The following is a 57,171-nucleotide window of genomic DNA, read 5'->3' as shown; positions in this document are numbered from 1 at the left end:
TCCGTCAACCTGCTGTCCGCGAGGATGGCCACGCGGACGATCGGCATGACGGTTCCGGACGTCACCGGACCCTCGAAAAGTGTTGTAGCCGTTGCTCGGACATCGTGCTCTCTTTCGTATTACGAGTGTTGGACGGAAAAATCTCGGGCTAACCGGTGTTCGGCGAACCATCCGGCGTCCGGCAGCAGGGCGGTCAGTTGTTCGATCGCGACGGCGATCGAAAACGGTGTTCCGGGCGCGAAGGTCGAAACCCACTCGCCGTCGAAGGCGAGGGACGGACTGACCAGCACCCGCCCCTCGCGTGCGTCGACAATGCTCAACCCCACCTCGCTGGTGGAGTGCCGGCCGTCGCTGTGGCAGCCGGCGACGATCTCGACGTAGTTACGTGGCCCGTTGAACACCGATTCCACCACCTTCCGTGCCGATTGCGGAATACCCAGGTAGTCAAGGACTTCGGCGAGCGGGGCGCCCGAACGCAGTCGTTCGTCGGCTCGGGCACCGACCCGCGTCGGCATGCTGAACTCGTCGAACCGTGCGGGCGGCCGGTCCGCGAGGCCGACGGTGAGCACGGGGACCAGCGCTCGCGGATCGTCGATATCCATGGCGGTGAACGTGATGAGCTGCGCGCTGCGCAGCGCGACCACCGTGATCGACGGCTTGCCGGCCACACCGGTGCGCTGCGCGACGACGCCGCGCAGCAACTCGGCGCCGCCGCCCGCACCGGTGTCCTTGGCCGGGCCGACGTAACGCAGGTCCAGCCACCGCTGTGGAAAACACACCACTTTGATCCACTGGGCGACCGCCGGGTTGACGACTCCGCCCGCTGAGACCAGGCCGAGCTCGGCCAGCTCAGCCCTCTGGCGGTCGAGGAACGCGTTGCGCTCCGCGGCATCACGATAGGGTGAGGTGATCGCCAATACCCAGGGAAAGCTCCCCGCCCCAATCGTCTCCGCGATGAACCACGCGTGATCGACCGTCAGCTCGACGGCGTTGGGCGCTGAGTCCATCAGGTTCGTTCAGTCACGACCTAACCGCCCCACTTGGCGGCTTCGGCCTGGTCGCGGGCCAACATCGACATGGTGTTCGCCTCGTGGGTGCTGGCCATCGACTGGTAGGCGCGCACCAGGCTCTCCATCGCCTGGTTCCACTGGGCCTGCCACACCTGGTAGGTCATACCGGTGTCACCCTGCCAGGCGTTGGACAACGTGGCCTGCTCGCTGGCGATATCCGAGCCGAGCCCCTGCATCGTGCCGGCGTAGCCCGACATGTCGGCGGCGTGGTTCAACATCGCCGGGTAGTTGTACATGATCTGCGACATGACAAGTCCTTTCGCGGTTGCTAGCGGTGAGATCAGAAGGCGGTGTAGCCGGACGCGGCGGCGGCATCCGCGGCCACGTAGGTCCCGGCGGCGTCCCCGAGGTTGGCCTGGGCGATGTCCAGCAGGGTGTTGACCCGCGCGGCGACCTCGACGAACCGCGCGTGCGCGGCCTGGAAGGCGGCCGAGGACTCGCCCTGGTGGAACGCCTGCGCCGACATCGCTTCCTGCTCGGCCTGGCTGATCGTGCTGCGCATCAACGCCGCTTTGGCGCTGAAGGCCGACTGTGCCGCCACCAACTGCGGAATGTGAGCGTCCAACATACTCATGTTGATTCCTTTCTGTTGCTTCCGTTGGGGTTTCGGTAATTCACCTTCATCTGGCTGACTGCCTTAACCCCCTTCCCCGGGCTCGGTTGGGCTTGTTCCGTTGCCGGCTTTGTGCTCCCAGGTGCCGGGCACCATCGGCGTCCGCGGGCCACCACCGAAGTCGTCCTCGGCCAGCTTGGTCAATCCGGCCGCCTGGAAAGCTTTCTGGCGCCGCGTGGTTCCGGCGAACCCCAGTGGTCCAGCCCCCTGGGCGGACGCGACGGCCGCGGCCACTTCCTCCTCGTCGCCGAAATCCGGGGGAACACCGAAATCGGAGTCCATGTCCGCGTACTCGTCGGCGTGGTCGTGCAGTGCGGCCCGACGCCTGCGCCGCGCCCGCGACTCGGCGCGGCCGGCCGCCGCGGCACCAACCGCCGGGATGGTCGCGGCTGGAGCCTTGGCCCCACCGCGGCCGCCCAACGTGGGTCCGACACCGCCGTCCGGTTCGCCGCCCACGGCCACCAGGTAGGCGAAGTTGCTCGCCGCGGCTGCCGGCGCCGGCGCGGCGGGCGCACCGGAGCCCGCGGCAACAGTGGTTGCCGGGGCCCCGGCCGGCGTCGCCACCGTCGGAGCCAGCGCGACCGCCGGCAGCATGGTCGGCCTGTTCGATGCCAGCACGGGGGCCACGACGGCGGGGGCGGCATCCGGCGTTGCCTCGACGGGCATGTTGAGCAGGGAACTGAGTCCGATGCCCAGCAGTATCGGCAACAGGAACGGCACAGTCAGGATCGCGCCCCAGGTCGGCCAGCCGACGGCGTTGAAAAACACTTGGTAGGCAACGAAGAACAGCAGCGGCCCGTTGGCCGCCAGCAGCGCAGGCAGATTCTGCAACATCTGCTGGATGTTCTGGAAGAAGTCCTGCAGGAATCTGGACAGCTGCTGGATGAAATTCTGCAACCAATCCCCAGGGCTGTTCTGCGTGGCGTTGGCCGCGAGACTGTTGGTTTGGCCGCCGGGATTCACGATGGGAGGCGCCGCCGTGGTGCGCGGCGTCGCGGCCAGGGCCGAGCCCGACACCGCCTGGTAGGTGCCCATCGTGGTGGCCGCCTGGACCCACATTCGTGCGTAGTCGGCCTCGTTGACAGCAATCGGAATGGTGTTGATACCAAAGAAATTCGTGCCCACCAGCACACCGTGCACGGTGTGGTTCGTGGCCAGTTCCGCCAACGTCGGCATGGCGGCCAACGCGGCGGTGTATGCCGTCGCCGCGACCTCCTGCTGCGCGGCGGCACCCGCGCTGTCCACACTCGCCTGCTCCAGCCACGCCAGGTACGGCAGGTGGGCCGCCACATACTGCTCGGCGCTCGGCCCCTCCCAGGCCCCGGCCTGGGCCTCCCCCAACAGTCCACTGAGTTCGGCTGCCGCCGAGGCGTATTGGGTGCCCAGCGAGGTCCAGGCGCCGGCGGCCGCCAACAGCGGGCCCGGACCTGGACCGGCGCTGAGCAGCGCCGAATGCACCTCGGGTGGCGACGCCATCCAGATAGCGGACCCGATTGGGGCCAGGGGGCCAGTCATTGTCAGGCGCTCGCGATTCCGAACGTCGCAGCGGCCGCGGTGTCGCCCGCGAGATAGCTTGCGCCGGCCTCGCCGACGCCGACGCCGGCGCGGCCCAGCTCTTCGACGCCCTGGGCCGCCATAACGGAATGCTCCTGGCCCTGAGCGCTGAATCCGACCGCCGTTTGCAGCGATACCGGATCGACCGCCGGCGGCACCACCGCCGTGATCGCCGGAGCCGCCGCCGCGTGCGCGGCCGCCAGCCGCGCCGTCAGCGCCTCCACCGCGGCGCTGGTCGCGGCCAGACCTTCGGGAACCACTCGCAGGGTCATGGTTACTCCTTCCCTAGTCCTTCTCGGACTTCGTAAACATCAGTGGGCGAATCCTTCGTTTGCGCCCTCTATCACGGACTCCCCGACCAGCGGGTTGACCAGCTGCACGTAGGTCGGAGCGTCGCTGTCGCCCAACAGGATCGCTCGCCCGGCGGGCAACCGGCCGAATCGCTGACCGCGGATCTTGCCGCTGTCCTGCGGGTTGCCCGCGAGCATCAACGTGGTCGCCTGCAGGTCGTTGAACCGGCGTAACAGCGGGTTGGTCATCAAGGCGTGTCCCGAGCCGGTGGCCCGCGCGGTGACGATCACCCGCAGCCCCAGATCGGCCGCCTGCGAGAGCAATCCGATCAGCGGCGTCCACGGCCGCTGCCCGACGTAGGGCCCACTCATCGCGGGCGAATCCGGTATCTGGTCGACGTCGTCGATGATCAGATAGTGGGTGTGGCCGGCGTAGCGCCAATGGGCCAGCTCTGCAGGCGGCAGGCCGGCCGGCGGTCGCCGGGATTCGATGAGATTGGCCAGGCCCACCATCGCCGGGGTGATCCGGTCGATGTTGGCGGTGTACTCGTTGTCGGCGAACAGGGGCTCGTCGACGAGGTGGAGCCGCCGATCCAGCACCGTGAAGGCCACCTGGTCAGGCGTGGAATGCTCGCGCACGGTGCGGATGAGGTGACGCAGCAGCGTGGTCTTTCCAGACTTGCTGTCGCCGAACACCATCAGCAGGGGGTTTTCGGCGAAGTTGACCACCACCGGCGCGAGATCTTCCTCGCGCTGGCCGATGACGACCTGCTCCGGCCCGCGGTACAACGACCCGACCGTTTCCGGCACGAGGTTGGTCGGCAGCAACCGCACCGGCGGTGCGGTAATACCCGGGTAGCGCGCATTGAGCGCGGCTACTGGGTTTATTTCCGCGTCCAGCTCGGGGGCAGCGAACAGGAAATGCTCTGCGGCCATGGTCAATCCGCGCCCAGGCTGATCGTGCGGAACGGCCTCGGCGGGCCGGCGCAGGGCGCCGACCACCCGCACGTTGCTGTCCCGCGGGTCGTGCAGCTTGAGCTCGAGCCGCAATCCGAGGCCGTCGCGCATGGCCAGCGGCACCTCCAGCCAGCTGGGGGTGGTGACGACGACGTGGATGCCATAGGCGAGGCCGATGTTGACCATTTCGCTGACCCTGGCCAGCAACGGGTTTCGGGTGTTGAACTGGTCCGTGTTGTCCCGGCCGAAGGCGTAGAGGTTGTCGATGACCAGGAACACCTCGCCGAACCCGTCCTCGTGGGCGCCACCCTGCTTGTCCCGGAACGCCTCTCGCCGCTGCCGCGACAGCAGCAGCTGTTCGAGTTCGCCGAAGGTGCGCCGGATACGTTCGGGCTCCAGCGCGGAGGCCACGCTGCCGACGTGCGCCAGGTCTTCGAGTGCCCGCAGCTTGCCGCCGCCGTAATCCAGGCAGTAGAAGGTGACCTCGCGCGGCGAGTGCAGGCTGGCCGCCGACAGGATGAACGTCTGCAGCGCGGTCGACTTGCCCGATTTCGGTCCGCCGTGGATGACCATGTTGCCGGCCGACGAGGCGGCGTCGAACACCAATGGGTCGCGGCGCATCTCGAACGGCTTGTCGATCTCGCCGAGCGGCCACTGCCACTGCCGGGGCGGCACGCCGGCGCGGGCCAGCATGGCGGTCAACGGGATCGGCTCGTCCAGCGGCGGCAGCCACAGCTGCGGCGCCCGCGGGCCGTAGCCGGCCAGCTGATCACCGATGGTGGCGATCAGCTTGCGCGGCGGCCCGGTCAATTCGTCTTCCTCCGGGGCGGTGATCACGGTGTCCTGATCGGGTTCGACTCGCCCGGCCGTGAACAGCTTCGGTTCCGGGATGGAGGGCACCACAAAGGATTTGGCCTTGACAGGCGGGTCGTAGATGCCGTCGACATAGGTGCTGCGGAACTTGATGGGCGTCGCGCCCGGGGCGGGCACCAAGAAGCCCACGCCCTTGTGCTCCTTGCCGGATTCGATGTGGTAGGCATCCTCCACGCCGATGATCTGGCGAGACACGCTGGGACTGGCCACCTTCAGACCGATGCGATAGGAGGTGTTCTTGTCGATGTCCTTGATCTTGCCGACATCCAGCGTCTGCGACGCGAACAGGATGTGGATGCGGAACGAGCGGCCTTTACGCGCGACGTAATCGAAGAGCTCCGCATATTCCGGGTGGTCGGCCAGCATCAGGGTGAACTCGTCGGCGACCACGAAAAGCGTCGGGATGGGCGGCAGGTCGTTTCCGGCGGCGATGGCGGCCTCGTACTCGACCACCGAGTTGAAGGCGCTGCCCTGCACCTGACGGCCGGCTTCGCGCAGCAACGTCTCCCGGCGGGCCACCTCGCCACGCAGCGTGTCGGCGAACCGGTCGGCCAGCGACTTCTTCTCTGCCATGTTGGAGATGACGGCGACGACTTGCGGGAAATTACGGAAGCTGTCGGCGCCGGCCTCACCCTTGAAGTCGGCATAGATGACGATCAACCGATCCGCCGAATGGGTCGTCAACAGCGACAACAGGATCGACATCAGGGTCTGGGACTTACCCGAACCCGTCATACCGATCATCAGCCCGTGCGGGCCCATCCCGCCCTCGGCTTCGTCCTTGAGGTCGAACATCAACGGCTCACCGGTCGCGGTCACCCCGATCGGAACGCGCAACTCGTCCTCGCGGCGGCGCGGCGCCCACAGGGTGGGCACGTCCAGTTGAGAGGCATCCGAGATGCCCAGCATCGTGGTGAACGTGGCGCCGCGGGTGGCCGCCGAGCGCAGCCCGGTGTGAGTCGGGTTGGAGTCCCAGCGCGACAGCTGACGCGCCAGGTGCGCCGCCTCGTCGGCGCCCAATCCGTCGGCGTTGTCGATGTAGGGCTGCCACCCGCCGGTCTGCCAGCGCTCGATGACGCCGGCTCGGCTGTCGCCGCCGCTGACGCGCAGGATCGGCTGCTCCGGATCCGAATACTGCTCACGGTTGGGAGGTGTCGCGCTGCGGTGCACGACGGTGACACCGGCCCGGCCCGGCGCCAGCGTCGACGCGTTCAGGTCATTGTCGGGGTCGTCGACGACGATCAGCAGGTGACGGAGCGCGGCGGCGGGCTCACCGGTGAACGCAGGACGGTCGACGAGCGCCGAACCCAGGGTCGTGACCAAGTCGTCGGCGTCGGTGAAGATGAAGCGGGCAGGGCCGACCCCGTCGAGCTGACCGGGAACGTCGATGTGCGGCAACCACTTCAGCCACGACCAGTCCGGGTTCTCCGGATTCGGGGTGACCAGCGCGACCCCGAGCACGGTCGGGTCATGCCAGGTCACCGCCTGAGCGATCCAGGCGCGCAGCGCAGCGCGCGCCTCGGCTTCCGGGCCAAGCAAAGTGATTCGGGAGACCTTGGCCAGGTCGATTCCGGTCGGCACGTCGCGCACGGTGCGATGGGTCTCCAACAGGCTGCGTAATGCGCTGTGCGACACCGGCTCCAGGTCGATCTCGTCGGCGGTGTCGTTGACGCGCAAGGCGGTGGCCAGTGGCACGTGATGGCGGCCGGCACGCACCACCAGGAAGTCGGGATCGTGCGGGTCGCGCTCCCATTGGCGGCGGGATCCCGGCACGGCGGCCAGCGCGGCCGGCTCCGGATGGGACCACTGCGCGGCGGCGCGCTGCGCGGCGGCCTGGGTGCGGATGTTGTCCCGGACCACCGAGAGGTAGCGCAGGTAGTCGGCGCGTTCGGCGTCGACCTCCTCGGTGCGCGTCTTGTTGTCGTTGCCGCGATACATTGCGGTCGCGGCGAGCAACAGCACGAACGGGAAGAACAACGTCTGCGGCGAGATCAGCCGCATCCCGGTGGCGAACAGGGCGACGACCATGCCGACGATCAGGATCACCAGCACATAGGGCATTGCCCGCCGCAGGAACGACGGCGGAATCACCCGGGGCAGTTCGGGCGGCGCCTCGATGGCGATGGTGCCCTTGCGGGTCACCGGCGGCGCCAGCCGGCGGCGCGCTTCGAAAATCAGTCGGCTCATCGGGGGGCTCCCTCGGCAGATGCCACACGGCCGGGCTTCTGGTCGGGCGTCAGCCCGTCATGTGCCAGCAGCGCGTCGGCGCGCGATAACGTCGGACCATTGGCGAACAGCGACAGCACCGACCATGGGACGGGAACCGGCGACCCGCTAAGGCCCAGCGCCTCAACGGTTTTGCCGTGCCCGGCGGCCGAGTGCTCGGCCTCGTTGTCGATGCCGTAGCGGACGCCGGTGTCAGAAACCCAGAACAGCGAGCCGGTGCCCGGTGAGTCCGGGCCGCCGCCGACGGTCTGGGTGAAGTAGCCGGTGCCCGGCGCGAGGGCGACACGGGTGGCGGTTGTCGCCGCGCCGCCGCCCACCAGGTCGACGGTGCGGATCGATTCCGCGACGGGCAGCGCGGAGCCCGACATCAGGTTCAGCGAGCTGGTGGCGGCCCCGGCCGGCTTCCCCCAATAGGCGCATGTGACAGGGGCTTTGGCCGCGTCGACGACGCCGATCTGTTGATCCGGGTACCGCGCGGTGTCCAGCATCCGCGACACCGGCAGCTTGGCCACCGCGTCGGCACCCAGCCGCGGCGGCTGGTCGAGTCCATAGGAATTGGTGTTGCGCAGGATGGCGGCGAGCACCGGTGAGATCTGCTGCAAACCGTCGGGCAAGACGGCGTAATACCGCGGCGCGCCCGAGGAACTCTGGTCCAGGGCGTAGGAGACCACCACCGCGCCGATCGGCGCGGGCACGCTGAACGGCGTCGGGGCACCCGCGTTCGGGATGACGGGCGCCGTCAGCGGCGGTCCCTCGGGTATCGCGTTGAACAGGCCGAGCGCGATGGGCCGGGGCGCGGGCACCTCGGAATTGTTCTGTCCCAGGCCAAGTGCGTTCGTGATGGCGTGGTCGGTCAGGTTGATCTGCGAACGCCTGCCGTCCCACAACAACCAGGTGCTGCCGTCCCTGTCGACGAGGATCGCCTGCCGCGACGGGAGCGCCGCGGCGCGCGCGCCGCTGCTGTCCGGCCGCCCGGCGATCACCGTGACGCCGGTGCTGTGGGCGGCATGCCCACCCTGGGACGGCTGGCTGACCGAGTCGCACACCGTCCAGTTCGCGTCGTGCGAGGGGTTTTGCACCATGCGTTCCGGGGCGCCCGGGATGCCGATCAGGTTGCCACGCGGAAAGCGGTCCAGCTCAGTGCTTTTCACCATGGTGGGATCGGCCGCATGGCCGGTGATCAGCCTGGCGGACGTCAAGTTGAGCACCGGATGCAGGTCGTCGCCGACTCGGACATACAAAGCGGCGGTCGACCGGTCGGCAAGTATGGCGTTGGTGCCGACCGTTCCGCTCGGCCGGATCAGGGAGAAGACGAAGCAGCCGGCCAAGCCGGTGATCAGAAGGACCGCACCCATGGCCACTGCGCGCGACTGCGTCCGCAGCGGGTCGACCAGCATCCTGGTGTCGTGCAGGGCGATACCGGAGGCGATCCGGCGCATCACGAACCGCCAGCCGGTGACCTGGTGGCGGGTGACGAAACCGCGGCGGTACTCGACCTGGTCGGGGTTGTCGTTGACCGGCGTGCGAGAAGTGAACGAACGGCGTTCGTCGGACTCGTTGCTCATGCCGGCACCGACAGGCCAAGGCCGCGCAGCAGCGGCTCCACCGACCGTTCGACGTCGTCGTCGGTGATCGTCATCAGCTCCTCGTCACTGAATTCGCCTGTGCCCGCGTGTTCCGAGTGGTCGAGCCGGAACTCTCGTTCTTCCTCGGAGCGTTCGACGATGTTTCGGACGAACCGACCGTTACCGGCGATGTCCAGGTTGCGCCGCGAGATTCCGTTGGCATCCGGAGTCGACTCGGATGCCAGCTTGGTGAACAACGCCTCCATGTGTTGCAGCGCAGACTGTTCGAAGATGCTGTCGCGCTGCTCGGCCATGGTGTTGGCGATCTCGACCAGCTCCGACGGTGCGTAGGAGGGAAAGTCGATGTTGCGGGTGAAACGAGAACGCAAGCCCTCATTGGTATCCAGGAACTTGTCCAAGTCGGCGCGGTATCCGGCGATGATGACCACCAGACGGTCGCGGTCGTTCTCCATCCGCGCCAGCAGGGTGTCGATTGCCACCAGGCCGAAGTCGTTCTTGGCGCCCGTGGCGACCAGCGCGTAGGCCTCGTCCAGGAACAGCACGCCGTCCAGCGCGCTGTCGATGATCGCGTTGGTCTTTGCCTCGGTCTCACCGATGTGCTGACCGATGAGGTCGGCGCGGTGCACCTCTCGGATGTTCTCCCGCTTCAAAAGTCCCAGACCGCAATAGATCTTGGCGACCACGCGGGCGATGGTGGTCTTGCCGGTTCCGGGTGGGCCCGCGAAGACCAGGTGGTGGGCGCGCTGTGCGACCGCGAGGCCACGCTGCTTGCGGACCAATTCCATCGCGACCGAACTCTTCAGCCGCGACACCTGGTTCTTGACCTCGTCGAGCCCGATGAATTCGGCAAGCTGGCGCTCGGCCTCGTGTAGCAGCACGGCTTTGCGTTCGTGCGCAGCGGGATCGACGAAATCCTCTGCGCTGGGCTCGGTTTCGGGGTCCCATGGATCGGTGCGGGCTTCGATGCGGGCCGCCGTGGTGGTGACGATCCCGAAACTGGTGTCGGTCAGGGCCTGTTCGACCTGTTCGTTCTCGGGATGCCCGGCGTACAGATCCTGCAGCACCTCGCTGGCCGAGTCTTCGTCCACGTGCGCACGCAGCACCAGCGCCTTGGCCAGCGCGCCGTCGACGGCAGCCACCGCGACGGGACCGTCGGGCTCCTCCAGGTACGACAGCGACGGGGCGAACATGCCCAGCCGAGCCAGCGCGGTGCCCAGGGCGATCTTGGCGGCGTGCGAGAACGCCTCGTCCAGATCCGCGTCGTTGACGATCGGGGTCAGCAGCTTGACAACGTCCGACCAACGCTCGGCGCGATAGTTGATGACGACGGACACCCAGCGGGCTTCGCGCCAGCTGGGGCGGCCTGCAGTCAGGCCGCCGACGATTTCGTCGGCGTCAGCAAATCGTCCGGCCGTTGCCAGCGAGGCCGCGTAGGCGAGGTGGAAGTCGTCGGGCGTCGTGGCGCGGAACTGCAAATAGAGTCCGGTGTCGTAGCGGAAGCCCAGCGAGCCCGGCGCCAGATCGACCTGGCGTTGCAGCGTGCCCGCGGTCGCGACGTTGCGCGATACCGCCTCGAGCACCCGCAGGGACACGTCGCCGGCCGCCGCGAGGCCCGTCCACGCGTCGCACTGGTCGTGAGCGACCCGGGTCAGCGCGCTGAAACCGGAGCGCGCGGCGGCCAGATCGGCGGGACGCTGGCGCTGATAGACGACGATGCCCAGCGCGCGACAGCACGTTGCGAAGCGGCTGACGACGTCCTCGTCAACCCGTGAACTAGCAGGCTGAGCTGTGAGCATGCCGGTGTCACCGCGCTCCACGGCCGCGTCTTTTCATTTGTGTAGCCTCCCCTAACCTAACCGCCTGAAGTTAGCATTGCATAAGCTAACTGTCGAGGCGTTTGGGCCTATCCGGCTCATCGCTGCACAGTCCTTCTTTTACCGCTGTTGAGGACTTGTTCATAGGCCTTTCTCCGCATTTTCGGCATACTCACAGCCGCACGTGGGGCGGCCTCACAGCAAGGCCCTACCTTAATGAAAATCATTTTCATTATCAACTCGACCCGCACAGCCTGAACCTGTCCGCCATGCCCAGCCGGATCAGGGATGACACCGTCCGCACCGGCGCGGTCATAGCAAGGCTCCTAGTAGATCGGGTGAGCTCGACGACCGCCCCGACCGGTAGCCGCGGAACGATCACGCAGCCAATAGTCGGCCGGCGGCCCGAAAAAGTTCCCCGGTTAATCGCTGTTCCAGCTGCCTGGCAACATCGGCGCCGAGGGTCCGCTTCCGAACTCGTCACCGGCCAGCGTGGTCAGGCCCGCGGCCTCGGTGCTAGCCACCGGCGCCGTTCCGGCAAAGCCCAGTGAGCCCGCGCCGCGATCGGATGCGATCGACGAGCCCGGATCGGATACCGGCCCGTCATCCGGTTCCAGGTCCGCGTACTCGTAGCCGCGGTAGTGATCTTTCATCGTCGCCCGACGTTGCCGCCGCGCCCGCTGCCTTTCCGACACCGACGCCGCTGCCGGTGCGGCGGCCGCGGCGGAACTCGGCTCGGACCCCTTGCGCTGCGCGCCGCTGCCCATGCCGGCGTCGGTGCCGATGCCGGGCCCACCCACCAAATAAGGGAAGGCGACCGCCTCGCCGCCGGTCACGGGCGGCGGCGCCGGCGTTGCGGGCGCAGGGACCGAGGCCGGTGTGGGCGCCGGAGCGGGAGTGGAGGCGGGGGACGGCGCCGGCGCGGTGACCGGCGCAGCGCTCACGAGCGGAGCGCTGCTGACGGCCGGCGCTGCGGGCGCCTCCGGCACCGGCGCGGGCACGGCGGCGGGTTCCGGAATCGGGGCCGGGGCGGGCTGGATCCCGGCCAGCAGGGTCAAACCCGCTATGCCTGCCCCAAATCCCCCCGGCACGGCGAAGGGGAGAGCCGCAAGCTGGGGAAAGGTCTGAAGGGCCTCGCCCAGGTGGTCGAATTCGTCGGCAATGAGCAGTGGAATGTCGCGGAACAAATCCTCTATCGCGTCGACCGGGTCGGTGGGGAATTCCGACAAGTCTCTTCCCAGAGTGTCGATGATCTCGGTGACGCGGTTTAACCACCAGCTCAGCTGGGTCGGGTCGCCGCCGTCGTTGTCGACGATCCCGCCGTCGTCGTCACTGTCGTCGCCGCTGCTGTCGGCATTGACGATGACGGGCGCCGGGTCGGTCTGCGGCGTCGACGCCACCGCCGCACTGGACACCGCTTGGTAGGTGGTCATCGTGGTGGCCGCCTGGACCCACATCCGCGCGTAATCCGCCTCATTGAGCGCGATCGGAATCGTGTTGATGCCAAAGAAATTGGTCGCCACCAAGACGCCATGGACGGTGTGGTTGGCGGCCAGTTCGGGCAGCGTCGGCATGGTGGCCAGCGCCGCGGTGTAGGCAGTGGCGGCCGTCTCGTGCCGCGCGGCGGCCACCGCGCTGTTGGCACTGGTCCGCATCAGCCACGCCAGATAGGGCAGGTGGGCGGCCGCGTACCGCTCGGCGGTGGGGCCCTCCCACGCTCCGGCCTGCACCGCGGCCAGGGTCGCGGAGAGTTCGTCGGCCGCTGACGCGTAAGTCGTGCTCAACGAACTCCAGGCGGCCGCGGCGGCCAGCAGGCCGGCCGGCCCGGGACCGCTGCTCAGCAGCGTGGAGTGAACCTCCGGGGGAAACGCCATCCACACCGGTGCGGTCATCCTCCGGACTCCTTGCCGGCTGAAGCCGGCGTCGCCCGGGCTGTTGAGCGACGCACCGATCAGCCGTGAGTAGTCGGAAAGCGGCGCGCGAAAGTTCCGGCGCGAGGTCAACTCATCGAAAACTCATGAAAACCGCGACCGCGGGAGGTCAGGCCTTGACGGCGCTCACCAGGGTATTGCGCGCGATCATCGGCCCGGCCTCGGTCTGGGGGCCGGGCACCGGACGGCCGAACTGGCGGAGGTAGTCGGCCAACGGAGTGCCGACCGCGTCCCAGCCGTGATTGCCGAACCATTCCGTGGCCGGGGCATGCCGCTCGTTGTAGACCAGCTGGAAGAACACCCGCCCGTCGCCCTGCGCGGTGGCCGCCCGTTCTTCTGCCACTGCGGCGTCGAAGGCCTCGGGCTCCATCGGGGCGCCGTCCTCGACCGCGACGTGGCTGCCGTGGCCGGCCAGGCCGTCGATGCCGGTGAACAGCTGCTCCTCTGCGGCCGCCGGGAGGTAGATCAACAGCCCCTCGGCGATCCATGCCGACGGTTTGTCGGGGTCAAAGCCGGTGTCGCGCAGGGCTTGCGGCCAGTCATCACGCAGGTCGATGGCGATCTCACGACGCTCGGCACGCGGTTGGGCGCCGGCGCCGGTAAGCACCTCGCGCTTGAAATCGAGCACTTGCGGCTGATCGAGCTCGAAGATCGTCGTCGCGGCCGGCCAGTCCAGGCGGTAGGCGCGCGAGTCCAGGCCCGCCGCCAAGACGACCACCTGACGCACGCCCGCGTCCGCCGCACGACGGAAATAGTCGTCGAAAAACCTGGTGCGGGCACCCTGGAAGGTGACGAAATTCTCGCCGAAGTCGGCGGTCGTCAGCTGGTGGTCTGGCTCCTTGCCGTCGAGGACGTCCGCCCACGAACCGCCCACGGCGCGGCAGAAGACTTCCGCGTACGGATCCACGGCCAACGGGTCGGGCTTTTGCGCCTCCAACGCCCTTGCTGCGGCCACGAACAACGCGGTCGAACCCACGCTCGTGGTGATGTCCCAGGTATCGCCTTCGCTACGCACCCAACCCACAGTACGCCGCGCCGCCGACACACCTTTTCCGGTGGCGCGCAACGGTAATGACGCACGTCGCTATTTGTCGCCGTAGCGGCGACGGAACTTCTCCACCTGCCCGGCGCTGTCGACCACGCGACGACTGCCGGTCCAGAACGGATGCGAATCAGAGGTGATTTCGACGACGACCAGTGGATAGGTGCAGACTCCCCGCGACGTTTGCCACTCGACCGTGCGCGAACTCGTGAGGGTCGATCGGGTCGGGAACATCGCACCGGTGGTGGCGTCCTGGAAAACGACCGGGTGGTAGTCCGGGTGGACGCCGGGTTTCACGAGGGGTCACCGTCCTGCTGGGTGTGCCGGACCGCATCTTCGGCTTCCGCCCGGTCCGTGCACGGCTCCTCGTGCCAGTCGCCGAACGGGTCCTCGTAGCGGATCCAGTCGCTCGGGCGCCGCATCTCGTCGTCGGTGAGCAAAGCGCCGTGCAGGGCCTCCAGGATGTCGGCGGAACTTGCGCCGCACACCAATACGACCATCGCCGTGTGCCGATCGCCGTACCGAGCGTCCCAGCTCAATTCGGCGAAAGCTCGTCGCTCGGCGTCGATTCCGTTCAGCTCGATGTCGTTGAGGACGGCCAGCCACTTGCCGGCCGAACTCACCCGGAGCCCGGCACCGGCGGACTCCAACCACATCGCCCGGTCGGGTTGGCTGGCCAGCCAGAGCCGGCCCCGGGTTCTGATCACACCGGCCAGCAGCAGATCCAGGCACGCGTGCAGGCGCTGCGGGTGGAACGGGCGCCGGGAATTGAACTCCGTCAATGCGATTGGCCCGCGGGGCTCCAGTGGGGGCTGACCGATCAGCAGCGGGCCGTGCGGATCATCGCTGCGACCACGGCGCGCGTCGCGATACAGATTGATCAGCGCGTCCTCGACGCCGTCGGCCCCCACCCGAACGCGGGCCCGCGGGGACAGCCGGTGCAGCACGGCCGAGACGAACGGATTGAGCTGATTGAGCACCAGTACGTCGGCGAATTCGGCCTGGCCGATCACCACCTGCGCCTCGGTGCGCCCGTCGGCCAGTTCGTCCTCACCCAGCGCCTGCTCGAGCCACGTCGACGAATCGACACAGCTCACCACTGCCGCGATCGACACGTCCAACGCCGCGGGCCCATCGACGTAGCCCGGCGCCACGCGCACCCGAACGTGCTTGATTGCCAGGCAGATTGGCTCGGGTTCCAGCCAGGGCACCAGGTGCACGACGATCCGGTCGACGTCGTCGCGACGGTGCAACCGGCGCAACAACACCAGCAGGTCGTTGCGGATGGTGCACGAAACGCAGCCATGCGCGAGTTCCAGGCCGGTCTCATCCGACGTCAACACGCCGCCGGAAAGCATCGCCGTCGTTCGGCACACCACCTGACCGTCGAAGCGGTGCTCGACCACCAGCGTTCCCGGGCTGCGCAGCAACGCGCCCACCACTGGGTCGGTGTGGCTCTGCCCGGCGACCAGGATGACGGGCGTCGGCATCGTCCTCCTTATTGATAATCATTTTCATTTGGCTCATTCATGCGGTACCGTTCATGACGGGCCTTGTCGAAAATGATTTTCAATAAGCTGCGGGGAGGTGCACGGTGTCCGCCCACTGTCAAGTGACCGGCCGGCGACCGGGTTTTGGTAATGCGGTCTCGCATTCGAACCGCCGAACGTCTCGGCGGTTCGACCCCAACATCCAGCTCAAGACGTATTACCTGCGCTCGGAGCGGCGCCGGATCCGGCTGCGGGTCAGCGCCAAGGGCATCAAGGTGATCGACCGTGACGGCATCGAGGCGGTCGTGGCCCGCCTGCGCCGCGAAGGGCAGCGAATCTGATGGCACGCAACGAGATTCGGCCCCTGGTCAGGCTGCGTTCCACCGCGGGAACCGGATATACGTACATCACCCGCAAGAACCGTCGTAACGACCCCGACCGGCTACTGCTCCGCAAGTACGACCCCGTCATCCGCCGCCACGTCGAGTTCCGCGAGGAGCGCTGAGCATGGCGAAGAAATCCAAGATCGTCAAGAACGAGTTGGTGCACGCCGGACAGCTACCCGGCGTGCGGAAGGCGAGCTGGTGATGGCCGGGAAAGCCGCACGGGCCCGCAGGCCCGCGTTACCGGCCGCCCGCTCACGAAGGAATCTGCTGCACAGCCTCTTACTGGACGCGGTCGACTACAAGGACACCGCGACGCTGCGCGTGTTTATCTCCGAACGCGGCAAGATCAGATCCCGTCAGGTCACCGGCCTCTCCGTTCAGCAACAACGTCAGGTTGCAGCGGCCATCAAGAGCGCCAGGGAAATGGCGCTGCTGCCCTACCCCGGACGGCACACGGCGCGATGACGCCGCACCGCCGCGGCACCGACCGCCCCTTCACCGTGATCGTCTGCGCGGCTTGCGCCGTCGATCACAAGCTGTCGGTGATCGACGAACTGCGTCCCACCATCCGGTGCTGCCCGCACTCCGCGCTGGTTTCTGCCGGTTGCATGCTCGGATCCCTCACCTGTGCGTCTCGACCCACCGGTGGCGGCGTCATGGCCCTGGTGCAGCCCTGCACGGATGACCGAGTGGCCTGTGGCCCGGCGCATTGGATAGGCCCCATCACCGACAGCGCTGCCGCCGCCGAGTTACGCGATTGGCTGGAGCGCGGGCAGTGGGAAAACACGCCCGTCCCAAGCCAACTCACGCAGCACGAGCGTTGGTCACGCGGCTGGAGCCGACGCAATTGACCGCTCAACGCGGGTAGGCGTAGGGGTTGGGCGGGGCGTCGATGCGGGTGACCGCAGCGGCCTGCAGTATCGGAGTCGCCGGCGAATTCGGTTGTCGGGGCGCGGGTATGACCTGGCCCTGGACTCGAAGCCAGGTGTTGTCCGGCAGACCGGCCGCAGCCCCGGCGGCCGGGCCGCGCAGGTGGATGCGGGCGAGCTGAGCGTCGGCCGCGCAGCAGATGATGACGATGCGGCCGAGGTCGACGCCCTGCGCCTCGTTGAGTACGAACCCCGTCACGGTGATCGACCGGTTCGTCAACGATCCGGTGGAGTCGTGCGCTTCGCGCATCAGCACCTCGGGGAGCGAGACCTCTGGAGAAGGTCCGGGGGGAAGCGGCGGAAATGTCCTACTCAGAACATCATTGGATACCGATGTCACGGACGGGGCGGCGGCGGAGGGCCGCAGTGCCGGTGGCGCCACGAACATCAGTACCAGGACGGCGACCACCAGCAACCAGGCGATGCCCGTTCGATGGGAATGCTCGTTGCCGTGGTCGCCGGCACCGTCACCTCTTCGGGGTCCGCCGCGACGAATGTCACCGATGATCGACACCAGCGCCAAACCGATGAGCACCACCGCCGATGCGATAAGCCACGGCAGTAGCCCGGGTTTGACGTAGCGGGTGAAGACACCCGACACGGTGATCATGGCGATGCTGATGCCCACCAGGAGCAAGACGGTGTTCTCGGCTTCGCGGCTCATCACCGCGCCCCCAGGACGAAAAGCCCGATCGCACAGGCGCTCGCGGTGGCCGCCAGGAAGGTGCACGGCGCAAAGCGTGCGGCGAATGCCCGGCCGAACATACCTGCCTGCATGGCGAACAACTTGACGTCGACGGCCGGCCCAACGACCAGAAACACGAGGCGGGGCAACAACGGCACCATCGTCATGCTGGCGGCTACGAACGCGTCGGCCTCCGAACACAGGGCGAGCACGACCGCAAGGGCGGCCATCAAAGCGATCCCGAGCACCAAATCGGTCGCCAGATGCGCGAACACCCACTGCGGCGCCGCGACATGAAGCACCGCCGCCGCTGCCGCGCCGAGCACCAAATACGATGCGGCCTGCAAGAAGTCGTGACGGGCCGCCTCGGCGAAGGTCACCCAACGCGGTTCGGTCTGGTTTCCCGCGACGGGCAGCCGGCGGGTGATCCATTCCGCACGACCCCACCGCGACCACACCCAGCCCATCACGACCGCGGTCAGCAGCGACGCACCCATCCGGGCGAAGACCATCCGGGGTTCGCCCGGAAACGCTACCGCCGTGGCGACCAGGACGACCGGGTTGATCGCCGGGGCGGCCAGCATGAACGTCAACGCAGCTGCTCCGGTCGCCCCGCCTTCGCCGAACAACCTGCGCGCCAACGGAACTGAGCCACACTCGCACCCCGGTAGCGCGACGCCACCGACGCCGGCCGCCACCACCGCCAGCGCCGGTCGGCGTGGCAGCCAGCTCGCCAACCGCTGCGGCGATACGAACACCGCGATCAATCCGCTGACCACGACGCCGAGCACCAGGAACGGGATCGCCTGCACGAAGACCCCGCAGAACACGGTGCCCACCGTCGACAGCGCCTCGCTGTTGAAGACCGCATTGCGCAGGGTCGTCGCGGCCAACGCGCAGGCCAGCAGCAGGGCCACCAGCACTTCCATCGACCCGACGCGCAGCCTGCGCCCGGACTTCAGCGTCTCCACCGCGTCATTATCTCAGCGCGCACCAGCTGGAAATTTTGAGACAATTCGGAGGTCACGAGGCCGACCGTGCTAGTCCTCCCCTTCTTCGCTGCGCGACGCCCGATCGCCTTCCGTGCGCCAGGTGGCCGGCATCATCGGCAGCATCGCACCGCCGCCGAACTCATCACCGGCCAGTGTGGTCAATCCGGCCGCTGCGGCCGCCTCCCGGCGGACGGTCCCGGCGAACCCCAGCGTGCCGGCGCCCCGGTCGGACACCCGCGTGGCGTCCCAGTCGGGGTCGACATCGACGTTCATATTCATGAACTCGTGCCCGGGCTGTGTCGCGCGCCGCCGCCGGCGCGCACGGGCCGCCCCTCGCGCGGTAGCGGCCGCAACCGCGGCCACGCTATCCGGTTCTGGCGCTTTCCTTTTCGCGCTCGAGCTGGCGCTCGCACTCATGCCCGAGCCGGTCCCCATCCCTGGTGGGCCGATGACGTACGGAGGAAAGAACCCAGGAGCGGGCGAGGCCGGAACCGGCGATGCTGGAGGCGCACTGGTCACGGTGCTCGTTGTCGAAGTGGGCGCAGGCGCCGGGGCCGAGGCGGGTGCCGCGGCCGGTGCGACGGGGCCCGGCGCCGCGGCGACGACGGGCAAGGCGGGCGGCGCGGGAGCGGCGGCCGGCGGCGGCGCCGGGACGACCGCAGGGACGGGCATGCCGGCCAAGCCGGCCAATCCCGCGAAGCCGCCGATGGCGCCGAAGGGAGCGGCCACGAGGAGCAGCGCCGGCGCCAACAGCTCGGGCGCGCTGGTGAGGATCTCGAGGATGTGGGTAGGCCAGTCGAACAGCGCGAGCTGGACCAGATACTGGAAGGCGAGCGCTGGATTGTGCACCAGGTAGTACCCGAACTGCTCGAAATCCTCCAGCAGTTCCAGGGCGCGCACCACCCAGAAGATGGGGTCCGCGGCGTTCGTATAGGCGTCGTAGTCCAGCCCGTTCACCGTGCCCTGGGCGGGGTCCCAGTTGATCCCGAAATTCTTCAGGATTTTGGCGATGAAGTCGTTGAGCGGATTGTCGATTGTGGGGTCGTGGTCCGGGCCGGACGAATCATCGCTTGGGGCATCGGATTTCACGATGGGCGGCGCCGGATCTGACTGCGGTGTCGACGCGACGGCCGCGGTAGATACCGCTTGATAGGTGGACATGGTGGTGGCCGCCTGGGTCCACATCCGCGCGTAGTCGGCCTCGTTGACCGCGATAGGAATTGCGTTGACGCCGAAGAAATTCGTCGCCATCAGGGCTCCGTGCACGGCGTGGTTGGTGGCCAGTTCCGGCAGTGTGGGCATGGCGGCCAAGGCTGCGGTGTAGGCCGCCGCGGCCACCTCGTGTTGACCGGCGGCCGTGGCGCTGTCGGCGCTCGACTTCGTCAACCAGGCCAGGTATGGCGCATGCGCGGCCGAGTAGGACTCGCTCGTGGGTCCCTGCCACGCCCCGGCCTGGACACCCGCCAGCAACGTGCTCAATTCCTCGGCGGCCGAAGCATATTCGGCGCTCAGCTGCGACCACGCACCGGCCGCGGCCAGCAGCGGCCCGGGTCCGGGGCCGCTGCTGAGCAGCGCGGAATGCAGTTCGGGCGGCGAGGCCATCCACATTGGCGCCGTCATAGGCACTCCTCAGGCTGGAAGGGTTACCAGACTGAGAGCCTAATGAATATGATTATCGTTTTCAAATGATCGTGACGCCGTGCTACACGAGCGGGCGGCCGTTCTTGATCCTCCGGTCCAGGTCGTGCAGCAAGACGTTGAACGGGAACTGCCGGATGAACCGCGGTAGATACCGGTTCACCGCGGCCAGCACGGCGATCAGCCTGTCGAAGCGGCGTTGTCTGGTTGCGTCCCAGGGCAGCCGCATCTCGTCACGGAACCGCTGCGGCAAGAAGCCCGTGGTGATCAGCAGCGAGAAGTTGTCGGAGAGGCGCTGCAGCCGACGCGGCATCCGCACGCCCCGAATCCGGTTGGCCGCAATGGGAAACAGGTACTCACGCACGGCGTCGTCGATGTGCACCTTGGCCAGCGACTCTTCCCAGTAGCGGTCGAACGCCGCACGGTCGGCGGGCCACATCTCCGGCGGCACCTGCAGGGTGGTGGCAAGCGTCATGCCCTCCCGGTAGTGACGGTCGGCGTCTTCGCCCTCGAGTTCGCCGATGAACATGCGGTAGATGTCGACGCCGCCCTTGTACAGGCAGGCTCCCACCCACAACTGCAGCGCGGGATCGAAAGCGTTGTAGGACACCGGGCTTTCCGCGGTCGAGTACACCTGCGCGTGGGCACGGTTCACCGCCCGGCGGAAGGCGTCCTTCTGGGCGTCGCTGCCGTTGGTCGCCACGGCCAGGTAGGTGAAGGTCGTGCGGGCGCGCTTGATGGGATGCCGGTCGACGCGGCCACTTTCGACGCGGCTCTCCATTACGCCGTATCCGACGCCTGGCTGCGCCAATTGCATGATCACGTTCGCCGGGCCGGCCAGCAGTGCGGCACCCATCAAGCCCTCGTCGATTCCCCGCGTCCGCCCCCGCCTGCGCCTCCGCGCACGGGGCGGGTCGGTGACTCTGCGCTCGACATGCGCAACCGGCTGGCGCACCGGCTCGTGAATTGCCATCGTCAGGTCCTCCCGCGGGGCGGGTCCGCTAATGTGCGAACGCTTGTTTCCTGATATTGTCGCGGCCGGACCTTAGTGTCAAGATGGTTCCCATGACCGAGAGCGCGCGGCCGTATCGCGGGGTCGAGGCCGCCGAGCGCCTGGCCAGTCGCCGTAACCGGCTGCTCGCCACGGGCCTGGACCTGCTCGGGGCGGAGCTGCAGAACATCTCGGCGGTCACCGTCCGTGGCGTGTGCCGCGGCGCAGGCCTTGCCGCCAGGTACTTCTACGAAAGCTTCGCCGACAAGGACGAGTTCGTCGCCTGCGTGTTCGACTGGGTTGTCGCCGAGCTGGCCGCCACCACGCAGGCGGCCGTCGCCGCGGTGCCGCCCGACGAACAAAACCGCGCCTGCATGACCAACATCGTGCGCACCATCATCGAAGACCCGCGCGTGGGGCGACTGCTGTTCAGCACGCAGCTCGCCGATCCGGTGATCGTGCGCAAACGCGTCGAGTCCAGCGCCCTGTTCGCCATGCTGTCCGGTCAGCACGTCGGTCAGGCGCTACGGGTTCCGGCGAACGAACGGATCAAGGCCGCAGCGCATTTCGTGGTCGGTGGCGTCGGGCAAACCATCAGCGCATGGCTCGCCGGTGACGTCCGACTCGAACCGGAACAGCTCGTCGATCAGCTGGCGGCGCTGCTCGACGAGCTCGCCGAGCCAAATCTGTACCGCCTCACCGAAACACGTGCGGACGCCTAGCGCGCCGCGATGAGTTCAGCGTCGGCCGAGCTCGGGCGAAACCTGCACCGGCTCACGGGAACAGCGGCAGATTCCAGAGCCGCATGCCGGGATCCAGCAGCCACAACCGCATCATGGTGAGCCGCATGATGCGCACCGCGCTGGTGATCATGAAGATCGCCAGCGGCACCTCGACCAGCAGAGCCGTGATCACCGAAAGCCAGATGTCCTTGGGTCCGGCGGTCATCAGGTCGAACCATGCGTCGCAGAACAGTAGGACTCCCGTGGTGAAGGCGGCGAGCACCAGCAACTGACGGCGCAGGTAGCCGAGCACCGCCGTCGTCAGCATGAACCCCACCAGCAGCACGTCGAAACCGATCCAGGTGATGGGCCAGTTGTGCGCGACGTAGTTCTCGGGCAGCGTCACCGACAGGTAGCCCAGCCACGGGACCATCGCCATGGAGCCACCGATCATCAGGCTCAATCGAATGCGCCGCACCCGCGCCAGGAATTCCGGGTCGATCACGTCACCGAGCGGCTGCTCCAGCCGGGTGATCAATGCCCGCCGTTGGTCGGGCGTCAGCGCCGCGATCTGCGCGTCGGTCAGAATGCCGTCGGTCATGAAAACATCTCCGGCTCGGCACGGTCGGATCAGTGAGCGGCGCCCACCGGAGGCCGGCGGTCCGCCGCGGTCTTGGGCACCGCCCGGGCGTCGTCGCTGGTGAACTCCTTGACCCAGCAGGCGAATTCAAGGGTGATGCCGTCGGGATCCTGGAAATAAAACGAACGCACGTAGACGCCGGGATGGACGGTCGCGGACACCTGCATGGGGCTTTCGTCGTGGTTGAGCACCGGCCCGACCCGCACCCCTTTGTCCTTCAGGAGCTGACGGTAGGCGTCGAACTTCTCGGCCGGCACGTGGAAGGCCAGATGGTTCATGGTGCTGACGGCGCTGGTGATGTCGCCGATGCCCGGGATGGCGCCCGGGGACGAGAGCCCCGGTACCCGGTCGGGGGCGTCGGCGAACCAGAAGAACGCGACGCAGTCGCCGTTGCCGGCGTCGAAGAAGAAATGCTGGCCCGCGCCGTCGGGTAGGTCCAGCGACTTGATCAGCGGCATGCCGAGGATATTGCTGTAGAAGTCCACGGTTTTCGCCATGTCCGAACACACCAGCGCGACATGGTTGATGCCGCCGAGTTCGAATTCCGTGTTGGTGTTGTGCGGCTTGATCATCTGGTGGCTCCCCTCGGTCCCCGGCCTGACGATCCTGGCCAAGATCCAAATCTGAATCTAACATCAGTTTCAGTTTTAGCCCAGGGAGGTGCGCAGGTGTCGACCGCGGCGTCCCCCGCCGGCCGGGGCGGCCGGCCCGCCGAGCTTCCCACCGTTCGGGGCAGGCGCACTCGGGCGGCCATCGACATGGCCGCCCGAACCGTCATCGCGCGCAAGGGCGTCCTGGCCACGACCATCGCCGACATCGCCGCCGAAGCCGGACGGTCGGCGGCGTCGTTCTACAACTACTACGACTCCAAAGAGGCGATGGTGCGTCAGTGGGCGCTGCGCTTCCGCGACGAGGCCAACGAGCGCGCGCTCTCGGTGACCGAACACGGTTTATCCGATCGGGAGCGCGCGCACGCCGCCGCATCCGCCCACTGGCACACCTACCGCAATCGGCTCGCCGAGGTGATCAGCGTGTCGCAGCTGGCTATGATCAACGACGACTTCGCCCGGTACTGGGCCGAGATCTGTGAAATACCAATCTCCTTTATAACCGAATCGGTGCGACGCGCCCAGGCCGAGGGCAATTGTCCCGACGACGATCCGCGGCTACTCGCCGAGGCCATCGTGGCGATGTTCAATCAGTTCTGCTACATCCAGCTCGGTGGGGCCCGTGCTTCAGAACCCGACGATCAGGCCTGCATCCAAACCTTGGCCAACATCTACTACCGAGCCATCTATGCGTGAGGGGGACCGCTGAATTGACTCGCCGTACCGGTGCCGGAGTGATACGCGAATTCGTCGGGCTGCCGTCCCGCACCGCGGGGCGCGCGGGCGCGGGCGGGCATCCGTGCCAGGGTCTGTATCACCGGGGGGTGGGACGCAAACCCAAGGTGGCGATGATCGCGACGCACTACCAGATCGACTTCTCCGAGCACTATCTCGCCGACTACATGGCCACGCGCGGCATCGGGTTTCTGGGCTGGAACACCAGGTTCCGTGGTTTCGAAAGCAGCTTTCTGCTCGACCACGCGCTGGTCGACATCGGCGTCGGCGTCCACTGGCTGCGTGAGGTTCAGGGTGTGGAAACCGTTGTGTTGTTGGGTAATTCGGGTGGCGGTTCGTTGATGGCCGCGTACCACTCGCAGACGGCCCAACCGAACGTCACTCCCCTGGAGGGGATGCGGCCCGCGGCCGGACTGACCGAATTGCCCCCCGCCGATGGCTATGTGGCCACCGCGGCCCATCCCGGCCGTCCGGAAGTGCTCACCGCCTGGATGGACGCCGCGGTCGTCGATGAGAACGACCCCGTCGCCACCGACGCCGACCTCGACCTGTTCAACGAGCGCAACGGGCCGCCCTACTCACCGGAATTTCTCGCCCGCTACCGCAGCGCGCAGACTTCACGCAACCACGCGATCACCGACTGGGCCGAGGCCGAGCTCAAACGCATTCGCGCGGCGGGGTTTTCCGATCGCCCGTTCTCCGTGATGCGGACCTGGGCCGATCCCCGCATGGTCGACGCCAGCATCGAGCCCACCAAACGGCAACCCAACATGTGCTACGCGGGCGTCCCGGCCAAAGCGAATCGCTCGGCGCACGGGATCGCCGCGGCCTGCACGCTGCGCAACTGGCTGAGCATGTGGAGCCTGCGGGTGGCGCAAACCCGTGCCGAACCGCACCTGGCCCGAATAACCTGCCCCGCGCTGGTGATCAATGCCGACGCCGACACCGGGGTGTTTCCCTCGGACGCCCAACGCATTTTCGACGCACTCGCCAGCACCGACAAAACGCGGGCATCGGTGGACACCGACCACTACTTCACCACCCCGGGGGCACGCGGCGAGCAGGCCGACATCATCGCCCAATGGATCGCCAAGCGGTGGCGCTGACACTTGTCGCCTATGTCGGCGCCGGACCCTGCGCGACGGGCGGCCGCCGGCCCATATCGTCAACCAACCGGCTGGTTGTTAGCTTGGAAGGTACTTGGCCGACGCGGCCTCCTGCAGCAACGGAAGGCGACCAATGCCGATCGCGATAAATCCCGAGCATCAAGACCTGGCCGATTCCGTGCGATCGCTGGTGGCGCGCGTTGCGCCGTCCGAGACGCTGCACGCGGTGATGGAGACCCCCCTCGAGAATCCCCCGCCGTACTGGCAGGCCGCGGCCGACCAGGGCCTCCAGGGCGTCCATCTCGCGGAATCCGTTGGCGGGCAAGGCTTCGGAATGCTCGAATTGGCCATCGTGCTAGCCGAATTCGGTTATGGCGCGGTGCCGGGCCCGTTCGTGCCGTCGGCGATCGCCAGTGCTCTGATCTCCGCGCACGACCCGGACGCGAAGGTGCTCTCTGCGCTGGCGTCGGGTGGCGAAATCGCCTCCTACGGCCTGGATTGCTGTGCGCTGACCGCCACCCGGCATGGCAATTCACTGGTGATCCGCGGCGAAGTCCGTGCGGTTCCCGCCGCGGCACAGGCCAGCTTGCTGGTGCTGCCCGTTGCGATCGACAGCGGCGAGGCATGGGTGGTGCTGCGCGCCGAGCAGCTCGAGATCGAACCGGTGAAAAGCCTGGACCCGCTGCGGCCCATCGCCGACGTGCGGGCCAATGCCGTTGAGGTCGGCGAGGACGTCGTGCTGACCAACCTCAGCATGGCTACGGCGCACGCGCTGATGACCACGCTGCTGTCCGCGGAAGCCATCGGTGTGGCCCGCTGGGCAACCGACACGGCCTCTCACTACGCCAAGGTTCGCGAGCAGTTCGGCCGTCCGATCGGTCAGTTCCAGGCCATCAAGCACAAGTGCGCCGAGATGATCGCCGATACCGAGCGGGCCACCGCGGCCGTGTGGGATGCCGCCCGAGCGATCGACGAGGCCCGCGAAAACAATTGGGACACAGCGGGTTCGCATGTTGACTTCGCCGCCGCCGTGGCGGCGACGCTGGCGCCGGCGGCGGCCCAGCGCTGCACCCAGGACTGCATCCAGGTGCACGGCGGGATCGGCTACACCTGGGAGCACGACGCGGGCGTGTACTACCGCCGCGCCCTGATGCTGGCCGCCTCCTTCGGTCGCAGTTCGGACTATCCGCAAAAAGTCGTCGACACCGCCACCACCACCGGCATGCGTGCGGTCGATATCGACCTCGACCCCGACACCGAAAAATTGCGTGCGGAGATCAGGGACGAGGTGGCCGCGCTCAAGGAGATCGAGCGGGAGCAGCGCAGGGTCGCGCTCGCCGAGGGCGGCTGGGTGCTGCCGTATCTCCCGAAGCCGTGGGGCCGGGCCGCCAGTCCGGTCGAGCAGATCATCATCGCCCAGGAGTTCGCCTCCGGGCGGGTCAGGCGGCCGCAGGTCGGCATCGCCGCGTGGATCATTCCGTCGATCGTCGCCTTCGGGACGGAGGAGCAAAAGCAACGGTTCCTGCCGCCGACCTTCCGTGGCGAGATGATCTGGTGCCAGCTGTTCTCCGAGCCGGGCGCCGGGTCGGACCTGGCCGGCCTCTCGACCAAGGCCACGCGGACCGACGGCGGCTGGCGCATCACCGGCCAGAAGATCTGGACCACCGCAGCGCAGTACTCGCAGTGGGGTGCGCTGCTGGCCAGGACGGACCCCAGCGCCCCGAAGCACAACGGCATCACCTACTTCCTGCTGGACATGCACAGTGAAGGCGTGACCGTGACGCCGCTCCGTGAGCTCACCGGCAACGCGATGTTCAACACCGTCTACATCGACGACGTTTTCATTCCCGACGACTGCGTGCTGGGCGAGGTGAATCGGGGCTGGGAGGTCAGCCGCAACACGCTGACCGCGGAGCGGGTGTCGATCGGCAGCAGCGACGCGAACTTCCTGGCGACCCTGCCCCAGTTCGTCGAGTTCGTTCGCGACGGCCACTTCGACCAGATCGCCCAGCATCGGGCGGGCCAGCTGATTGCCGAGGGCCATGCGGCGAAGGTTCTCAACCTGCGGTCCACGTTGTTGACACTCGCCGGCGGAGACGCTATGCCGTCGGCGGCGATCTCCAAGCTGCTGTCCATGCGCACGGGCCAGGGGTACGCCGAATTCGCGGTCTCGTCGTTCGGCACCGACGGTGCGATCGGAGACACCAACCAACTACCCGGCAAATGGGGCGAGTACCTGTTGGCCAGCCGCGCCACCACCATCTACGGAGGCACCTCCGAGGTGCAGCTGAATATCATCGCCGAACGGCTGCTGGGTCTGCCGCGGGACCCGTAGAGCGATAGGTCCCGAACAGGGCCATGCCGACCTGACTAGGTCAGGCCGGCATGGGTCCCTCGGACGCGGTCGGCCATCCCGAGGGTTGGCGTGTCGGCGATGGCCGTTACCGCGCGGAGATGGTGGTTACCACCACCAGTTCCACCAGTGCTGGGGGCCCCAGTAGCCACCGCCACGGCCCCAGTTGCCGTGCCCCCCATTGCCATTTCCCCGACCATCATGGCCGCCCCATCCGCGACCGCCTGGGCGATCGGGGATGAAGCCCGGTCCGCTGTGCGGCCCAGCACTGGCGAAGCTCGTGGTGGGTGCGGACGCAGGGGCGGCCTGAGCCGTGGGAACGCCACCGAAAAGCAGCGTGCCGACCACAGCTCCGGCACCTATCGCACCTGCGGCTGCGCCGCGTAATGATCGCCGGGAGATCACAGAAGTCATTCCTTCCAACCACTTGCTATCGCTAATAAAAACGCTAGATGCATATTCCAAAGCAAACAAGGGAGATTCTTCACTTGTCGTTGTGAATTGGATAACAATGGCGTTGGTGCGACCCAATTTTGAGCTGGTTCGTTTTGCGTATTTGCGCAATTCGGTTATTCACACATACTGAGTCTCTTCGGCTTCGTCTGGCTATTCTTGCAGTGTACGCCCTATCTACTGATGTACTGTTTTACGGACTACGCGTCTACTGATGTCAGGCATTCCGCAGGGGCTTATATCTGTATCACACGCCCTGCCGGAAACAACAAGCCGCACCATTTGCGACAGCGATTTAATCACTCGCAGCAAACAGCTACCTTTAGGTTTTAGGTCACGAATCTGCGGCGCGGGGCGCCGTCGCGCCCCAGCGACTGCGTCCCCATCCGTGCGGCACCGGAACGGGAAGGCGGCGGCCACGCGACGCGACTTACGCTGGCGTCGGTGACAGAATCAGTATTGACACAACGGCACCGAGCGCTGATTTACTGATTGGCACTCACGGAGGAAGACAACCGAAGTGAACTTCAACAGCAGCCACAACGGACCCAGCGCCGGAGCCTTTCGCGCCCACAACCCCGCCAGCGGGCCCACTGGAGACGCGGCCCCCACCGAGCGCCTCAGTCTCGGACAGGGCGGCCAGCGGATCGCCAGCCCGCCGGCGGCGGGCCAGCAGGGACGCACCCAGCGGACGCGCCGAACCGTCGACCTGTCGGCAGCCACTCACCGCGCCCTCGACATCTGGCAGCGTGAAGCCGCCGACCGGCTGGGAGTCGCCCGGGTGACCGGGCAGGAGGTCCTCACCGCGCTCATCGACCAGCTTCTGGTGGACCCCAAACTCACGGCGCAGATCACCCGCGCCATCAAAGACCGCCGCTGACCCAGCCAACCACGGGACGCCCGCTAGCCCGAACGGGGGCTAATCGACGTCCATTTCGCGCAACTCGCGCTTGAGGATCTTCCCGGTGGGATTGCGCGGCAGCTCGTCGAGGAAGACCACTTCACGCGGCACCTTGTACTTGGCCAACTGGTCCTTCACGTGCTTCTTCAGGGTGTCCTCGTCGACATCGGAGCCGTCCTTCTTGACCACGAAGGCGCGCAGGCGGTGACCCCACTCCTTGTCTTCGACACCGATCGCCGTGGCCTCCACCACGTCGGGATGTCCGCTTAAACAGTCCTCGACTTCCGCGGGGAAGACGTTCTCGCCGCCCGACACAATCATCTCGTCGTCACGGCCGCTGATGTAAAGCAGATTGTGCTCGTCGAAGTAGCCGACGTCGCCCGAAGACAACAGCCCGTCGATGATCTGCTTCTTGCCGCCGCCGGTGTAACCCTCGAACGGGAAAGCGTTTCCGACGAAGATGCGGCCGACTTCGCCCTGCGGCAGCTCCTTGCCGTTTTCGTCGTAGATCTTGACCTTGACGCCTTTGACCACCGGTCCCGCCGTCGACGGGTTGTGCTTGAGGTGCTTGGGTTCGGCGATCGTGGCGAAAGCGATCTCCGTCGAGCCGTACATGTTGTAGATCACGTCCCCGAGCTCCTTGAGACCCCTCTCGGCCACGTCGGCGTTCAACGCGGAGCCGGAGACGAACACAATTCGCAGGCAAGACAGATCGGGCTTCTCATCCATCTTTTCCAGGGCGTCCAGCATCCGGGACAACATCACCGGGACGACGACGATCGCGGTCGTCTTGTACTTCGCGATGTCCGTCAACACCACATCGGGCTTGAACTTTCGGTGCAGCACCAGCGTCGAGCCCAGGAACGCTCCTATGGTGGCGTGCAGGAAGCCCAGCGCATGGAACATCGGCGCGGGAAGCGCCGTCACCTCGCCCGCCTTGAACGGGACATGCGACAGGATGCCGCCGATCGGTGCGAGGGTCGGCGGCGTGCTGCGATTCGCACCCTTCGGGGTGCCGGTGGTGCCGCTGGTCAGGATGATGATCGACGAATGCTTGTCCGCCTTGGGTGCGCGCTTGCCGCTGCTGCCTTCGATCAGGTCGGCGAGTGTCTTGTCTTTGCTGCCCGATTTCTTGTCGGAGTCGGGATTGGTGCCCAGCGCCCGCAGCTTGCCCAGTGGCGGGTCGGCCTTGCTGACGTCCTCGCAGTATTCATCGTCGTAGATGATCAGTTTGGCGTCCTCGCGCTCAGACACCTCCTTGATCTGTGGCCCGGAGAACGAACTGTTCAGCAGGATGATGCGAGCACCGACTCGGGCGCACCCGAACTCGGCGATGGAAAACCAGCGGCTGTTGCGGGCCAGGATCGCGACGCCGTCGCCGCCTTTGACGCCCTTGTCCAGCAGGGCGTGGGCGACCGCGTTGGCGGCGTCGTCGAGCTCCTTCCAGGTCAACTCGCCGTCATCGTCGATGATGGCCACCTTGTCCGGGGTGCGCCGGGCGTGCAGGGCGGGAAGCATCCCGATCTCGCCCCATTTGCGGATGTCGCTCACCATCGCGGCAAGGTTCTGGGGAGGCTCGAGCGGAAAGCCTCCGGCTTCGAGAATTTTGCGGACATAGTGGAGCTCCGCCAGACCGCGCTCCGCGTATTGCTGAACCTTGGAAACCGCCTGCCCGGGCAGGCCGATCAGATTAGGCATGGATTCCACCCTATGTGACGTCCGTCGCATTACGAGGGGTATGTACCCATCGACTTACGATGATGAACATGGGTCCGGTTTCGCTAGAGGTGGCCGGGCACCAGGTGTCGATCACCCATCCCGACAAGGTCGTGTTCGAAGCGCACCGCGGCTCGGGTCCGTACACCAAGCTCGATCTGGTCCGCTACTACCTGTCGGTGGCCGACGGCGCGCTGCGCGGTGTGGCCGGCCGCCCGATGATCCTGAAGCGCTTCGTCAAGGGCATCACCGAAGAAGCGGTGTTCCAGAAGCGCGCACCGGCGAAGCGGCCCGCCTGGGTCGACGTCGCCGAATTGCGGTACGCCCGAGGCACTTCCGCCGCCGAGGCGGTGATCCATGACGCCGCCGGACTGGCCTGGGCCGTCAACCTGGGCTGCGTCGACCTCAACCCGCACCCGGTGCTGGCCGGAGACCTCGATCACCCTGACGAACTGCGGGTCGACCTCGACCCGATGCCCGGGGTCTCCTGGCGGCGCATCGTGGACGTCGCGCTGGTGGCCCGGGAGGTGCTGGAGGACTACGGCTTGACGGCGTGGCCGAAGACGTCGGGGTCGCGCGGCTTCCACATTTACGCCCGCATCGCTCCGCGCTGGGAGTTTCGCCAGGTGCGGCTGGCCGCGCAGACCGTTGCCCGCGAAGTCGAGCGGCGCCTGCCCGAGGCGGCGACCAGCCGCTGGTGGAAGGAAGAACGCGAAGGAGTGTTCGTCGACTTCAACCAGAACGCGAAGGACCGCACGGTCGCGTCGGCGTACTCGGTGCGGGCGACGCCGGACGCCCGGGTGTCGACTCCGCTGCAGTGGGACGAGGTCGCCGGCTGCGACCCCCAGGCGTTCACGATCGAGACCGTGCCGGCCCGGTTCGCCGAAATTGGTGACCCCTGGGCGGGAATGGACGACGCCGTCGGCGAGCTCGACCGGTTGCTGGTGCTGGCCGAGGAGATGGGGCCGCCCGAACGCGCGCCGAAGGGGTCGGGCAAGCGCGGCGACGGCAGGCGACAGTCCTCGATGCCGCTGATCGAGATCGCCCGCACCAAGACCAAAGACGAGGCGCTGGCGGCGCTCGACGTCTGGCGCGACCGCTATCCCGCCGTGGCCCGCCGGCTGGAGCCGGTCGACGTCCTGGTCGATGGCATGAGAGGGCCGAGTTCGATCTGGTACCGGATCCGGATCAACCTGCAGCACGTCCCCGAAGACCAACGGCCACCCCAGGAAGAACTGATCGCCGACTACAGCCCTTGGGACGGCTATGGCGGAAAACAGAAGCCGTCGACCTGACCCTTGGTCTCGGCTAGATCCCCACCCGCGTGATCGCGTTGTGCTTGCGCAGGTACCGGTACCACGTGACGCCGAGCAGGCCCAGGAAGAACACGATGTAGAACCGCAGCGCCGGTTCGATGCCACCGAACTGCGACTTCGACCACGCGTAGGCCAGCGGAACCACGAATCCGCCGAACGCACCCACCGCCGAGATGACGCCCAGCGCGCCGGCCGCCTGCCGGCGCATCCCCACCATGGTGTCGGGATCGCCGCCGGCCAGCTCGCCCTTGATTTTGAATATCCGCGAGATCATCCGGTACGTCGAGCCGTTGCCGATGCCGGTCGCCACGAACAGGAACATGAAGCTGGTGAAGAAGGCCGGCAGGTTGACCGCCTGCACCGACCACAGCGCGGCCGCCGCCCCGATCGCCAGCAGCACGAAGCTGGCGGCCGTGATGCGGGCGCCACCGACCCGGTCGGCCAGCTTGCCGCCGAGGGGCCGGACGACCGATCCGATGGCGGCACCGAGAAAGGCCCACGCAAGGGCGATATCGCCACGCCCGAAAACCGTCTTGAGCAGGGTCGGGAAGGCCGCCGAGTAGCCGATGAACGATCCGAACGTGCCAATGTAGAGCAGCGACATGATCCAGGTGTCGGGGTGCCGCAGCGACTCCAGCACCGGCCGCACGTCGGCCTTGGCCTCGGTGAGGTTGTTCATGAACAGGAACGCGCAGACCGCGGCCACCACCGCCAACGGCACGTAGCACAGTCCGGCACGTGACAGCGCCATCCCCCCGCCCGCGATGACGATGGGTGGAATGACCTTCTGCACCACCGCCACGCCGATGTTGCCGCCCGCCGCATTCAGGCCCAGCGCCCACCCCTTGTCTTTCTCCGGATAGAAGAACGAGATGTTGGCCATGGACGAGGCGAAGTTGCCGCCGCCGAAACCGGCGGTCGCGGCGATCGCCACGAGGGCGCCGAACGGTAGGCCGGGATGGCTCACCGCCCAGGCCAGCAGCAGACACGGGATGAGCAGCAGCGCCGCCGAGATGGTCGTCCAGTTGCGGCCGCCGAACAGCGGAACGGCGAAGGTGTAGGGCAATCTCAGCAGCGCCCCGACTCCGCTGGGGACGGCGACCAGGCACAGGGCCTGGCTGGCGGTCAGCGCCCACCCCGACGGGGCGGGGTGGCCGTGCGCCCCGGCCGTCATGTGAACCACCACGATGCTCCACAACATCCACACGCTGAACCCGACGTGCTCGGCGAAGATCGAGAAGATCAGGTTCCGGCGAGCGATGGGCCTGCCGGTGGTCTCCCAGAACTCGGGGTCTTCGGGCCGCCAGTCATCGATCCAGTGCCGTCCCGTACGACGCTCGCGCGCGGGCGCGGGCTGAGTTACGGGGCTGATGGTCGTGGTCATCCGGTGGGACTCCTGAGTTGATTGGGGCGCGAGCAGTGACCACTCGACGCTAAAGACGCACTGTTACCGGTCGGGGTGTGCACAGTTACGTGGGCGATACGCAGAACTCGCAACGGCCCGTCCCCGTTTGTCAGAACTCTGCAACGCGCGCCCACGGCGAGGGGCCGATGCGCGACAATCGGCGCATGGTGACTGAGGCTCCCCTGGGCCTACGGGAGCGCAAGAAGATCAAAACCCGCCGTGCCATCAGGCGCGAGGCGTTTCGCCTCATCGAGCAGAACGGGTACGCCGCCACCACGGTTGAACAAATCGCCGAGGCGGCCGACGTGTCGCCGAGCACCTTCTTCCGTTATTTCCCGTCCAAGGAATCGCTGCTGCTGGCCGACGACCTGGACCCGCTGATCCTGGACGCGCTGAAGGCCCAGCCGCGCGACCTGTCTCCGGCGCAGGCCTTCCGCAGGGCCTACGAGGCCGTCATGGCCCAGCTACCCGACGACCAGCTGGAGTTCGAGAGCACCCGGCAGCGTCTGATGTTCTCGATACCCGAGCTCAAGGCGGCGATGTACGACGAGTACTACCGCACCGTGACCGTCGCCGCGGAGGCGATTGCGCACCGGATCGGCCGTGCCGCAGACGATTTCGAAGTCCGGGTGTTCGCGGGAGCGTTGACGGGCGCCATGATGGCCGCCTTCGACGGCGCGCCGAAGACCGCCGACACGATCTATCGCGCCCTGGATTTCATGGACGCCGGCATGCCGCTGGGCTGAGGGGTCACAACCGCGCGGCGACGCATCTGCGCGGGCGGAACGCGATACTCTCACGCGATGCGACAGGGATGGAATCGACGGGGATTCTTGCAGCTCGCAGCGGCTGCCGGGGTTACCGCGGTCGGCGGCGCGACGGCGTTCTCGGAGCTTTTGGCGGGGTGCTCGTCACGCAAACCGGCTCCGGGAGCAACCCCGGGTTCGGTGACGGTCACGCACCTCTTCGGTGAGACCGTCATCAAGGAACCGCCCAAGCGCGTGGTCAGCGCCGGCTACACCGAGCAGGACGACCTGCTGGCGGTCGGCGTGGTGCCGATCGCGGTGACCAACTGGTTCGGTGACCAGCCCTCCGCCGTCTGGCCGTGGGCCGCACCCAAACTCGGTGGCGCGCAGCCGACGGTGCTGAACCTGGACAACGGCATTCCCGTCGACCAGATCGCCGGTCTGAAACCGGATTTGATCGTGGCCGTCAACGCCGGCCTGGACGCCGACACGTACCAGAAGCTCTCCGCGATCGCCCCGACTGTCGCGCAATCGGACGGCGACGCCTTCTTCGAACCGTGGAAAGAACAGGCCACCACCGTCGGCCAGGCGGTCTTCCAGGCCGACCAGATGAAATCGTTGGTCGACGGCGTCGACCAGAAGTTCACCGACATCGGCAAGAAGAATCAGCAATGGACCGGCAAGAAGGCGCTGCTGATGCACGGCGCCCTGGAGCAGGGCACCGTCGCCGCCACCATGGCGGGCTGGCGAACGGATTTCCTGAATCAGATGGGACTGGTCATCTCCGACGCCATCAAGCCCTTCGCCAGCGGTCAGCGGGCCGTCATTCCGCGCGATCACATCAAATCGGTGCTGGAGTCCGCCGACGTGGTGATCTGGACGACCCAGAACCCGGACGATCAGAAGGCCATCCTGGCCGACCCCGAAGTCGCCGGGTCGCTCACCACCGCGCAGAACCGTCACATCTTCACGACGAAGGACCAGGCCGGCGCGCTCGCGTTCGCGTCGCCGCTGAGCTACCCCGTCATCGCCGACCAACTGCCCCCGCTGATCACCAAGATTCTGGGCTAGCGCCGCGGGCTTGTCGCGACTGTTTGAGCGTTTGCTAAGGCAGCTCTGGCAGTGCTCGAAATTCCGTCCGTACCCCTCGCACAGGCAACGATTCCGGAGTTACCGTCGAGTAATGAGCGTGACGGATCTTAGCGGCGACCTGGCCCACAACCTGCCGACGGAGCTGGTCGGCAACACCGTTGTGGACTACGGCGACCGCGCGCTGATGGTGCAATGCGGTAGTACCGCCGAGGTGCTGGCGTGGGGGGACGCGCTGCGCGCCGCGGCGATACCGGGCGTGGTCGACGTCGTCCCGGCGGCGCGCACGGTGCTGGTGAAGCTCGACGGCCCGCGCTACCAAGGCGCCATTCGCCAGCGGCTGCGCAAAATGCGCGTGGCCGCCACCCAGGACGCCTCCTCGGAGCCCTGCGCCGACGTGATCATCGACGTCGTCTACGACGGTCCCGACCTCGCCGAGGTCGCCGGTCACACCGGTTTGAGCGTCGCCGCGGTGATCGACGCCCACACCGCCACGCTGTGGCGGGTCGCATTCAGCGGATTCGCACCCGGCTTCGCCTACCTGGTCGACGGCGACCCGCGGCTGCGGGTGCCGCGCCACCAGGATCCGCGCACCTCGGTGCCGGCCGGCTCCGTCGGGCTGGCCGGTGAATTCAGCGCCGTATATCCGCGCCAGTCCCCCGGGGGTTGGCAACTCATCGGCCGCACCGACGCCGTGCTGTGGGACCTGCATCGCCCGAACCCTGCGTTGTTGACACAAGGCATGTGGGTTCAGTTCCGGGCCGTTTAGTCAGGCCGATCGCGAGCGCGGCGCAGCCGGGCGAAGAGGGCCGCCACCATAGCTAAGGAGATAGCCATGCCGACCTTGGAGATCCTCCGCACCGGACCGCTCGCCGTTGTCCAAGACCTCGGCCGTCCGGGCCTGGCCCACCTGGGGGTGAGCCGTTCGGGCGCCGCCGACCGGCGCGCGCACAGGCTGGCCAACCGGCTGGTGGTCAACCCCGACGACCGCGCCACCGTGGAGGTGACGTTCGGCGGTTTCGCGGCCAGGGTGTCCGGCGGCGATGTCGACATCGCCGTGACGGGTGCCGACACCGACCCCACCGTCAACGGAGTCAAGTTCGGCACCAACAGCATTCATCGGGTGCGCGACGGTGAGGTGATCTCGCTGGGCACCCCCCGCGCCGGGCTGCGCAGCTACCTGGCGATCCGCGGCGGCATCTGCGTGGAGCCGGTGCTGGGCTCGCGCAGCTACGACGTGATGTCGGCCATCGGCCCGTCGCCGCTCCGGGCCGGCGACCGGTTGCCGATCGGCGAGCACACCGATGCCTACCCCGAACTGGACCAAGCCCCGGTCGCGGCCATCAGCGCCCATGTTGTCGAGCTGTTCGTGGTTCCCGGGCCGCGCGACGATTGGTTCGTCGACCCCGACGCGCTCGTGCACACCGATTGGGTCGCGTCCGATCGAAGCGACAGGGTGGGGATGCGGCTGACCGGCCGGCCCCTTCAGTACTGTTACCCGGACCGGCAGCTGCCCAGCGAGGGGGCGACTCGCGGCGCAATCCAGGTGCCGCCCAACGGTTTACCGGTCATCCTGGGCCCCGACCATCCTGTCACCGGTGGCTATCCGGTGGTCGGCGTGGTGGTCGACGAGGACGTGGACAAGATCGCTCAGGTGCGGCCCGGCCAAACGGTGCGATTGCACTGGGCGCGACCCAGGACATTGGTGGGCACCCAATCCGGCGCCGCGAGTTGGCCTTTTTCCTAACGCAATTCGGGCGCATTTTGCCGGTGCTGGAATTACACCGTATTCCAGCTCACACAGGGTCGGGCGTATGTGTGAAATCACCTGATGGCGGCGCTCATTCGGGTTTGTCGAACTGCGTATTCGGGAAATGCTTGCCCCTCAGGGATTTACCAGATAACTGGTAAACAACTAACAGGCGATATCGGGCCGTTCCGGTTGACCCGCTCGCGTCGTAAATGTGAGCATCGGACCGTAAGACGGGGCCCGCCCCTTCCTTCGGGGCGCCCAAGCGTCTGAAGCCAGCCTCCCGAACAGCTTGCCCGATGCCGGGGTAGCGCGGGGATCCCTGGCGCAGCAGCGGCCGGGATGCCGCGGTTCGTAGGACCTGACGAGAGGGAGCTTTATGCACGTCAAACCGTGCGATGCCGTTGTGATGCAACCGATTTCCTCGATGGGTGAGCGAGCATGAGCGGCATACCGAAGAAGGGCCGGCTGCGCCGCAACCACCGCATCGAGGACTGGAATCCCGAAGACACGGCGGCCTGGGAGGGGGGCAACAAGAAGGTCGCCCGGCGCAACCTCCTGTGCACCATCGCCGGTGACCACGTGGCGTTTTCGATCTGGACCCTGTGGCCGGTGATGGCCCTGTTCATGCCGGGGTCCGTCTATGGCTTCTCCGCCGGCGACAAGCTGCTGCTGGGCGCGGTGGCAACCCTGGTCGGTGGTTGCGCCCGCATCCCCTACACGTTGGGTATCGCCGCCTTCGGCGGCCGCAACTGGACGACGTTCTCGGCCTTGGTGTTGCTGATCCCGACGGTCGGCACGATTGTGTTGCTGGCCAATCCCGGTCTGCCACTGTGGCCGTTCGTGGTGTGCGCGGCCATGACCGGGCTGGGCGGGGGCAATTACGCGGCCTCGCTGGCCAACGTCAACGCCTTCTACCCGCAGCGGCTCAAGGGCGGCGCGCTGGCCGCCAACGCCGGCATCGCCAACCTGGGGGTCGCGGTGATCCAGCTCGTCGGCCTGCTGGTGCTGGCCACCGCCGGGCACGAGGCGCCGTACCTGGTGTGTGCGGTGTACCTGGTGATGCTGGTGGCCGTCGGCATCGCGGCCGCGCTGTTCATGGACAACGTCCACCACGGCACCCAGCTGAGCACCATGCGCTCGATCCTTCTCGAGCGCGACACCCATGTGATCTCGCTGCTCTACATCGCCACCTTCGGCTCCTGGATCGGCTTCTCCTTCGCCTTCGGGCAGGTGATGCAGGTCAACTTCGCCGGCAGCGGGGAAAGCCCGAAACATGCGGCGCTGCACGCGGCGCAGGTGGCCTTCCTCGGTCCCCTGCTCGGTTCTCTGGCGCGCATCTACGGTGGCCGGCTGGCCGACCGCATCGGCGGCAGCCGCGTCACCCTGGGCGTCCTCGCCGGCATGACCCTGGCTGCCGGTCTCCTCGTCACCATCAGCACCTTCGACGATCACCACGCCGCGACGCACGCCGCCAGCATGATCGGCTACGTCGCGGGCTTCATGGTGCTCTTCATCCTGTCCGGCATGGGCAACGGCTCTGTCTTCAAGCTGATCCCCTCGGTCTACGAGGCGCGCAGCCGCTCGCTGGACATGAGCGAGGACGAACGCCGTCACTGGGCCCGCGCGATGTCGGGATCGCTGATCGGCATCTGCTCGGCCGTCGGGGCGCTCGGCGGCGTTGCTATCAACCTGGCCCTTCGCCAGTCATACCTGAGCACCGGCACGGAAACGTCGGCGTACTGGGTGTTTTTGGCCTCTTACGTCGTGGCGGCGATCATGACCTGGATGGTCTACGTGCGCCGTCCCGCGTCGGCCCAGGGCCTGTCCGAGTCGGCGCCCGAAGCGGAGGCCGCCCGTGTGTGAGCCGCCTCGCAACACGGGCAATGCCGCAGCAATTGGCCGGTAACGTAACCGAAACGTCGCAGGCATACACAATCCATATGGCCCCGCAACTGGCCCCACCAGACTCCGCGCCGCTGACCGGCTACCGGATCGCCGTCACGTCGGCGAACCGCGCCGAGGAGCTGTGCGCGTTGCTGCGCCGTAACGGCGCGGAGGTCTCCAGTGCCGCGGCCATCAACATCATCGCGCTGCCCGAAGACGCCGAACTGCACAATCACACCGAAGCGGTGATCGCCGAACCGCCCGATATCTTGGTGGCGCACACCGGCATAGGCTTCCGCGGCTGGGTCGCGGCGGCCGACGGCTGGGGGCTGGCGACCCAACTGCTGGCGTCGCTTGCCAAGTCGCGGATCGTGGCCCGAGGGCCGAAGGCGACCGGCGCGTTGCGCGCCGCCGGGCTGCACGAGGAATGGTCCCCGAAATCCGAGTCATCGCGCGAGGTCCTGCGCTACCTCCTCGAGTCGGACGTCGCCGGCAAGCGCATCGCCGTCCAGCTGCACGGGGCGGCGGACGGATGGGATCCGTTCCCGGAGTTCATCAACGGACTGCGGGCGGCGGGCGCACAGGTGGTCCCCATCCACGTATACCGCTGGAAGCCGACGCCCGCCGGCGGCGACTTCGACCAACTCGTCGCCTCGGTCGCGCGCAGACAATTCGACGCCGTGACCTTCACCTCGGCACCCGCAGGCGCGGCGCTGCTCGAACGTAGCCGCGAGTTGGGCGTCGAAGATCAACTGCTGCAAGCGCTTCGCAGCGACGTGCACGCGATGTGCGTCGGCCCGGTCACCGCGCAGCCGTTGATCCGGGCGGGGATTCCGACGTCGTCGCCCGAGCGGATGCGGTTGGGCGCGTTGGCGCGCCACATCGCCCAGGAGCTCCCACCCCTGCGGTCGTGCACCATCCGCGCGGCCGGGCACGACATCGAGATCCGCGGCACCTGCGTGCTGGTCGATGGCTCGGTGCAGTCGCTGTCCGGATCGAGCATGGCGACCCTGCGGGCGCTGGCACAACGACCCGGCGATGTCGTCGCGCGCAACGACTTGCTCCGGGTACTTCCCGGCAACAGCAATGACCCGCACGCCGTCGACACCGCGGTGCTGCGGCTGCGAACGGCGTTGGGCGACAAGAACATCATCGCGACGGTGGTCAAGCGTGGCTACCGGCTCGCGATCGACCAGCCGGGAGATTCCTCATGGCATTGATCCTGGCAGCCCACGGCACCCGCAGGCAGGGTGGTGTGGTGATGATCGAAGGCCTTGCGGCACAAGTGAGTACGCTGGTCCGCGGCAGAGTGGACGTTGCGTTCGTCGACGTGGTCGGCCCCACCCCCGGGGAAGTGCTGGCACGCGCCAAGGCCGACGAACGGGCCGCCATCGTGGTGCCCGCGTTCCTGTCGCGCGGATACCACGTGCGGGCCGACCTACCCTCGCACGTCGAGATCAGCGGTCACCCGAACGTGATCGTCACCCCCGCGTTGGGCCCGAGCGGTCAGATCGCCCGGATGGTCGGTGATCAGCTGCTGAAATGCGGTTGGCGTCCGGACGATTCGGTGATCCTGGCGGCTGCGGGAACCTCGGACGACAGAGCCCGCGCGGATCTGCACACCACCGCGACGCTGTTGTCGGCGCTGACCGGATCGCGGGTGAGCCTGGCGTTCGCGGCCACCGGTGATCCGCCGGTGGCCGAGGCCGTGGCCCGCGCACGGTTTCGGGCGCGGCGCACCGGCGGACGCGTCGTGGTCGCCTCATATCTGCTGGCCGACGGCCTGTTCCAACAACGGCTGCACCACTGCGGCGCCGACCTGGTCAGCGAGCCGCTGGGCACCCATCCCGGGTTGGCGCGGCTGGTCGCGCGCCGATTCCGGCGGGCTCTGCCACCGGTCCTCGCCCCCACCGCCCGGCACGCGTCACGCCGATCGAGCCCGCTTCAGCTGGCCCACAGTCGCCCCACACCTTCCGTTCCCTAGCGCACAGCGCCTGCCGGCGAGGCGCGCCGGTGTCCGGCATTCCTTGATCTTTGGTCGCGGACGGGTGATCCTGACACCATGCCCCGTCGCGAAGAGCCGTCGCATGGCATCCTCGACCCGGTCGCAAAGATGCTGCGGTTGCCCTTCGGCACACCGGAATTCATCGACCGGATCGTCACGGGCGGGGCCAATCAGGTGGGCCGGCGTACCCTGCGGATGCTGATCACGACGTGGGACGCCGCCGGGGGCGGCCCGTTTGCGGCCAGTGCCGTCGCGTCAACGGGGATGGCGAAGACGGCCGAAATCGTGCAGGGCATGTTCATCGGGCCCGTTTTTGGTCCACTGCTGCGAATTCTGGGTGCGGACAAGGCGGCCCTGCGGGCATCGTTGTGCGCCTCGCAGTTGGTGGGCCTGGGCATCATGCGCTACGGCATCCGATCAGAGCCGTTGCACTCCATGCCGGTGGACGCTCTCGTCGACGCGATCGGGCCGACGATGCAGCGCTACCTGGTCGGCGACATCACCCGCTGACCCCGGCGGCCCGGCTCAGGCTGCCCGCGGCTGGTAGTCGCGCGCGACCTGAACGTAGCCGTCATCGGTGATCCGCACCGGGTACACCGGTACCGAAACGGTCGGATCATCCAGGCAGGAACCGTCTTCGAGCGAGAACGCCTGCTTCAAGATGGGCGACTGAACCGTGACGCAGCCATCGCGGTCACCCACGATCCCGCGGGAAAGCACCGCGGCACCGGAGAACGGGTCGACGTTGCCCACCGCGTACACGGAGCCGTCATCGAGCCGGAACAACGCCGCCTGGGAACCGTCGTCAAGGAGCACGCCGACGCCGCGACCCGGAATGAGGTGCTCGTACGCGCACGCGCTGGTCCACACCGCAATGTCGTTGAGAAGTGTCATGATCCCTTCCTCATTTCTCCGTTGTCGCTTCACGGATCCGCGGCATGCCAATGGACACAGGGATTTTGCGGCCGGCGTGCTCGGTGAACGTCACCGTCGAGTCGACGGCGTCCGGGGCGTTGACGAACGACACGAACCGCGACAGCTTGTCCGGGTCGTCCAGCACGCCCTTCCATTCGCACTTGTAGTTCTCAACGTGCCGCTCCATTGCGGCTTCGAATTCCCCGGCCAGGCCGAGCGAGTCGTCGCACACGACCTCGCGCACGTGGTCGAGCCCACCGTCGAGCGAGTCCACCCAGGGCGCCGTGCGTTGCAAGCGGTCGGCCGTCCGGATGTAGTACATGACGAACCGGTCGACGTAGCGGACCAGCGTTTCGGTGTCCAGATCGCTGGCCAGCAACTGCGCGTGCTTGGGCGTCATGCCGCCGTTGCCCCCGACGTACAGATTCCAGCCCTTCTCGGTGGCGATCACGCCGACGTCCTTGGACCGGGCTTCGGCACACTCCCGCGCGCAACCCGAAACGCCCATCTTGATCTTGTGCGGCGCCCGCAGGCCGCGGTAGCGCAGTTCCAAATCGATGGCCAGCTGCACCGAATCCTGCTGCCCGTAACGGCACCAGTCGGTGCCCACGCAGCTCTTCACGGTGCGCAACGCCTTGCCATACGCGTGGCCGGATTCCATTCCGCCGTCGACCAGGCGCTTCCAGATCTCCGGAAGTTGGTCGACCCGAGCGCCGAACATGTCGATCCGCTGCCCGCCGGTGATCTTGGTGTAAAGCCCGAAGTCCTGGGCGATCTGGCCGATCAGAATCAGATGCTCCGGCTTGATGTCACCTCCGGGAACCCGGGGCACCACCGAGTAGCTGCCGTTCTTCTGGATGTTGGCCAGGAAGTGGTCGTTGGAATCCTGCAGCGAGGCCTGCTCGCCTTCGAGGATGTGGTCCGACCCGGTGGAGGCCAAGATGGAGGCGACCACGGGTTTGCAGATGTCGCAACCCCTTCCACGACCGAAGCGCTCCAACAGCCCGGAGAAGGTGCGGATCTCGGTCGCGGAGATGATCTCGAAGAGCTCCGCCCGCGACTGGCTGAAGTGCTCACACAGCGCCTTGGACTGTTCCACGCCCTCGGCTTCCAGCAGCTGCTTGAGCAGCGGGACGCACGACCCGCACGAGGTGCCGGCCGTCGTGCACGCCTTGAGCGCGGGGACATCGGCGCAGCCGTCGGCGATCGCGCACTTCAAATCGCCCTTGGTGACGTTGTTGCACGAGCAGATCTGCGCCGAATCCGGAAGCGCCCCAACGCCCAGCGCGGTACCGGTGCCAGAGGAGGCGGGCGCGATCAGCGCCAGCGGGTCGCCGGGCAGCTCGCTGCCCACCATGGGCCGCAGCACGCCGTAGGACGAGGCGTCGCCGACCAGCACACCGCCGAGCAGCGTCTTGGCATCGTCGGAGAGCACGAGCTTGGCGTAGGTGCGGTTGACCGCATCGTTGATGGCGACCTCGAGGCAGTTTTCGGTCGTCCCCATCGCGTCGCCGAAGCTGGCCACGTCGACGCCCAGCAGTTTGAGCTTCGTGGACAGGTCGGCCTCGCCGAACTCCGCGACGCCGTCCAGCAGCCGGTCGGCCACCACCTCGGCGGAGGTGTAACCCGGACCCACCAGGCCGTAGCACCGACCGCCGATCGCGGCGACCTCACCGATCGCGTAAATGTCGGGATCGCTTGTCTGACAAGCCACGTCGGTGAGCACCCCGCCGCGCTCGGCGCGCGTCAGCCCGGCGGCGGTCGCCAGCTCGTCGCGTGGCCGGATGCCTGCCGCGAAGATCACCAGACCGGCGTCGATGACCTGGCCATCGGTCAGGCTCACCCGCACCGAGGTGGTGCCGTCCGAATGGTCGACCGCCTCGATCGATTCCGTTCCGGTGCCGACGTGCACAGCGATGCCGAGTTCGCCGATCATCCTGGCCAGCAGCCCACCTCCGGCCTCGTCGATCTGCTGGGCCATCAGTCGCGGCATCATCTCGACGACGTGGGTCTGCAACCCGAACTGGCGCAGCGCATTAGCCGCTTCCAGCCCGAGCAGGCCGCCGCCGATCACGACACCCGCGGTGACGTGTGAGGTTTCGACCGTGCGCTGGGCGTCGCGGCGGATGGCGTCGAGGTCGTCAAGCGTGCGGTACACGTGGCATGCGGGCAGATCGTGGCCCGGCACCGGCGGCACGAACGCGTACGACCCGGTCGCCAGGACCAACGTGTCGTATTCGTGCCGCTGACCGTCCGCCGTCACCACCGTCTTTGCGCCGCGGTCGATTTCGGTCACGCGCCGGTTGAGCACGAGCCGGACCCGCTCGTCACCCTCGTAATCGTTACCCGGCAATGCCAGTAGCTTGCGATCCCAGCTTTCGGTGTAGGAGGTCAACCCGACGCGGTCGTACGCCGCATCGTTCTCCTCGGCGAAAACCGTGATGCGCCACAGCCCCTCGGTGTCACGGGCGCGCAGCGCCTCGACGAATCGGTGCCCCACCATGCCATGTCCGACTACGATGATGTGACGAGGCGCACAGCTGGCACGCGAAAACCCGTCTGCAGACATGGCTTTGAGAGTAACGGCCAGAAATTACGTTCTTTTCGCGCAATGTGACGGTCCTATGACGAGGATCTCACAACTCACAGGAAGGTCTGTGATTGATCGTTCGCTGCAGGCGAACGACGAGGTGGAACTTTAGTGGGGTCGACTCATGTTTCTACTTGTAGCCGGTCGCACCAGCACCGGTCACAGGAATCTCACAATCAAGCTCAAGGAATTGGAAGGGAAGCGCCATGAGTAGCCTCGCATTGTGGTCGCGGCCGGCCTGGGACACCGACCGGTGGTTGCGCGACTTTTTCGGACCCGCCGCCGCGGCGGACTGGAATTCCTCGGCGACCAGCGGTTTCAAACCCGCCGCCGAGATCGTCAGGGACGGCGACGACGCGATGGTACGGGTCGAGCTCCCAGGTGTTGACGTCGAGCAGGACGTCAACGTGGAGGTCGACCGCGGACGACTGGTGATCCACGGTGAGCACCGCGATCAGCGTTCGGAAGAGAAGGAAGGCCGCACGCTGCGGGAGATTCGGTACGGCTCGTTCCGCAGGTCGTTCCAGCTGCCCGGCCACGTCACCGGCGACGCCATCACGGCGACCTATGACGCCGGCGTGCTGACGGTGCGGGTCGCCGGTGCGTACGCCGACAACCAGGCGCAGCGCATCGAGATCACCAGATAATCTCCGCCCGGTTCGGAGATAGGCAGTTGAATCCGGCGGAGTCGCAACGACTTCGCCGGATTCGGCATGTCAGCCCCAGCGGGCGAGCAGCTCCTTGGCCCGGGTCGCCAAGGCTGCCTGGAGGAACGGCCCGAAGCTGATGCGCGCCACACCCAGCGGACCGAAGGACGCCGGGTCGTCCTGGTCGGGCAGCGCGATCGCGTTGACGGGCAACTCCAGTTCGGCGGTCAAACGCCGCAACGTGTCGGGGTCGTGGCGCCCCACCGGATAGAGCACGTCGGCGCCGGCGGCCGCCGCCTGATTCAGGCGTGTTACCGCCCGCTCGACGCGATCGGACGCCTCGCCGTCCTGACGCAGGAACAGATCCGTCCGGGCATTGATGACGACGTGCACCCCCGCCGCGTCGGCGGCCGACCGCAGTTGGCCGACCAACTCGGCGTGTTCGCCGGCCGACCGCAACCGCTTGCCCTCCGAGTGCACGGTGTCCTCGATGTTCAGCCCGACGGCCCCGGCGCCCAGCAGGCCCTCGACCAGCCGGGCCGCGGGCTGGCCGTAGCCGGATTCGATGTCCACCGACACCGGGACGTCGACGGCGGCGGTGATTTGTGCGACCCGGCTCAGGACATCGTCGAACGACATGCCCTCGTTGTCGGGTTTGCCGATCGAGTCCGCCATCGGGTGGCTGCCCACGGTGAGCGCGGCGAATCCGGCGTCGGTGGCCAACCGCGCCGACCAGGCGTCCCACACGGTCGGCAGGATGACCGGGTCCCCCGGCCGGTGCAGTTCCAGCAGCGTGGCGGCCCGCTCGGCCGGCGTGGCGCGTGCCGTCATGAGTGTCTGCTCCCTCGACATCCGGGCTCAACGGTCTGACGTGCGGCGTGTGCCGTGGATAGTATCGAGGGCGTACTGTGATCCGAAACACTGCCGAGGAGATCCGTTGACGAGCACGACTGGCACGACCGAATTCGCCGAACTCCACGACCTCATCGGCGGGCTGCGACGGTGCGTGAGTTCCTTGCGGGCCCGGTACGGCGACAGCCCGGCCATGCGGCGCATCGTCATCGACGCCGACCGCATCATGTCCGACGTCGACCTGCTCGACACCGACGTGTCCGAATTAGACCTTGCCGGCGCCACCGTGCAGCAGTCCGGCGAGAAGATCGTCATTCCAGACACCCAGTACGACAGCGAATTCTGGCGCGATGTCGACGACGAGGGTGTCGGCGGTCACAACAGGGCCTGAACAACCCAAGCCCCCCAGAAATGGGGGGCTTGGATCTGTGTACCCTTCGACCTACAGCCCGTTCGAAGAGGAACACACTAAATGAGCGCACCCACGGCGAACCGTCCTGCGTCCGGTGTCTTTTCACCCACGCGCGCCCGTATCCAGCAACGCACCCTCCGTACCGACCGGTGGTGGATGTCGCCGCTGCGAATCGATCTCGGCTTCGCCGCGTTCATTATTTATGCGACCGCGCGGGCGTTCCAGCGGGGTGACTTCTTCGTCGCGCAATACCACTACCTGACGCCGTTCTACTCACCGTGTCTCAGCAACGCTTGCGGCGGCGCCAGCGACTTCTGGCCGCAAATCCTGCCGAACGTCTGGTGGCTGCCGTTCGCGGCGCTGACACTGCCGTTCCTGCTGCTGTTCAGGCTGACCTGCTACTACTACCGCGGCGCCTACTACCGTACGGTTTGGCAGTCGCCCACCGCCTGCGCGGTGGCCGAGCCCCGCGTGCACTACAGCGGCGAGACCAAACTCCCGCTGATCATTCAGAACTCACACCGCTACTTCTTCTACATCGCCGGAATCATCTCGGTGATCAACACCTACGACGCCATCGTCGCGTTCCACTCCGACAGCGGGCCCGGCGGATTCGGGTTTGGCCTGGGCAACGTGATCATGGTCGGCAACGTCATCATGCTGTGGATCTACACGCTGTCCTGCCACTCGTGCCGGCACATCACCGGCGGGCGGCTCAAGCACTTCTCCAAGCACCCTGTGCGGTATTGGATCTGGACCCAGGTCAGCAAAATCAACACCCGGCACAAGCAGTACGCGTGGATCACGCTGGGCACCCTGATGCTCACCGACTTCTACATCGCACTGGTCGCTTCCGGCACCATCCCTGACCTGAGATTTGTTGGCTGACAAGCCATCTCGAAATAATCAGAATTTAGCTAGCGAGGGTTTCATGGTTGAAATCGAGCGGCACACGTACGACGTGGTCGTGATCGGTGCCGGCGGCGCCGGACTGCGTGCGGTGATCGAAGCGCGCGAACGGGGTCTGCGGGTCGCGGTGGTGTGCAAGTCTCTGTTCGGCAAGGCCCACACGGTCATGGCCGAGGGTGGCTGCGCGGCGTCGATGGGCAACACCAACCCGAAGGACAACTGGAAGACCCACTTCGGCGACACGATGCGCGGCGGGAAATTCCTCAACAACTGGCGCATGGCCGAACTGCATGCCAAGGAGGCCCCGGACCGCGTCTGGGAGCTGGAAACCTATGGCGCGCTGTTCGATCGCCTCAAGGACGGCAAGATCAGCCAGCGCAACTTCGGCGGGCACACCTACCCGCGGCTGGCCCACGTCGGGGACCGCACCGGCCTGGAACTGATCCGGACCATGCAGCAGAAGATCGTTTCTTTGCAGCAGGAGGATTTCGCCGAGCTCGGCGACTACGAAGCCCGAATCAGGGTGTTCGCCGAAACGACGATCACCGAGCTGGTCAAGGACGGCGACGCCATCGCCGGAGCGTTCGGCTACATCCGCGAAAGCGGAAACTTCATCTTGTTCGAGGCGCCCGCGGTGGTGCTGGCCACCGGCGGCATCGGCAAGTCGTTCAAGGTCACCTCGAACTCGTGGGAGTACACCGGCGACGGCCACGCACTGGCCCTGCGGGCGGGTGCGTCGCTGATCAACATGGAGTTCGTCCAGTTCCATCCGACGGGCATGGTGTGGCCGCCGAGCGTCAAGGGGATCCTGGTCACCGAGGGCGTTCGCGGTGACGGCGGGGTCCTGAAGAACTCCGATGACAAGCGGTTCATGTTCGACTACATCCCATCCGTGTTCAAGGGGCAGTACGCCGAGACCGAGCAAGAGGCCGACCAGTGGCTCAAGGACAACGATTCGGCCCGCCGCACTCCGGACCTGCTGCCGCGTGACGAGGTCGCGCGCGCGATCAACTCTGAGGTCAAGGCCGGGCGGGGCAGCCCGCACGGCGGCGTCTTCTTAGACATCGCCTCGCGGCTGACGCCGGCGGAGATCAACCGACGCCTGCCGTCGATGTACCACCAGTTCAAGGAGCTGGCCGGCGTCGACATCACCAAGGAGCCGATGGAAGTCGGGCCGACCTGCCACTACGTGATGGGCGGCGTCGAGGTGGACGCCGACACCGGCGCCGCCACGGTTCCCGGGCTCTTCGCCGCCGGCGAATGCTCCGGCGGCATGCACGGCTCGAACCGGCTCGGCGGCAACTCGCTCTCGGACCTGCTGGTGTTCGGCCGGCGGGCCGGTCTGGGCGCGGCCGACTACGTGCGCGCCCTGAGCAGCCGTCCGACGATCGCGGACGGAGCCGTCGAGGCCGCCGCGAAGCGCGCGCTCTCGCCTTTCGATGCGCCGGCCAACGGTGCGGCCGGGGAGAACCCGTACACCCTGCAGCTGGAGCTGCAACAGTCGATGAACGACCTGGTCGGCATCATCCGTAAGTCCGACGAGATCACGGAGGCCCTGGCGCGGCTCGACAAGCTGCGTGCGCGGTTCAAGAACCTCCACGTGGAAGGGCAGCGTCGGTACAACCCGGCCTGGAACCTCGCCATCGACCTGCGCAACATGCTGCTGGTCAGCGAATGCGTCGCCAAGGCCGCGCTGCAGCGCACCGAGAGCCGCGGCGGCCACACCCGCGACGACCATCCGTCGATGGACTCGTCGTGGCGCAAGGTGCTGCTGGTGTGCGAGGCGGCCGATGGCGACGAGGTGATTCCCGACATCACCATCACGAAGAAGGAGCAGACGCCGATGCGGCCCGATCTGCTGGAGCTGTTCGACATCGCCGAGCTGGAGAAGTACTACACCGACGACGAACTCGCCGGGCACCCAGGACGGAGTGGCAAATGACCTACAACGCGACGATGCGGGTGTGGCGCGGTGACGACGCCGACGGTGGTCTACAGGACTTCACGGTTGAGGTCAACGAGGGCGAGGTCGTCCTCGACATCATCCATCGCCTGCAGCAGACCCAGACGCCCGACCTGGCGGTCCGGTGGAACTGCAAGGCGGGCAAGTGCGGCTCCTGTTCGGCGGAGATAAACGGCAAGCCGCGGCTGCTCTGCATGACCCGGATGTCCACGTTCGCCGAGGACGAGGTCGTCACGGTCACGCCGCTGCGGACTTTCCCGGTGATCCGCGACCTGGTCACCGATGTCTCGTTCAACTACGAGAAGGCCCGTGAAATACCGTCTTTCGCGCCGCCCAAAGACCTACAGCCCGGGGAATACCGGATGGCGCAGGAAGACGTCGGACGCTCCCAGGAGTTCCGCAAGTGCATCGAGTGCTTCCTGTGCCAGAACGTATGCCACGTGGTCCGCGACCACGAGGAGAACAAGAAGGCGTTCGCCGGCCCGCGCTTCCTGATGCGCATCGCCGAGTTGGAGATGCACCCGCTGGACACCCGCGACCGCCGCAACGACGCTCAGGACGAGCATGGCCTGGGCTACTGCAACATCACCAAGTGCTGCACCGAGGTCTGCCCCGAAAACATCAAGATCACCGACAACGCGCTGATCCCGATGAAAGAGCGCGTCGCCGACCGCAAGTACGACCCGGTGGTGTGGCTCGGCAACAAGCTGTTCCGTCGCTGAGCTGCCACGCCGCCCTGATCCGGGCCGATCCGGTCAGTGCACGTTAGGCCTTCCGAGCACCCGGGTAACCAAACTGCATCCTGTCGGGCCGCCCCCGCGCGGCCGTGTACCAACGACCGGAAGGGCAGTTCATTGAAACCCACGCGAGAAACCGCCAGCATCAACAACATTCGCACCGCTATTCGGCAATTGTCGGTCCGCGCCCAGCTCGCGACCAAGGAGGGCCGGTACACCGACGCCGCCGAACTCGAGAGCCGCATCCAGGGCTTTCGGGAAGAACTGAGCCACCGCCCGTAGCCGTCGGGCGTCAAGGCGCGAGGATCACGCGCCGAGACGGCGAAAGACGCTCCGATGAAACACGATGGGCGCCACTTCGGCGTCCACCGTCACCTCGCTGACCCGCAACACCACGATGGTGTGATCGCCGGCCGGGATGAGCTGCTCGATCGCGCTTTCCAGCCAGAGGCCGGTGCCCTTGATGAACACCGCCCCGGTGGACCGCGAGACTGTCTCCAAGCCCGCGAACCGGTCGCCGGTCTTGGCGGCCAGCGAGCGCGCGGCCTCGTCATGCTCCTCGCCGAGCACGCTGATGCCGAGCATCGGCAGATCCTTGAGTTTGGGCCACGTCGTCGAGGTGTTCTGCACGCAGAACGACACCAACGGCGGATCCAGCGATACGGGCACAAAGGTGCTGGCCGCCAGGCCTTCCCGGGTTCCATTGACCTCGGCGGCGATCGCCACCACACCGGACGGGAAATGACCGAAGGCCTCCCGAAGTGACGACGCTGTCAGCTTGTTATTCGAGTTCACCGGACTTATTCGCCCCTAGAGCCGGAGACGGGACTTGTCGGGTCCGACCCTACCCGGCGGCACTCACCTGGGCACGGCCGCCCTTACCCGTTTTCTAAGCGTTCTGCCGAATATCCATGCGCCGCGGCAACATCCGGATGGGCCCGCAGCCTGCTCTTCCAGGCGTTGCGGCCATAGACCGCGAAGATCGGATCAGCCGGGTCGTCCACTCGCTGCGCGCGCGCGTCGAGTTCGTCGGGCAGCGACAGCACCGGTATCCGCGCCTCCAGGCGTGGATTGAAGAAGAAGGGCACCGAGATGCGGTCGCGGGGCGGCCCCTGCAGGTTGACCCGGTGCTGAGTGGCCCGTAAGTATCCGCGCGTAGCCACCTCCAACAGTTCACCGATGTTGACGACGAATGCGCCGTCGCGCGGCGGGACGTCGATCCAGCCGCCGTTCGAGTGGCCGATTCCGGGGGGCAGCACCTGCAGGCCCGCGCTGCCCGGCTCGGCCAGCAACAGCGTCAGCACCCCGGAGTCGCGGTGCGCGCCCACGCCCTGCGGGCCGGCCGCGCGGCCCGGGTAGCGAATGATCTTGATCAGCGTGGCCGGCGCGTCGGCGAAGGCCGCATCGAACACATCGGCCGGACTGCCCAGCGAGGCCGCCCAGTGCGGCAGCAGCGTGCGGGCCACCGCGGACAGCGCGGCGTCCCACTCCCCGACGATGCCCGGCAGTTCCGGCAGGGCGGCCGGCCACTGGTTGGGACCCTGCAGCCACCGATAGTCGGATGCGTCCAGGCCGCCGATCGCCGGTCGTTCCGGCCCGATGTCGATCTGCTCGCGCCAATCCACCGCACCGAGGGTCAACTCGCCGCCGAGTCGCGTGTAACCGCGGAAATGGGGGCTGCGCACCATCGCGACGGCGTCCTTCTCTCGTTGCGGCAGCGCGAAGAGCCTGCGGGCCGCGTCCAGGACCCGCGTCACCAAGTCTGGCGCAACGCCGTGACCGGTGAGATAGAAGAACCCGACCTCGTGGCCGGCCGCGCGCAAGCCGTCCCGGAGGCTGCCCGGGTCGGCACGCAGGTCTACCGTCGGCAGCTCCGAAGGCGGCGCAGTGACGGCGCGCACATCGGTCATGTGCGCGTCATCTCCGCAGGTAAATCGGATTTCAACCGCATGACCTGCAGCTTCCCAACCAGTTGGTTAATTAGGCAATGAAATCTAGCTCACATTGGCTTGCATACCGCTGACGCTAGCGATATTTTAGCGGTGTTACTGGTGGGTAACTTAGACCTAGTACCCAACCACAAGTGGCATTCTCAACGAGGAGGACCGTAGTGAGCCACTACAAGAGCAACGTCCGCGACCAGGCGTTCAACCTGTTCGAAGTTCTGGGCGTTGACAAGGCATTGGGCCAAGGCGAGTACAGCGATCTGGACGCCGACACCGCCCGCGAAATGTTGAACGAGATCAGCCGGCTGGCCGAAGGGCCGGTCGCGGCGTCGTTCGTCGAGGGGGACCGCAATCCGCCGGTGTTCGACCCGGAGACGCACTCGGTGACCCTGCCGGAGTCTTTCAAGAAGTCTGTCCAAGCCGTCATCGAGGCGGGTTGGGACAAGGTCGGCCTTGACGAGGCCCTGGGCGGAGTGCCCGCGCCCAAGGCGCTGTTGTGGGCCCTGCACGAGCACCTTCTGGGTGCCAACCCGGCCGTCTGGATGTACGCCGGTGGGGCCGGCTTCGCCCAGATCCTGCACCACCTCGGCACCGACGAGCAGAAGAAGTGGGCCGAACTGGCCGCCGAGCGCGGCTGGGGTTCGACCATGGTGCTCACCGAGCCGGACGCCGGCTCGGACGTGGGCGCGGGGCGGACCAAGGCAGTCCAGCAGGAAGACGGTTCCTGGCACATCGACGGTGTGAAGCGATTCATCACCTCCGCCGACTCCGGCGACCTGTTCGAGAACATCTTCCACCTGGTGCTGGCGCGCCCCGAGGGTGCCGGACCGGGCACCAAGGGCCTGTCGCTGTTCTTCGTGCCTAAGTTCCTGTTCGACTTCGAGACCGGCGAGCTGGGCGAGCGCAACGGCGTCTACGTCACCAACGTCGAGCACAAGATGGGCCTGAAGGTATCGGCGACGTGCGAGCTGAGCTTCGGCCAGCACGACGTCCCCGCCAAGGGCTGGCTGGTCGGCGAGGTGCACAACGGCATCGCGCAGATGTTCGAGGTGATCGAGCAGGCCCGCATGATGGTCGGCACCAAGGCCATCGCGACCTTGTCGACGGGTTACCTGAACGCGCTCGAGTACGCGAAGTCTCGCGTCCAGGGTGCCGACATGACCCAGATGACCGACAAGACCGCACCGCGGGTGACCATCACGCACCACCCGGACGTGCGCCGCTCGCTGATGACCCAGAAGGCCTACGCCGAGGGTCTGCGCGCGCTGTACCTGTTCACGGCCACCTACCAGGACTCGACCGTCGCCGAGGCACTGCACGGTGTCGACGCCGAGCTGGCGGTCAAGGTCAACGACCTGATGCTGCCGGTCGTCAAGGGTGTGGGCTCGGAGCAGGCATACGCCAAGCTCACCGAGAGCCTGCAGACCTTCGGTGGCTCCGGCTTCCTGCAGGACTACCCCATCGAGCAGTACATCCGGGACGCCAAGATCGACTCGCTGTACGAGGGCACCACCGCGATCCAGGCGCAGGACTTCTTCTTCCGCAAGATCGTCCGCGACAAGGGTCAGGCGCTGGCCCACGTGTCCGAGCAGATCCAGAAGTTCGTCGACAGCGAGTCCGGCAATGGCCGCCTGAAGACCGAGCGGGAGCTGCTGGCCAAGGCGCTGGACGATGTTCAGGCGATGGCGGCGACGCTGACCGGCTATTTGATGGCGGCGCAGGAGGACGTGACCAGCCTGTACAAGGTGGGCCTGGGCTCGGTGCGCTTTCTGATGAGCGTCGGTGACCTGGTCATCGGCTGGTTGTTGCAGCGGCAGGCGGCGGTCGCCGTGGCGGCGCTCGACGCCGGCGCCAGCGGCGAGGAGAAGTCCTTCTACGAGGGCAAGGTCGCGGTGGCATCGTTCTTCGCCAAGAACTTCCTGCCGATGCTGACCAGCACTCGTGAGGTCATCGACACGCTGGACAACGACATCATGGAGCTCGACGAGGCCGCCTTCTAGGCCATCCTCGAACGCCACGCGCAAATCCCCCGCTTCGACCGCGAAGCGGGGGATTTGTTCGTTTGGCGGAGCCGCGGCACAGCCCGCTGAGCGACAAAAAGGCCGCCGCTGGATCCCCTCACTCCAGCGGCGGCCCTTTCCGTACGCCGGTCCGTGGCGACGGCCGACGCTCGCACTAGGGGGATGCCCCGTATTGCCGTCGGGGTCGGGGGGTCAGACCACAACACGGGGCCATCCGGTGGGTCGAATACCCGCGCCCCCAGGGGGCTAATCAGGTGTGACTCATTACGAGCGCCGAGCCCAGGCGACTGACGTGCCGCCGGACCGTCAGGCCTCCAAGATCGCGGCGACGCCCTGGCCGCCGGCCGCACAGATCGAGACCAGGGCGCGCACGGTGCCGCCGCCCTTCTGCTCGGCCTTGCGCTGGGCGAGTTGCTTGGACGCCTGAGCCAGGATCCGTCCACCGGTGGCCGCGAACGGGTGGCCGGCGGCCAGCGAGGATCCGTTGACGTTGAGCTTGGACCGGTCGATCGAACCCAGCGCGGCGTCCAAGCCGAGGCGCTCCTTGCAGTACTCTTCGGATTCCCACGCCTGCAGGTGACACAGCACCACCGACGCGAACGCCTCGTGGATCTCGTAAAAGTCGAAGTCCTGCAGGCTCAGGCCGTTGCGGGCGAGCAGCCGCGGCACCGCGTACGTCGGAGCCATCAGCAGGCCGTCGCGCCCGTTGACGTAGTCGACCGCTGCGGTCTCCGAATCCACCAGGTAGGCCAGTGGGGTCAACGAATGCGCGGCCGCCCACTCGTCGCTGGCCAGCAGCGCAACCGACGCGCCGTCGGTCAGCGGAGTCGAGTTACCGGCCGTCATCGTCGCGTCACCGGCCTTGACGCCGAACACCGGACGCAGCTTCGCCAGCTTTTCCGCCGACGAGTCCGCGCGCAGGTTGTCGTCGCGGTACAGCCCCAGAAACGGCGTGACCAGGTCGTCGAAGAAGCCGCGGTCGTAAGCGGCGGCCATGTTGCGGTGGCTGGCGGCGGCCAGCTCGTCCTGGGCGACGCGGCTGATGCCCATCTTCTTGGCGGTCAGCGCCTGGTGCTCCCCCATGGACAGCCCGGTACGGGGTTCGCTGTTGACCGGAATCTCCACGCCCAGCGTCGCGGGCAGCGTGCCCGCCAGCTTCAGCCGTTGCACGTTGGACTTGGCGCGGCGCAGCTTGAGCAGCGTGCGGCGCAGGTTGTCGCCCAGTCCGATGGGTGCGTCAGAGGTGGTGTCCACACCACCGGCGGCGGCCACGTCGTAGCGGCCCGCCGCGATGCCCTCGGCGGCGTTGACCGCCGCCTGCAGCCCGGTCCCGCAGGCCTGCTGCAGGTCGAATGCGGGCGTGTAGGACGACAGCTGCGAGCCGAGCACGCATTCGCGCGTCAGGTTGAAGTCCCGGCTGTGCTTGAGGACGGCGCCGCCGATCACCACACCCAGCCGCTCGCCGGCCAGCCCGAAGCGATCCACCAGCCCTTCCAGGGCGGCGGTGAACATGTCCTGATTACTCGCCTCCGCATACGCGCCGTCGGATCGGGCGAACGGGATGCGGTTGCCGCCCAGGACGGCAACGCGTCGCCGCTCTGAACTGCGCTGCTTGCTTGCCTCGGAACTTGCAGGGGCCACTGTCTTCTCCGTGTTCTGCGGTCTGGTTTGGGATTCGCCCGTCTGGGGCCATACTACCCACTGTTCTTACTCTGCAGTAAGTTCGTTCTCGATACGGTTGTGCTGTAGGCATACCCCGACTTCGAAAGAACATGGAAGGTAGCTCCAGTGGCTCCCAAGGCTTCATCCGATCTGTTCTCTCAGATCGTCAACTCCGGTCCTGGATCGTTTCTCGCCAAGCAGCTCGGCGTTCCCCAACCCGAGACGCTGCGCCGCTACCGGGCCGGTGAACCGCCACTGGCCGGCGCCCTGCTGATCGGCGGGGAGGGCAGGGTCGTCGAGCCGCTGCGCGCCGCGCTGGACGCCGATTACGACCTGGTGGGCAACAACCTGGGCGGTCGATGGGCCGACAAGTTCGGCGGCCTGGTGTTCGATGCCACCGGCATCACCACACCCGAGGGGCTCAAGGGGCTCTACGAGTTCTTCACTCCGCTGCTCCGCAATCTGGGTCATTCCGCCCGCGTTGCCGTGGTCGGCACCACGCCCGACGCGGCCTCCAGCCCGCATGAGCGGATCGCCCAGCGCGCGTTGGAGGGCTTCACCCGCTCGCTGGGCAAGGAGCTGCGCAACGGCAGCACGGTGGCCCTGGTCTATCTGTCGCCGAACGCCAAACCCGCCGCGACCGGCCTGGAATCGACGATGCGGTTCATTCTGTCGGCCAAGTCCGCCTACGTCGACGGCCAGGTCTTCTACGTCGGTGACGCCGACTCCACGCCCCCGGCGGACTGGGAACGCCCGCTGGACGGGAAGGTCGCCATCGTCACGGGGGCGGCCCGGGGAATCGGCGCGACGATCGCCGAGGTCTTCGCCCGCGACGGCGCGCGCGTGGTCGCGATCGACGTGGAATCGGCCGCCGAGGCGCTGGCCGAGACCGCCAGTCGGGTCGGGGGCACCGCCTTGTGGCTCGACGTCACCGCCCCTGACGCCGTCGACAAGATCACCGAACACCTGCGCGAACACCACGGCGGCCGCGCCGACGTGCTGGTCAACAACGCCGGCATCACCCGCGACAAGCTGTTGGCCAACATGGACGACGCCCGATGGGACGCCGTCCTTGCGGTCAATCTGCTTGCGCCCCTGCGACTTACCGAAGGTTTGGTATCCAACGGCACGCTCGGCGAGGGCGGCCGGGTGATCGGCCTGTCGTCGATGGCCGGCATCGCCGGCAACCGTGGCCAGACCAACTACGCGACAACGAAGGCCGGGATGATCGGCCTCACGCAGTCGCTGGCCCCGGAGCTCTACGATAAGGGCATCACGATCAACGCCGTCGCGCCGGGATTCATCGAAACCCAGATGACGGCCGCCATCCCGCTGGCCACCCGCGAGGTCGGACGCCGGATGAACTCGCTACTGCAGGGCGGGCAGCCGGTGGACGTCGCCGAAACCATCGCCTACTTCGCCAGCCCGGCCTCAAATGCGGTGACGGGCAATGTCATTCGCGTGTGCGGCCAGGCCATGCTAGGCGCATAGGAGAACGTCATGAATCAGCCAAGCGGCCTGAAGAACATGCTGCGCGCGGCCGCCGGTGCCCTGCCGGTGGTGTCCCGTGGAAGCGAGCTGCCCACCCGCACGGTGACCATCGAAGAGCTGCCGATCGACCGGGCCAACGTGGCCGAGTACGCGGGGGTCACTGGGCTGCGGTATGGCAATCACGTCCCGCTGACCTACCCGTTCGCGCTGACCTTTCCGGCGTTGATGTCGCTGGTCACCGGGTTCGACTTTCCTTTCGCAGCAATGGGATCGGTGCACACCGAGAACCACATCACGCAATACCGTCCGATCGCGGTCACCGATACCGTCGGCGTGCGCGTGCACGCCGAGAACCTGCGCGAACACCGCAAGGGCCTGTTGGTCGATCTGGTGACCGACGTCAGCGTCGGCAACGACACCGCCTGGCATCAGGTGACCACCTTCCTGCACCAGCAGCGGACCAGCCTGTCCGACGAACCCAAGCCGCCCCCGCAGAAGCAGCCCAAGCTGGCGCCGCCGTCCACCGT

The 57,171-nt window shown here is 67.1% G+C and carries 53 protein-coding genes and 1 pseudogene (1 of these 54 only partly in view); 27 read left to right on the top strand and 27 right to left on the bottom strand.

Annotated features, from left to right (window positions below; translation table 11 throughout):
* The 13 genes from eccD to mrf form a co-directional block, all read right to left on the bottom strand.
* Window positions 1-47, bottom strand: the 5' end (the start) of a protein-coding gene (eccD, locus tag AC5Y4H_RS16260; RefSeq protein ID WP_499983205.1) for a type VII secretion integral membrane protein EccD. 1,372 nt of this gene lie to the left of the window's left edge; 47 of the gene's 1,419 nt are visible here — the first part of the coding sequence; its start codon is at window positions 45-47; its stop codon lies beyond the left edge, outside the window.
* A gap of 72 nt (window positions 48-119) precedes the next feature.
* Window positions 120-1,007: an ESX secretion-associated protein EspG gene (locus AC5Y4H_RS16255; RefSeq protein WP_499983204.1), complete on the bottom strand. Its 888-nt coding sequence runs from the start codon at window positions 1,005-1,007 to the stop codon at window positions 120-122.
* Window positions 1,008-1,027: 20 nt separating this feature from the next.
* Window positions 1,028-1,318, bottom strand: coding sequence for a WXG100 family type VII secretion target (locus tag AC5Y4H_RS16250; RefSeq protein ID WP_067128585.1), 291 nt, complete (start codon window positions 1,316-1,318; stop codon window positions 1,028-1,030).
* 32 nt (window positions 1,319-1,350) lie between these two features.
* Window positions 1,351-1,644: a type VII secretion system protein EsxG gene (esxG, locus tag AC5Y4H_RS16245; protein WP_007768837.1), complete on the bottom strand. Its 294-nt coding sequence runs from the start codon at window positions 1,642-1,644 to the stop codon at window positions 1,351-1,353.
* Window positions 1,645-1,707: 63 nt separating this feature from the next.
* Entirely contained in the window at window positions 1,708-3,198 is a 1,491-nt protein-coding gene (locus tag AC5Y4H_RS16240) for a PPE family protein (protein WP_499983203.1), read from the bottom strand.
* 2 nt (window positions 3,199-3,200) lie between these two features.
* Window positions 3,201-3,509 carry a PE family protein gene (locus tag AC5Y4H_RS16235; RefSeq protein WP_499983202.1) on the bottom strand — a complete coding sequence of 103 codons (309 nt, stop codon included), beginning with the start codon at window positions 3,507-3,509 and terminating at the stop codon, window positions 3,201-3,203.
* Between the two features lie 39 nt (window positions 3,510-3,548).
* Window positions 3,549-7,544, bottom strand: coding sequence for a type VII secretion protein EccCa (eccCa, locus tag AC5Y4H_RS16230; RefSeq protein WP_499983201.1), 3,996 nt, complete (start codon window positions 7,542-7,544; stop codon window positions 3,549-3,551).
* Window positions 7,541-9,148: a type VII secretion protein EccB gene (gene eccB / locus AC5Y4H_RS16225; protein ID WP_499983200.1), complete on the bottom strand. Its 1,608-nt coding sequence runs from the start codon at window positions 9,146-9,148 to the stop codon at window positions 7,541-7,543. Before eccB ends, eccCa begins: the two co-directional genes overlap by 4 nt.
* Window positions 9,145-10,986, bottom strand: coding sequence for a type VII secretion system ESX-3 AAA family ATPase EccA3 (eccA3, locus tag AC5Y4H_RS16220; protein ID WP_499983199.1), 1,842 nt, complete (start codon window positions 10,984-10,986; stop codon window positions 9,145-9,147). Before eccA3 ends, eccB begins: the two co-directional genes overlap by 4 nt.
* 419 nt (window positions 10,987-11,405) lie before the next feature.
* Entirely contained in the window at window positions 11,406-12,875 is a 1,470-nt protein-coding gene (locus AC5Y4H_RS16215) for a PPE family protein (protein ID WP_499983198.1), read from the bottom strand.
* Window positions 12,876-13,023: 148 nt separating this feature from the next.
* A complete protein-coding gene (locus tag AC5Y4H_RS16210; RefSeq protein ID WP_499983197.1) occupies window positions 13,024-13,929 on the bottom strand; it encodes a class I SAM-dependent methyltransferase in 906 nt (301 codons plus the stop codon).
* Window positions 13,930-13,998: 69 nt separating this feature from the next.
* On the bottom strand, window positions 13,999-14,253 hold the full coding sequence (locus AC5Y4H_RS16205) for a type B 50S ribosomal protein L31 (RefSeq protein ID WP_499983196.1): 255 nt from the start codon (window positions 14,251-14,253) through the stop codon (window positions 13,999-14,001).
* Window positions 14,250-15,446 carry a ribosome hibernation factor-recruiting GTPase MRF gene (gene mrf, locus AC5Y4H_RS16200; RefSeq protein ID WP_499983195.1) on the bottom strand — a complete coding sequence of 399 codons (1,197 nt, stop codon included), beginning with the start codon at window positions 15,444-15,446 and terminating at the stop codon, window positions 14,250-14,252. The genes AC5Y4H_RS16205 and mrf overlap by 4 nt, the downstream gene beginning before the upstream one ends.
* Before the next feature lie 104 nt (window positions 15,447-15,550).
* Here mrf and rpmB point away from each other — a divergent pair, with 104 nt between their 5' ends.
* From rpmB to AC5Y4H_RS16180, 4 genes are all read left to right on the top strand, one after another.
* Entirely contained in the window at window positions 15,551-15,787 is a 237-nt protein-coding gene (rpmB, locus tag AC5Y4H_RS16195; RefSeq protein WP_499983194.1) for a 50S ribosomal protein L28, read from the top strand.
* Window positions 15,787-15,951, top strand: coding sequence for a 50S ribosomal protein L33 (rpmG, locus tag AC5Y4H_RS16190; protein ID WP_499983193.1), 165 nt, complete (start codon window positions 15,787-15,789; stop codon window positions 15,949-15,951). The genes rpmB and rpmG overlap by 1 nt, the downstream gene beginning before the upstream one ends.
* 82 nt (window positions 15,952-16,033) lie before the next feature.
* Entirely contained in the window at window positions 16,034-16,297 is a 264-nt protein-coding gene (rpsR, locus tag AC5Y4H_RS16185) for a 30S ribosomal protein S18 (protein WP_499983192.1), read from the top strand.
* Complete coding sequence (locus AC5Y4H_RS16180; RefSeq protein ID WP_499983191.1) at window positions 16,294-16,683, top strand: hypothetical protein; 390 nt, start codon at window positions 16,294-16,296, stop codon at window positions 16,681-16,683. Before rpsR ends, AC5Y4H_RS16180 begins: the two co-directional genes overlap by 4 nt.
* A 4-nt stretch (window positions 16,684-16,687) precedes the next feature.
* Here AC5Y4H_RS16180 and AC5Y4H_RS16175 read toward each other — a convergent pair whose 3' ends face one another.
* From AC5Y4H_RS16175 to AC5Y4H_RS16160, 4 genes are all read right to left on the bottom strand, one after another.
* The gene (locus AC5Y4H_RS16175; RefSeq protein ID WP_499983190.1) at window positions 16,688-17,425 is read right to left on the bottom strand and encodes a TIGR03943 family putative permease subunit; all 738 of its coding nucleotides are present in this window, start codon (window positions 17,423-17,425) and stop codon (window positions 16,688-16,690) included.
* Window positions 17,425-18,417 carry a permease gene (locus AC5Y4H_RS16170; protein WP_499983189.1) on the bottom strand — a complete coding sequence of 331 codons (993 nt, stop codon included), beginning with the start codon at window positions 18,415-18,417 and terminating at the stop codon, window positions 17,425-17,427. Before AC5Y4H_RS16170 ends, AC5Y4H_RS16175 begins: the two co-directional genes overlap by 1 nt.
* A 69-nt stretch (window positions 18,418-18,486) precedes the next feature.
* Window positions 18,487-20,058 carry a PPE domain-containing protein gene (locus tag AC5Y4H_RS16165; protein ID WP_499983188.1) on the bottom strand — a complete coding sequence of 524 codons (1,572 nt, stop codon included), beginning with the start codon at window positions 20,056-20,058 and terminating at the stop codon, window positions 18,487-18,489.
* Between the two features lie 82 nt (window positions 20,059-20,140).
* On the bottom strand, window positions 20,141-21,049 hold the full coding sequence (locus AC5Y4H_RS16160) for an oxygenase MpaB family protein (RefSeq protein ID WP_499983187.1): 909 nt from the start codon (window positions 21,047-21,049) through the stop codon (window positions 20,141-20,143).
* A 92-nt stretch (window positions 21,050-21,141) separates the two neighbouring features.
* Between AC5Y4H_RS16160 and AC5Y4H_RS16155 the strand changes: the two genes are divergently transcribed.
* The gene (locus tag AC5Y4H_RS16155) at window positions 21,142-21,789 is read left to right on the top strand and encodes a TetR/AcrR family transcriptional regulator (RefSeq protein ID WP_499983186.1); all 648 of its coding nucleotides are present in this window, start codon (window positions 21,142-21,144) and stop codon (window positions 21,787-21,789) included.
* Between the two features lie 52 nt (window positions 21,790-21,841).
* Here AC5Y4H_RS16155 and AC5Y4H_RS16150 read toward each other — a convergent pair whose 3' ends face one another.
* Together AC5Y4H_RS16150 and AC5Y4H_RS16145 are read right to left on the bottom strand one after the other, a co-directional pair.
* Window positions 21,842-22,390, bottom strand: coding sequence for a hypothetical protein (locus AC5Y4H_RS16150; RefSeq protein ID WP_499983185.1), 549 nt, complete (start codon window positions 22,388-22,390; stop codon window positions 21,842-21,844).
* A gap of 29 nt (window positions 22,391-22,419) precedes the next feature.
* The gene (locus AC5Y4H_RS16145; protein ID WP_499983184.1) at window positions 22,420-23,001 is read right to left on the bottom strand and encodes a VOC family protein; all 582 of its coding nucleotides are present in this window, start codon (window positions 22,999-23,001) and stop codon (window positions 22,420-22,422) included.
* A gap of 186 nt (window positions 23,002-23,187) precedes the next feature.
* On the opposite strand from AC5Y4H_RS16145, the gene AC5Y4H_RS16140 reads away from it, so the two are divergent.
* From AC5Y4H_RS16140 to AC5Y4H_RS16125, 4 genes are all read left to right on the top strand, one after another.
* Complete coding sequence (locus AC5Y4H_RS16140; RefSeq protein ID WP_499983266.1) at window positions 23,188-23,733, top strand: TetR/AcrR family transcriptional regulator; 546 nt, start codon at window positions 23,188-23,190, stop codon at window positions 23,731-23,733.
* 14 nt (window positions 23,734-23,747) lie between these two features.
* Window positions 23,748-24,878 carry an alpha/beta hydrolase family protein gene (locus tag AC5Y4H_RS16135; RefSeq protein WP_499983183.1) on the top strand — a complete coding sequence of 377 codons (1,131 nt, stop codon included), beginning with the start codon at window positions 23,748-23,750 and terminating at the stop codon, window positions 24,876-24,878.
* Window positions 24,879-25,011: 133 nt separating this feature from the next.
* Window positions 25,012-27,213, top strand: a complete 2,202-nt coding sequence (locus AC5Y4H_RS16130) for an acyl-CoA dehydrogenase family protein (protein WP_499983182.1) — start codon at window positions 25,012-25,014, stop codon at window positions 27,211-27,213.
* 991 nt (window positions 27,214-28,204) lie between these two features.
* Window positions 28,205-28,564 (top strand): ATPase, encoded by a 360-nt coding sequence (locus tag AC5Y4H_RS16125; protein WP_499983181.1) that lies wholly within the window; start codon window positions 28,205-28,207, stop codon window positions 28,562-28,564.
* 39 nt (window positions 28,565-28,603) lie between these two features.
* Here AC5Y4H_RS16125 and fadD2 read toward each other — a convergent pair whose 3' ends face one another.
* Entirely contained in the window at window positions 28,604-30,283 is a 1,680-nt protein-coding gene (gene fadD2 / locus AC5Y4H_RS16120) for a long-chain-fatty-acid--CoA ligase FadD2 (protein WP_499983180.1), read from the bottom strand.
* A gap of 59 nt (window positions 30,284-30,342) precedes the next feature.
* Here fadD2 and AC5Y4H_RS16115 point away from each other — a divergent pair, with 59 nt between their 5' ends.
* Entirely contained in the window at window positions 30,343-31,596 is a 1,254-nt protein-coding gene (locus AC5Y4H_RS16115; RefSeq protein WP_499983179.1) for a DNA polymerase domain-containing protein, read from the top strand.
* 13 nt (window positions 31,597-31,609) lie between these two features.
* Here AC5Y4H_RS16115 and AC5Y4H_RS16110 read toward each other — a convergent pair whose 3' ends face one another.
* Window positions 31,610-33,001, bottom strand: a complete 1,392-nt coding sequence (locus AC5Y4H_RS16110; RefSeq protein ID WP_499983178.1) for a NarK family nitrate/nitrite MFS transporter — start codon at window positions 32,999-33,001, stop codon at window positions 31,610-31,612.
* Window positions 33,002-33,186: 185 nt separating this feature from the next.
* Here AC5Y4H_RS16110 and AC5Y4H_RS16105 point away from each other — a divergent pair, with 185 nt between their 5' ends.
* From AC5Y4H_RS16105 to AC5Y4H_RS16070, 8 genes are all read left to right on the top strand, one after another.
* Window positions 33,187-33,768, top strand: coding sequence for an acyl-CoA-like ligand-binding transcription factor (locus tag AC5Y4H_RS16105; protein ID WP_499983177.1), 582 nt, complete (start codon window positions 33,187-33,189; stop codon window positions 33,766-33,768).
* Window positions 33,769-33,825: 57 nt separating this feature from the next.
* The gene (locus AC5Y4H_RS16100; protein WP_499983176.1) at window positions 33,826-34,839 is read left to right on the top strand and encodes an ABC transporter substrate-binding protein; all 1,014 of its coding nucleotides are present in this window, start codon (window positions 33,826-33,828) and stop codon (window positions 34,837-34,839) included.
* A 112-nt stretch (window positions 34,840-34,951) separates the two neighbouring features.
* Entirely contained in the window at window positions 34,952-35,626 is a 675-nt protein-coding gene (locus tag AC5Y4H_RS16095; protein ID WP_499983175.1) for a 5-oxoprolinase subunit B family protein, read from the top strand.
* 66 nt (window positions 35,627-35,692) lie between these two features.
* A complete protein-coding gene (locus tag AC5Y4H_RS16090) occupies window positions 35,693-36,604 on the top strand; it encodes a 5-oxoprolinase/urea amidolyase family protein (RefSeq protein WP_499983174.1) in 912 nt (303 codons plus the stop codon).
* A gap of 471 nt (window positions 36,605-37,075) precedes the next feature.
* Window positions 37,076-38,473, top strand: a complete 1,398-nt coding sequence (locus AC5Y4H_RS16085; RefSeq protein WP_499983265.1) for a nitrate/nitrite transporter — start codon at window positions 37,076-37,078, stop codon at window positions 38,471-38,473.
* Between the two features lie 89 nt (window positions 38,474-38,562).
* Complete coding sequence (locus tag AC5Y4H_RS16080) at window positions 38,563-39,714, top strand: uroporphyrinogen-III synthase (RefSeq protein ID WP_499983264.1); 1,152 nt, start codon at window positions 38,563-38,565, stop codon at window positions 39,712-39,714.
* Window positions 39,705-40,478: a sirohydrochlorin chelatase gene (locus tag AC5Y4H_RS16075; protein WP_499983173.1), complete on the top strand. Its 774-nt coding sequence runs from the start codon at window positions 39,705-39,707 to the stop codon at window positions 40,476-40,478. Before AC5Y4H_RS16080 ends, AC5Y4H_RS16075 begins: the two co-directional genes overlap by 10 nt.
* 78 nt (window positions 40,479-40,556) lie before the next feature.
* Entirely contained in the window at window positions 40,557-41,009 is a 453-nt protein-coding gene (locus tag AC5Y4H_RS16070) for a TetR/AcrR family transcriptional regulator (RefSeq protein ID WP_499983172.1), read from the top strand.
* Window positions 41,010-41,024: 15 nt separating this feature from the next.
* On the opposite strand, the gene nirD is transcribed toward AC5Y4H_RS16070, so the two are convergent.
* Together nirD and nirB are read right to left on the bottom strand one after the other, a co-directional pair.
* Window positions 41,025-41,393 carry a nitrite reductase small subunit NirD gene (gene nirD / locus AC5Y4H_RS16065; protein ID WP_499917784.1) on the bottom strand — a complete coding sequence of 123 codons (369 nt, stop codon included), beginning with the start codon at window positions 41,391-41,393 and terminating at the stop codon, window positions 41,025-41,027.
* Window positions 41,394-41,403: 10 nt separating this feature from the next.
* On the bottom strand, window positions 41,404-43,983 hold the full coding sequence (nirB, locus tag AC5Y4H_RS16060) for a nitrite reductase large subunit NirB (RefSeq protein ID WP_499983171.1): 2,580 nt from the start codon (window positions 43,981-43,983) through the stop codon (window positions 41,404-41,406).
* Window positions 43,984-44,210: 227 nt separating this feature from the next.
* On the opposite strand from nirB, the gene AC5Y4H_RS16055 reads away from it, so the two are divergent.
* A complete protein-coding gene (locus tag AC5Y4H_RS16055) occupies window positions 44,211-44,651 on the top strand; it encodes an Hsp20/alpha crystallin family protein (RefSeq protein ID WP_499983170.1) in 441 nt (146 codons plus the stop codon).
* A gap of 69 nt (window positions 44,652-44,720) precedes the next feature.
* Here AC5Y4H_RS16055 and AC5Y4H_RS16050 read toward each other — a convergent pair whose 3' ends face one another.
* Entirely contained in the window at window positions 44,721-45,482 is a 762-nt protein-coding gene (locus AC5Y4H_RS16050; RefSeq protein ID WP_499983169.1) for an isocitrate lyase/PEP mutase family protein, read from the bottom strand.
* Between the two features lie 106 nt (window positions 45,483-45,588).
* Between AC5Y4H_RS16050 and AC5Y4H_RS16045 the strand changes: the two genes are divergently transcribed.
* From AC5Y4H_RS16045 to AC5Y4H_RS16025, 5 genes are all read left to right on the top strand, one after another.
* Window positions 45,589-45,894: an Rv0250c family protein gene (locus AC5Y4H_RS16045; RefSeq protein ID WP_064953694.1), complete on the top strand. Its 306-nt coding sequence runs from the start codon at window positions 45,589-45,591 to the stop codon at window positions 45,892-45,894.
* Between the two features lie 81 nt (window positions 45,895-45,975).
* Window positions 45,976-46,803, top strand: a complete 828-nt coding sequence (sdhC, locus tag AC5Y4H_RS16040) for a succinate dehydrogenase subunit SdhC (RefSeq protein ID WP_499983168.1) — start codon at window positions 45,976-45,978, stop codon at window positions 46,801-46,803.
* Between the two features lie 43 nt (window positions 46,804-46,846).
* The gene (locus tag AC5Y4H_RS16035; RefSeq protein ID WP_499983167.1) at window positions 46,847-48,766 is read left to right on the top strand and encodes a fumarate reductase/succinate dehydrogenase flavoprotein subunit; all 1,920 of its coding nucleotides are present in this window, start codon (window positions 46,847-46,849) and stop codon (window positions 48,764-48,766) included.
* Entirely contained in the window at window positions 48,763-49,509 is a 747-nt protein-coding gene (locus AC5Y4H_RS16030) for a succinate dehydrogenase/fumarate reductase iron-sulfur subunit (protein WP_067123930.1), read from the top strand. The genes AC5Y4H_RS16035 and AC5Y4H_RS16030 overlap by 4 nt, the downstream gene beginning before the upstream one ends.
* 132 nt (window positions 49,510-49,641) lie before the next feature.
* The gene (locus AC5Y4H_RS16025; RefSeq protein WP_499983166.1) at window positions 49,642-49,806 is read left to right on the top strand and encodes a hypothetical protein; all 165 of its coding nucleotides are present in this window, start codon (window positions 49,642-49,644) and stop codon (window positions 49,804-49,806) included.
* Window positions 49,807-49,830: 24 nt separating this feature from the next.
* Here the strand turns inward: AC5Y4H_RS16025 and AC5Y4H_RS16020 are convergent, their stop codons facing one another.
* Both AC5Y4H_RS16020 and AC5Y4H_RS16015 read right to left on the bottom strand, forming a co-directional pair.
* Window positions 49,831-50,319 carry a flavin reductase family protein gene (locus tag AC5Y4H_RS16020; protein WP_067123936.1) on the bottom strand — a complete coding sequence of 163 codons (489 nt, stop codon included), beginning with the start codon at window positions 50,317-50,319 and terminating at the stop codon, window positions 49,831-49,833.
* Window positions 50,320-50,402: 83 nt separating this feature from the next.
* Entirely contained in the window at window positions 50,403-51,434 is a 1,032-nt protein-coding gene (locus tag AC5Y4H_RS16015; protein ID WP_499983165.1) for an isopenicillin N synthase family dioxygenase, read from the bottom strand.
* A 200-nt stretch (window positions 51,435-51,634) separates the two neighbouring features.
* Here AC5Y4H_RS16015 and AC5Y4H_RS16010 point away from each other — a divergent pair, with 200 nt between their 5' ends.
* Window positions 51,635-53,470 (top strand): acyl-CoA dehydrogenase, encoded by a 1,836-nt coding sequence (locus AC5Y4H_RS16010; protein ID WP_499983164.1) that lies wholly within the window; start codon window positions 51,635-51,637, stop codon window positions 53,468-53,470.
* Window positions 53,471-53,797: 327 nt separating this feature from the next.
* Here AC5Y4H_RS16010 and AC5Y4H_RS16005 read toward each other — a convergent pair whose 3' ends face one another.
* Window positions 53,798-55,132 (bottom strand): acetyl-CoA C-acetyltransferase, encoded by a 1,335-nt coding sequence (locus tag AC5Y4H_RS16005; protein WP_499983163.1) that lies wholly within the window; start codon window positions 55,130-55,132, stop codon window positions 53,798-53,800.
* A gap of 147 nt (window positions 55,133-55,279) precedes the next feature.
* Here AC5Y4H_RS16005 and AC5Y4H_RS16000 point away from each other — a divergent pair, with 147 nt between their 5' ends.
* Together AC5Y4H_RS16000 and AC5Y4H_RS15995 are read left to right on the top strand one after the other, a co-directional pair.
* Entirely contained in the window at window positions 55,280-56,644 is a 1,365-nt protein-coding gene (locus AC5Y4H_RS16000; protein ID WP_499983162.1) for a 3-oxoacyl-ACP reductase, read from the top strand.
* A gap of 9 nt (window positions 56,645-56,653) precedes the next feature.
* A pseudogene (locus AC5Y4H_RS15995) lies at window positions 56,654-57,171 on the top strand (dehydratase); the annotation flags it as partial.

This window comes from Mycobacterium sp. NGS58 (genome assembly GCF_059812385.1).
This window is presented reverse-complemented; position numbering and strand designations above follow the sequence as displayed.

Bases quoted from the DNA above. Each gene is read 5' to 3' on its own strand.
- eccB (WP_499983200.1), bottom strand. From the start codon at position 9,148: ATGAGCAACGAGTCCGACGAACGCCGTTCGTTCACTTCTCGCACGCCG.
- esxG (WP_007768837.1), bottom strand. From the start codon at position 1,644: ATGAGTATGTTGGACGCTCACATTCCGCAGTTGGTGGCGGCACAGTCG.
- AC5Y4H_RS16075 (WP_499983173.1), top strand. From the start codon at position 39,705: ATGGCATTGATCCTGGCAGCCCACGGCACCCGCAGGCAGGGTGGTGTG.
- fadD2 (WP_499983180.1), bottom strand. From the start codon at position 30,283: ATGCCTAATCTGATCGGCCTGCCCGGGCAGGCGGTTTCCAAGGTTCAG.
- AC5Y4H_RS16250 (WP_067128585.1), bottom strand. From the start codon at position 1,318: ATGTCGCAGATCATGTACAACTACCCGGCGATGTTGAACCACGCCGCC.
- AC5Y4H_RS16055 (WP_499983170.1), top strand. From the start codon at position 44,211: ATGAGTAGCCTCGCATTGTGGTCGCGGCCGGCCTGGGACACCGACCGG.
- AC5Y4H_RS16145 (WP_499983184.1), bottom strand. From the start codon at position 23,001: ATGATCAAGCCGCACAACACCAACACGGAATTCGAACTCGGCGGCATC.
- AC5Y4H_RS16240 (WP_499983203.1), bottom strand. From the start codon at position 3,198: ATGACTGGCCCCCTGGCCCCAATCGGGTCCGCTATCTGGATGGCGTCG.
- sdhC (WP_499983168.1), top strand. From the start codon at position 45,976: ATGAGCGCACCCACGGCGAACCGTCCTGCGTCCGGTGTCTTTTCACCC.
- AC5Y4H_RS16050 (WP_499983169.1), bottom strand. From the start codon at position 45,482: ATGACGGCACGCGCCACGCCGGCCGAGCGGGCCGCCACGCTGCTGGAA.
- AC5Y4H_RS16130 (WP_499983182.1), top strand. From the start codon at position 25,012: ATGCCGATCGCGATAAATCCCGAGCATCAAGACCTGGCCGATTCCGTG.
- AC5Y4H_RS16150 (WP_499983185.1), bottom strand. From the start codon at position 22,390: ATGACCGACGGCATTCTGACCGACGCGCAGATCGCGGCGCTGACGCCC.
- AC5Y4H_RS16015 (WP_499983165.1), bottom strand. From the start codon at position 51,434: ATGACCGATGTGCGCGCCGTCACTGCGCCGCCTTCGGAGCTGCCGACG.
- AC5Y4H_RS16235 (WP_499983202.1), bottom strand. From the start codon at position 3,509: ATGACCCTGCGAGTGGTTCCCGAAGGTCTGGCCGCGACCAGCGCCGCG.
- AC5Y4H_RS16070 (WP_499983172.1), top strand. From the start codon at position 40,557: ATGCCCCGTCGCGAAGAGCCGTCGCATGGCATCCTCGACCCGGTCGCA.
- AC5Y4H_RS16255 (WP_499983204.1), bottom strand. From the start codon at position 1,007: ATGGACTCAGCGCCCAACGCCGTCGAGCTGACGGTCGATCACGCGTGG.
- AC5Y4H_RS16160 (WP_499983187.1), bottom strand. From the start codon at position 21,049: ATGGCAATTCACGAGCCGGTGCGCCAGCCGGTTGCGCATGTCGAGCGC.
- mrf (WP_499983195.1), bottom strand. From the start codon at position 15,446: ATGCCGACGCCCGTCATCCTGGTCGCCGGGCAGAGCCACACCGACCCA.
- AC5Y4H_RS16115 (WP_499983179.1), top strand. From the start codon at position 30,343: ATGATGAACATGGGTCCGGTTTCGCTAGAGGTGGCCGGGCACCAGGTG.
- rpmG (WP_499983193.1), top strand. From the start codon at position 15,787: ATGGCACGCAACGAGATTCGGCCCCTGGTCAGGCTGCGTTCCACCGCG.
- AC5Y4H_RS16215 (WP_499983198.1), bottom strand. From the start codon at position 12,875: ATGACCGCACCGGTGTGGATGGCGTTTCCCCCGGAGGTTCACTCCACG.
- AC5Y4H_RS16175 (WP_499983190.1), bottom strand. From the start codon at position 17,425: ATGAGCCGCGAAGCCGAGAACACCGTCTTGCTCCTGGTGGGCATCAGC.
- eccCa (WP_499983201.1), bottom strand. From the start codon at position 7,544: ATGAGCCGACTGATTTTCGAAGCGCGCCGCCGGCTGGCGCCGCCGGTG.
- AC5Y4H_RS16030 (WP_067123930.1), top strand. From the start codon at position 48,763: ATGACCTACAACGCGACGATGCGGGTGTGGCGCGGTGACGACGCCGAC.
- AC5Y4H_RS16095 (WP_499983175.1), top strand. From the start codon at position 34,952: ATGAGCGTGACGGATCTTAGCGGCGACCTGGCCCACAACCTGCCGACG.
- AC5Y4H_RS16165 (WP_499983188.1), bottom strand. From the start codon at position 20,058: ATGACGGCGCCAATGTGGATGGCCTCGCCGCCCGAACTGCATTCCGCG.
- AC5Y4H_RS16140 (WP_499983266.1), top strand. From the start codon at position 23,188: ATGGCCGCCCGAACCGTCATCGCGCGCAAGGGCGTCCTGGCCACGACC.
- AC5Y4H_RS16105 (WP_499983177.1), top strand. From the start codon at position 33,187: ATGGTGACTGAGGCTCCCCTGGGCCTACGGGAGCGCAAGAAGATCAAA.
- nirB (WP_499983171.1), bottom strand. From the start codon at position 43,983: ATGTCTGCAGACGGGTTTTCGCGTGCCAGCTGTGCGCCTCGTCACATC.
- AC5Y4H_RS16180 (WP_499983191.1), top strand. From the start codon at position 16,294: ATGACGCCGCACCGCCGCGGCACCGACCGCCCCTTCACCGTGATCGTC.
- AC5Y4H_RS16155 (WP_499983186.1), top strand. From the start codon at position 21,142: ATGACCGAGAGCGCGCGGCCGTATCGCGGGGTCGAGGCCGCCGAGCGC.
- AC5Y4H_RS16110 (WP_499983178.1), bottom strand. From the start codon at position 33,001: ATGACCACGACCATCAGCCCCGTAACTCAGCCCGCGCCCGCGCGCGAG.
- nirD (WP_499917784.1), bottom strand. From the start codon at position 41,393: ATGACACTTCTCAACGACATTGCGGTGTGGACCAGCGCGTGCGCGTAC.
- AC5Y4H_RS16035 (WP_499983167.1), top strand. From the start codon at position 46,847: ATGGTTGAAATCGAGCGGCACACGTACGACGTGGTCGTGATCGGTGCC.
- AC5Y4H_RS16090 (WP_499983174.1), top strand. From the start codon at position 35,693: ATGCCGACCTTGGAGATCCTCCGCACCGGACCGCTCGCCGTTGTCCAA.
- rpsR (WP_499983192.1), top strand. From the start codon at position 16,034: ATGGCCGGGAAAGCCGCACGGGCCCGCAGGCCCGCGTTACCGGCCGCC.
- AC5Y4H_RS16100 (WP_499983176.1), top strand. From the start codon at position 33,826: ATGCGACAGGGATGGAATCGACGGGGATTCTTGCAGCTCGCAGCGGCT.